The 49,315-nt window shown below is 69.1% G+C and carries 44 protein-coding genes and 7 pseudogenes (1 of these 51 running past the window's edge); 25 read left to right on the top strand and 26 right to left on the bottom strand.

Going from position 1 to position 49,315, the window contains the following annotated elements; all coding sequences use genetic code 11:
* Positions 1-132: 132 nt before the first annotated feature.
* Positions 133-798, bottom strand: coding sequence for a hypothetical protein (locus tag ACIGEZ_RS19825; protein ID WP_399832725.1), 666 nt, complete (start codon positions 796-798; stop codon positions 133-135).
* A gap of 243 nt (positions 799-1,041) precedes the next feature.
* Complete coding sequence (locus ACIGEZ_RS19820) at positions 1,042-1,356, bottom strand: hypothetical protein (RefSeq protein ID WP_399832723.1); 315 nt, start codon at positions 1,354-1,356, stop codon at positions 1,042-1,044.
* A gap of 188 nt (positions 1,357-1,544) precedes the next feature.
* On the opposite strand from ACIGEZ_RS19820, the gene ACIGEZ_RS19815 reads away from it, so the two are divergent.
* The 8 genes from ACIGEZ_RS19815 (at position 1,545) to ACIGEZ_RS19780 (ending at position 9,553) form a co-directional block, all read left to right on the top strand.
* Entirely contained in the window at positions 1,545-1,904 is a 360-nt protein-coding gene (locus ACIGEZ_RS19815; RefSeq protein WP_399832721.1) for a hypothetical protein, read from the top strand.
* 17 nt (positions 1,905-1,921) lie between these two features.
* A complete protein-coding gene (locus ACIGEZ_RS19810; RefSeq protein WP_399832719.1) occupies positions 1,922-2,602 on the top strand; it encodes a hypothetical protein in 681 nt (226 codons plus the stop codon).
* Positions 2,599-4,728, top strand: a complete 2,130-nt coding sequence (locus ACIGEZ_RS19805) for a hypothetical protein (protein ID WP_399832717.1) — start codon at positions 2,599-2,601, stop codon at positions 4,726-4,728. The genes ACIGEZ_RS19810 and ACIGEZ_RS19805 overlap by 4 nt, the downstream gene beginning before the upstream one ends.
* 25 nt (positions 4,729-4,753) lie before the next feature.
* Complete coding sequence (locus ACIGEZ_RS19800) at positions 4,754-5,146, top strand: hypothetical protein (RefSeq protein ID WP_399832715.1); 393 nt, start codon at positions 4,754-4,756, stop codon at positions 5,144-5,146.
* A gap of 87 nt (positions 5,147-5,233) precedes the next feature.
* Positions 5,234-5,533, top strand: coding sequence for a hypothetical protein (locus ACIGEZ_RS19795; RefSeq protein ID WP_399832713.1), 300 nt, complete (start codon positions 5,234-5,236; stop codon positions 5,531-5,533).
* Positions 5,530-7,590: a hypothetical protein gene (locus ACIGEZ_RS19790; RefSeq protein ID WP_399832711.1), complete on the top strand. Its 2,061-nt coding sequence runs from the start codon at positions 5,530-5,532 to the stop codon at positions 7,588-7,590. The genes ACIGEZ_RS19795 and ACIGEZ_RS19790 overlap by 4 nt, the downstream gene beginning before the upstream one ends.
* Positions 7,591-8,272: 682 nt before the next feature.
* On the top strand, positions 8,273-8,866 hold the full coding sequence (locus tag ACIGEZ_RS19785) for a hypothetical protein (protein WP_399832747.1): 594 nt from the start codon (positions 8,273-8,275) through the stop codon (positions 8,864-8,866).
* A gap of 21 nt (positions 8,867-8,887) precedes the next feature.
* Positions 8,888-9,553, top strand: coding sequence for a TnsA-like heteromeric transposase endonuclease subunit (locus ACIGEZ_RS19780; RefSeq protein ID WP_399832709.1), 666 nt, complete (start codon positions 8,888-8,890; stop codon positions 9,551-9,553).
* Positions 9,554-9,801: 248 nt separating this feature from the next.
* On the opposite strand, the gene ACIGEZ_RS19775 is transcribed toward ACIGEZ_RS19780, so the two are convergent.
* The 3 genes and pseudogenes from ACIGEZ_RS19775 to istA form a co-directional block, all read right to left on the bottom strand.
* Positions 9,802-10,881, bottom strand: a complete 1,080-nt coding sequence (locus ACIGEZ_RS19775) for a protein phosphatase 2C domain-containing protein (protein WP_399832707.1) — start codon at positions 10,879-10,881, stop codon at positions 9,802-9,804.
* A 923-nt stretch (positions 10,882-11,804) separates the two neighbouring features.
* Positions 11,805-12,596: an IS21-like element helper ATPase IstB gene (gene istB, locus ACIGEZ_RS19770; protein ID WP_399832705.1), complete on the bottom strand. Its 792-nt coding sequence runs from the start codon at positions 12,594-12,596 to the stop codon at positions 11,805-11,807.
* Positions 12,593-14,220, bottom strand: a pseudogene (gene istA / locus ACIGEZ_RS19765) (IS21 family transposase). Before istA ends, istB begins: the two are co-directional and overlap by 4 nt.
* 93 nt (positions 14,221-14,313) lie before the next feature.
* On the opposite strand from istA, the gene ACIGEZ_RS19760 reads away from it, so the two are divergent.
* Positions 14,314-14,526, top strand: a complete 213-nt coding sequence (locus ACIGEZ_RS19760; RefSeq protein WP_399832703.1) for a hypothetical protein — start codon at positions 14,314-14,316, stop codon at positions 14,524-14,526.
* 173 nt (positions 14,527-14,699) lie between these two features.
* Positions 14,700-14,891 (top strand): annotated as a pseudogene (locus ACIGEZ_RS19755) (esterase); the annotation flags it as partial.
* A 39-nt stretch (positions 14,892-14,930) separates the two neighbouring features.
* Here the strand turns inward: ACIGEZ_RS19755 and ACIGEZ_RS19750 are convergent.
* The 6 genes and pseudogenes from ACIGEZ_RS19750 to tap form a co-directional block, all read right to left on the bottom strand.
* Positions 14,931-15,167, bottom strand: a pseudogene (locus ACIGEZ_RS19750) (hypothetical protein); the annotation flags it as partial.
* A 35-nt stretch (positions 15,168-15,202) separates the two neighbouring features.
* Positions 15,203-16,123, bottom strand: coding sequence for an abortive infection family protein (locus ACIGEZ_RS19745; protein WP_399832701.1), 921 nt, complete (start codon positions 16,121-16,123; stop codon positions 15,203-15,205).
* 528 nt (positions 16,124-16,651) lie between these two features.
* A pseudogene (locus ACIGEZ_RS19740) lies at positions 16,652-17,077 on the bottom strand (DEAD/DEAH box helicase family protein); the annotation flags it as partial.
* The gene (locus tag ACIGEZ_RS19735) at positions 17,074-17,700 is read right to left on the bottom strand and encodes a hypothetical protein (protein WP_399832699.1); all 627 of its coding nucleotides are present in this window, start codon (positions 17,698-17,700) and stop codon (positions 17,074-17,076) included. The pseudogene ACIGEZ_RS19740 and the gene ACIGEZ_RS19735, both read right to left, overlap by 4 nt.
* A gap of 26 nt (positions 17,701-17,726) precedes the next feature.
* Entirely contained in the window at positions 17,727-18,287 is a 561-nt protein-coding gene (gene tpg / locus ACIGEZ_RS19730) for a telomere-protecting terminal protein Tpg (protein WP_399832697.1), read from the bottom strand.
* Between the two features lie 3 nt (positions 18,288-18,290).
* Positions 18,291-20,522, bottom strand: coding sequence for a telomere-associated protein Tap (tap, locus tag ACIGEZ_RS19725; RefSeq protein ID WP_399832695.1), 2,232 nt, complete (start codon positions 20,520-20,522; stop codon positions 18,291-18,293).
* 646 nt (positions 20,523-21,168) lie between these two features.
* Here tap and ACIGEZ_RS19720 point away from each other — a divergent pair.
* Together ACIGEZ_RS19720 and ACIGEZ_RS19715 are read left to right on the top strand one after the other, a co-directional pair.
* Complete coding sequence (locus ACIGEZ_RS19720; RefSeq protein WP_399832694.1) at positions 21,169-21,366, top strand: hypothetical protein; 198 nt, start codon at positions 21,169-21,171, stop codon at positions 21,364-21,366.
* A 110-nt stretch (positions 21,367-21,476) separates the two neighbouring features.
* A complete protein-coding gene (locus tag ACIGEZ_RS19715) occupies positions 21,477-22,001 on the top strand; it encodes a GNAT family N-acetyltransferase (protein ID WP_399832692.1) in 525 nt (174 codons plus the stop codon).
* A 21-nt stretch (positions 22,002-22,022) separates the two neighbouring features.
* Here the strand turns inward: ACIGEZ_RS19715 and ACIGEZ_RS19710 are convergent, their stop codons facing one another.
* A complete protein-coding gene (locus tag ACIGEZ_RS19710; RefSeq protein WP_399832690.1) occupies positions 22,023-23,276 on the bottom strand; it encodes an IS256 family transposase in 1,254 nt (417 codons plus the stop codon).
* Between the two features lie 183 nt (positions 23,277-23,459).
* Positions 23,460-24,551, bottom strand: coding sequence for a PP2C family protein-serine/threonine phosphatase (locus ACIGEZ_RS19705; protein ID WP_399832688.1), 1,092 nt, complete (start codon positions 24,549-24,551; stop codon positions 23,460-23,462).
* Positions 24,552-25,292: 741 nt separating this feature from the next.
* Here ACIGEZ_RS19705 and ACIGEZ_RS19700 point away from each other — a divergent pair.
* Positions 25,293-25,862 (top strand): SMI1/KNR4 family protein, encoded by a 570-nt coding sequence (locus ACIGEZ_RS19700; protein WP_399832686.1) that lies wholly within the window; start codon positions 25,293-25,295, stop codon positions 25,860-25,862.
* Between the two features lie 66 nt (positions 25,863-25,928).
* Here ACIGEZ_RS19700 and ACIGEZ_RS19695 read toward each other — a convergent pair.
* The 4 genes and pseudogenes from ACIGEZ_RS19695 to ACIGEZ_RS19680 form a co-directional block, all read right to left on the bottom strand.
* Positions 25,929-26,613 (bottom strand): annotated as a pseudogene (locus ACIGEZ_RS19695) (transposase family protein).
* Between the two features lie 791 nt (positions 26,614-27,404).
* A complete protein-coding gene (locus tag ACIGEZ_RS19690; RefSeq protein ID WP_399832684.1) occupies positions 27,405-27,779 on the bottom strand; it encodes a PRC-barrel domain containing protein in 375 nt (124 codons plus the stop codon).
* A gap of 60 nt (positions 27,780-27,839) precedes the next feature.
* Positions 27,840-28,064: a DUF6458 family protein gene (locus ACIGEZ_RS19685; protein ID WP_399832745.1), complete on the bottom strand. Its 225-nt coding sequence runs from the start codon at positions 28,062-28,064 to the stop codon at positions 27,840-27,842.
* A gap of 318 nt (positions 28,065-28,382) precedes the next feature.
* Positions 28,383-28,901, bottom strand: a complete 519-nt coding sequence (locus tag ACIGEZ_RS19680; RefSeq protein ID WP_399832682.1) for a hypothetical protein — start codon at positions 28,899-28,901, stop codon at positions 28,383-28,385.
* A gap of 195 nt (positions 28,902-29,096) precedes the next feature.
* On the opposite strand from ACIGEZ_RS19680, the pseudogene ACIGEZ_RS19675 reads away from it, so the two are divergent.
* A pseudogene (locus ACIGEZ_RS19675) lies at positions 29,097-29,387 on the top strand (transposase); the annotation flags it as partial.
* 53 nt (positions 29,388-29,440) lie between these two features.
* On the opposite strand, the gene ACIGEZ_RS19670 reads toward ACIGEZ_RS19675, so the two are convergent.
* Positions 29,441-30,862, bottom strand: a complete 1,422-nt coding sequence (locus tag ACIGEZ_RS19670; protein WP_399832680.1) for a M48 family metalloprotease — start codon at positions 30,860-30,862, stop codon at positions 29,441-29,443.
* A 415-nt stretch (positions 30,863-31,277) separates the two neighbouring features.
* On the opposite strand from ACIGEZ_RS19670, the gene ACIGEZ_RS19665 reads away from it, so the two are divergent.
* Positions 31,278-31,604 carry a YkvA family protein gene (locus ACIGEZ_RS19665; RefSeq protein WP_399832678.1) on the top strand — a complete coding sequence of 109 codons (327 nt, stop codon included), beginning with the start codon at positions 31,278-31,280 and terminating at the stop codon, positions 31,602-31,604.
* Positions 31,605-31,836: 232 nt separating this feature from the next.
* On the opposite strand, the gene ACIGEZ_RS19660 is transcribed toward ACIGEZ_RS19665, so the two are convergent.
* Positions 31,837-33,033: an MFS transporter gene (locus ACIGEZ_RS19660; protein ID WP_399832675.1), complete on the bottom strand. Its 1,197-nt coding sequence runs from the start codon at positions 33,031-33,033 to the stop codon at positions 31,837-31,839.
* A gap of 123 nt (positions 33,034-33,156) precedes the next feature.
* Between ACIGEZ_RS19660 and ACIGEZ_RS19655 the strand changes: the two genes are divergently transcribed.
* Both ACIGEZ_RS19655 and ACIGEZ_RS19650 read left to right on the top strand, forming a co-directional pair.
* A complete protein-coding gene (locus tag ACIGEZ_RS19655; RefSeq protein ID WP_399832673.1) occupies positions 33,157-33,489 on the top strand; it encodes an ArsR/SmtB family transcription factor in 333 nt (110 codons plus the stop codon).
* Between the two features lie 227 nt (positions 33,490-33,716).
* Positions 33,717-34,298: a putative glycolipid-binding domain-containing protein gene (locus ACIGEZ_RS19650; protein ID WP_399832671.1), complete on the top strand. Its 582-nt coding sequence runs from the start codon at positions 33,717-33,719 to the stop codon at positions 34,296-34,298.
* 181 nt (positions 34,299-34,479) lie between these two features.
* Here the strand turns inward: ACIGEZ_RS19650 and ACIGEZ_RS19645 are convergent, their stop codons facing one another.
* The 4 genes and pseudogenes from ACIGEZ_RS19645 to ACIGEZ_RS19630 form a co-directional block, all read right to left on the bottom strand.
* A complete protein-coding gene (locus ACIGEZ_RS19645) occupies positions 34,480-35,853 on the bottom strand; it encodes a pyridoxal phosphate-dependent decarboxylase family protein (RefSeq protein ID WP_399832669.1) in 1,374 nt (457 codons plus the stop codon).
* Between the two features lie 224 nt (positions 35,854-36,077).
* Positions 36,078-36,204: pseudogene (locus tag ACIGEZ_RS19640) on the bottom strand (MerR family transcriptional regulator); the annotation flags it as partial.
* A gap of 99 nt (positions 36,205-36,303) precedes the next feature.
* The gene (locus tag ACIGEZ_RS19635) at positions 36,304-36,867 is read right to left on the bottom strand and encodes a dihydrofolate reductase family protein (protein WP_399832667.1); all 564 of its coding nucleotides are present in this window, start codon (positions 36,865-36,867) and stop codon (positions 36,304-36,306) included.
* 160 nt (positions 36,868-37,027) lie between these two features.
* Entirely contained in the window at positions 37,028-37,444 is a 417-nt protein-coding gene (locus ACIGEZ_RS19630; protein WP_399832743.1) for a hemerythrin domain-containing protein, read from the bottom strand.
* Between the two features lie 470 nt (positions 37,445-37,914).
* On the opposite strand from ACIGEZ_RS19630, the gene ACIGEZ_RS19625 reads away from it, so the two are divergent.
* From ACIGEZ_RS19625 to ACIGEZ_RS19605, 5 genes are all read left to right on the top strand, one after another.
* Positions 37,915-39,120 (top strand): hypothetical protein, encoded by a 1,206-nt coding sequence (locus ACIGEZ_RS19625; RefSeq protein WP_399832665.1) that lies wholly within the window; start codon positions 37,915-37,917, stop codon positions 39,118-39,120.
* 44 nt (positions 39,121-39,164) lie between these two features.
* On the top strand, positions 39,165-39,902 hold the full coding sequence (locus ACIGEZ_RS19620) for a class I SAM-dependent DNA methyltransferase (protein WP_399832663.1): 738 nt from the start codon (positions 39,165-39,167) through the stop codon (positions 39,900-39,902).
* Between the two features lie 200 nt (positions 39,903-40,102).
* Entirely contained in the window at positions 40,103-40,519 is a 417-nt protein-coding gene (locus ACIGEZ_RS19615) for a hypothetical protein (RefSeq protein WP_399832661.1), read from the top strand.
* Positions 40,497-42,575, top strand: a complete 2,079-nt coding sequence (locus ACIGEZ_RS19610) for a tetratricopeptide repeat protein (RefSeq protein WP_399832659.1) — start codon at positions 40,497-40,499, stop codon at positions 42,573-42,575. Before ACIGEZ_RS19615 ends, ACIGEZ_RS19610 begins: the two co-directional genes overlap by 23 nt.
* A 302-nt stretch (positions 42,576-42,877) precedes the next feature.
* The gene (locus ACIGEZ_RS19605) at positions 42,878-43,744 is read left to right on the top strand and encodes an alpha/beta fold hydrolase (RefSeq protein WP_399832657.1); all 867 of its coding nucleotides are present in this window, start codon (positions 42,878-42,880) and stop codon (positions 43,742-43,744) included.
* Between the two features lie 109 nt (positions 43,745-43,853).
* Here the strand turns inward: ACIGEZ_RS19605 and ACIGEZ_RS19600 are convergent, their stop codons facing one another.
* Entirely contained in the window at positions 43,854-44,297 is a 444-nt protein-coding gene (locus ACIGEZ_RS19600; RefSeq protein ID WP_399832655.1) for a hypothetical protein, read from the bottom strand.
* A gap of 232 nt (positions 44,298-44,529) precedes the next feature.
* Positions 44,530-45,228 (bottom strand): D-Ala-D-Ala carboxypeptidase family metallohydrolase, encoded by a 699-nt coding sequence (locus ACIGEZ_RS19595; protein WP_399832653.1) that lies wholly within the window; start codon positions 45,226-45,228, stop codon positions 44,530-44,532.
* 382 nt (positions 45,229-45,610) lie between these two features.
* Here ACIGEZ_RS19595 and ACIGEZ_RS19590 point away from each other — a divergent pair, with 382 nt between their 5' ends.
* Complete coding sequence (locus ACIGEZ_RS19590) at positions 45,611-45,952, top strand: DUF5713 family protein (RefSeq protein ID WP_399832651.1); 342 nt, start codon at positions 45,611-45,613, stop codon at positions 45,950-45,952.
* Between the two features lie 278 nt (positions 45,953-46,230).
* On the opposite strand, the gene ACIGEZ_RS19585 is transcribed toward ACIGEZ_RS19590, so the two are convergent.
* On the bottom strand, positions 46,231-47,676 hold the full coding sequence (locus ACIGEZ_RS19585) for an MFS transporter (protein ID WP_399832649.1): 1,446 nt from the start codon (positions 47,674-47,676) through the stop codon (positions 46,231-46,233).
* Between the two features lie 90 nt (positions 47,677-47,766).
* Between ACIGEZ_RS19585 and ACIGEZ_RS19580 the strand changes: the two genes are divergently transcribed.
* Positions 47,767-48,696: a LysR family transcriptional regulator gene (locus ACIGEZ_RS19580; RefSeq protein WP_399832647.1), complete on the top strand. Its 930-nt coding sequence runs from the start codon at positions 47,767-47,769 to the stop codon at positions 48,694-48,696.
* A 324-nt stretch (positions 48,697-49,020) separates the two neighbouring features.
* Positions 49,021-49,315: the start of a dienelactone hydrolase family protein gene (locus ACIGEZ_RS19575; RefSeq protein ID WP_399832645.1), read on the top strand. Its footprint extends 428 nt past the window's final position; 295 of the gene's 723 nt are visible here — the first part of the coding sequence; it begins with the start codon at positions 49,021-49,023; the stop codon falls past the right edge of the window.

The following is a 49,315-nucleotide window of genomic DNA, read 5'->3' as shown; positions in this document are numbered from 1 at the left end:
GTCGCAATCCACACCGAACCCGGAAGGCCCTCACCCGTTCAAGATCCCTCAGCCGAGACCTGCATCACCCGTCCACAACCTCCCTGGACAGAACATCTAGGGCCTGGGTCTCGTCCCAGAAGACTTCGTCGATCATCTCGGGGTCCTCGAAGCACGCGTGCAGCAGCGACGTGGAGACGAGGTCGAACACGCCCTGGGCGACGGCCGCCTTGACCATGAGATCAGCCTCGAGGCTGCCACCGAGGCGGGCCGGGTTGTCCGGTCGAGTTCGTCGTGCAGCGCATAGCCCCACGCGCTCGCCATCGCGGCGAGCGCGTTCGCGTCACAGTCCGCCAGGTGGTCCGGGCATCGAACGATGATGAACGGCCTGATCGGCGACTGCGTGCACCCCGGTTCCTGGCACAGTTCCCTGATCATGTCCTGGCTGAGGACGAGGGAGAGGCGCCGTTCGCTGCACCTGATCACCGCCCCTTCCAGCGGGCTTACCGACTCCACTCGGAGCCGGGCATCCGTTCCCTCCTGGGCAAGCGTGCCGGCGAGTTCCAGAACCGTGCCGTAGGGGACGACCGTCCCGAGCAGGGCGGACTCGAACACCCTCGGCGCGAACTCGTCGGGATAGCCCCAGTCGACATCGGCCGGTGGCTGCGTGGAGCACTCGGTGAGCAGCTCCTTCAGGAGGAAGGCTCGCTCGACTTGTCGGGGTGCCTTCGTCAGCGCGTGGGCGGCCTGGGTATAGCGGCGTCCGGTGGTCTGCTGCGCTGCGCGGATCTCCGCCTTGCGCTTCCTGTCCCTGGTCACGAAGGTCTCCTTCGAGGCATGCCCACGCCCATGCCGAAGCAAGGCCATCCAAGGTGATCAGATCGATGTCGCGCGAGTCGGAGACCCTTATCCGCTGACCAAGGCGCGTGGGTGCCTTCGTGGTGGGGAGATTGGCAGGCGCGTGCTGCCGCAAGGGGCAGCGTAGCGTACAGACGGGAGAGGACCGGACCAGCCGGCGGATCCGACGGCTTGACGGCATTGGTGAGCCCGCCGGTGGTGGCCTCATTCGTGCGCAGCGATGGACTGCTGCATCACCTCGGACAGGCCCTCACCACTGACCCGCAGTTCACCGACTCCGCCGACGCACGGGCACTGTACGAGGCGGTCCAAGCCCAACGCCATGCCGCGGCGGCGACCGGTCAGGTGATGCTGGGAAAAGCCCTGGAGGGCCGCCCCACGCTCGCCGCGCTGTTCCAGGCTGACACTTCGGCGCTGCGCGACGACCTCGACCCGCAGCTCTTGGACCGGATCGAGCAGCTCCTGCAGCAGCAGTCCAAGGGCTCCACCCCGAGTGGCAACGCCCGCTTCGACGCCCACCTGTGGAGTCCCTGCTCGAGGAGCTGGCCATCAGCCCCGCCTGGAAGGCTGGATGCTGGACTTCGTGGAGCGGAGGGGGGACTTTCCCCGTCGGCCGCACTCCTCGACGCGGGTGCCGATCACCATGGTCCGTCGGCACGGCGGGGCGGGCCGGGCTACTGGCTCGTCTGTACCTGACGAAGGCAGACGTGGTCGCGGCGGTGGTCCTGATGGTGTGCCTGACCGGGGAGAACCTGGGGACGATCGTCGCGGCAACGACCGCTCACCACCGGCCTGACGGCGAGACGGACGGCCCTGCGAGCGCGGTGGTCGACTGGCTTAAGCCGCGCCGCGGTCCGGCGCAGGCGCACCGTACCGTCGCCCTCCAGCAGGGCCGGGACGTCGGCGGCCGGTGGGACCTGCATTCACCGTTCGGCCTCTACACACTCCTGTGCGACATCGGCTCGGTCACGCGGGCCCGGACTGGCAGCGACGGCCTGCTGGTGTACTTCGCCGGCACCGGCCCGCACGGGGCGGGGTTCCGTTCGGAGCTCGCGCACGGGCGCTGAGCGTCTAATCGAAGGAGATGGCGATCCGCGTCCCCGGCAGCGGGCCGGAATCTGCGCCGCTGCAGGTCGATTCGAGGCGGCTGCGGCTGACCTGGCTGGAGCTCAACCAGCGGCCGGTCGCGCACAGCGAGCGCACCCTCGCCAACGACTACCTGGCCCGCAACCGTGGCGATCTGGCCTCCTACCAGAAGGTGGTCGCCGATGTCCTGGCCCAACAGGTCGCCAAGGCACGGGCCCTTCCCCTGGTGTCGGTGATAAGCGAAACCGACCTCGCCGAAGCCCGCCAGAGCCCCGGCCCGATCGCCGAGCACCTCGGCCTGACCGCCGACGCGCTCGCCGAGCTCTTGACCGGACGGCAGGACACCGTCCTTGCGGCCTGCACCTCCTTCCACGACAGCCCGCATGCCCCGCCTGGGCGGCCGTGTCCGGCGTCGTTCCTGCTGTGCCTGTCGTGCCCGTGCGCGCGTGCCACCCCGCAGCACCTGCCGCTGCTGGCCCTCACCCTGGAGAAGATCAACGCCCGCCGGACGGCCCTGCCGCCCACGGCGTGGGCTTCCCGCTACGGCGTCCCCGCAAGCCAGCTGGCCGACCTGCTAGCCCGATTCCCCTCCGACACCGTGAAGGCCGCCCGAGCGGAGTGCGGCGAGCGCGAGCACGACCTCATCGACCGTCTCCTGAACAGGGGCCTGGACCAATGACCCTTCCTCTCCCTGCCGGGCCGCTCGAAGCCTCCCCTTCGCGTCCATCGCCCGGTGAACTTGTCCTGCGCGACCGCCCCCTGCGCCCCCGTACCGACGAGGCGGCGCTCTCCCGGTTCGGAAGGGACCGCTGGGACCTGACCCCAGGACTGTTCGAGGACCATGCCAAAGCCCTGTCGCCGGACTTCACCACTGTCCCCGCCGCCTACCGGAGCACCGTCAAGCACACCGTGTGGCTGTGGCTCAACCCGCCTGCCGGCAGTCCTGGCCACTACCGGGTGAAGAAGTCCCGGCTCGCCGTCCGTACCGTCGCCACGTGCTTCCGGCCTCTGCGGGCACTGACACTGTGGCTGGACGCGCGGGGCCGCACCCGACTCGCCGATGTCACCGACACCGACCTCGACGACTTCGCCGCGCACGTCCGCGCCGCGAACCTGCCCCACGAACAGGGCGAGGACCTCCTCGCAGCGGTGGTCCGCCTGTGGATCATCCGCGACCACCTGCCGCAAGGCGACCGGCTCCCACCCGCCCAGCCATGGGGCGGCGAGCTCCTGTCCGACGTCCTGGGCACCCGACGCCCCTCAGCGGGCGAGAGCCGAACCACGCGCATCCACCCGGCGACCATGACCGCCTTGCTGCACTGGGCCCTGGCCTTCACCGAGGTACTCGCCGACGACATCACCGCCGCGTTCGACGAGTACAAGGCCCTGTCCGTCCGCACCCTGCCCGGCAGGGCCGCCGGTACGGCGCCCATCCCCGCTCCCCGCGCTCCGGGCGAACGCAGCCGCGAACTGACCTGCCTGCTCGACGAGTACCGCCGCCGCGGCCTTCGGCTGCCCGGCCGCCGCGGACCCGACGGCGCTCTACGGCCGAACTACTCCCACCTCGCCAGGCGCATCAATGTAATCTCCCTCATCCAAAGCCCCCATCTGATGCGGCTCGTGGACGCCTGTGAGCTGCCCCTGACCGACGGGGCCCCGCTGTTCGCGCCGGTGACCGCCCACCTCGACGGCACGCTGTGGCGGCCTGATCCGATCACATACGAGGAAGCGCTGGTCCTGGCCCGGTGCCTGAGCACGGCCTGCTTCATCGTCATCGCCTACCTCTCCGGAATGCGCCCTGGCGAGGTCCTCAACCTGCGCCGCGGCTGCGTCGAACGCGACGCGGTCACCGGTCTGGTGCTCCTGCGAGCGACAGAGTGGAAAGGGGTATACGACGACGCCGGCCACCACCGGCCGCAAGGCCACCTACGTCCAGATCCTTGGGTCGTCGTCGAGCACGTTGCCCACGCCGTCCACGTGCTGGAAAACCTCCACGACACAGACCTGCTCTTCCCCACCACCCTCAACATCGACGGCCGGGCCACCGCCGCCAGCCTGTCCCAGCGCGCGGGCAAGGCGCGCAGCGACAGCATGGCCAACTCCGACCTCAACGCCTTCATCACCTGGGTGAACAGCTACTGCCACGCCCACGGCCGGGACGACGCGATCCCACCCGATTCTCACAGGCCGGCGATCAGCACCAGCAGGCTCCGCCGCACGCTGGCCTGGTTCCTCGTCCGTAAGCCCCGCGGCCTGGTCGCCGCCGCCATCCAGTACGGCCACATCCGCGTCCAGATGACACTCGGCTACTCCGGCACCTACGCCTCTGGCTTCCCCGACGAGCTCGTCTTCGAGGAATGGCTCGCCCGCCTCGACCACCTGGCCGAGGCCCGCGACCGCCTCGTCGCCGGCGAACACGTCAGCGGCCCGGCCGCCGACCGCTACCGCCATCGTGTCACCGCCGCCGCCCGCTTCGCCGGCCGGGTCCTGCATACCCGCCGCGACGCCGCCACCCTGCTGGCCAACCCCGACCTCATGATCTATCCAGGCACCGGCATGACCTGTGTCCTCGACCCCGCCCGAGCCGCCTGCCTCCTCACTACCGACGAGGACAGCCCCCGCCGCACCCCCGACCTCGACGACTGCCGCCCCGCCTGCGTCAACATCGCCCGCACCGACCGCGACATCGCCACCGTCCGGGCCCAGGCAGAGCAGCTGCAAGCGATCGTCGATGCCCCCTCGCACCACCGATCCGCCACCGACGCGAGCGACAGGCACTCGAGCGACTCACCCGGCGAGTCCTGACCGATCACGAACAGCGGAAGACACCGTGACCACCGACCGCCAAGCCGAACGCCACGCCGTCCAGGCCGCCGCCGACCGCCTCCTGGCCGGCACCCCGACCCGCTCCACCGGTGCCCTGACCATCCTGCAGCTCGCCGCCGAAGCCGGCGTCAAACGCTGGGTCCTCACCCACAAGCACACCGACCTCAAGGACGACTTCCTTGCCCGCCGCACGGCAGCCAACGGCATTCCCCCCGCCTTCCAGCACTACAAAGCCCGTGCGGACGAGCTGGAACAACGAAACCACCGCCTAATCGAGGAGAACCGACACCTCGAAGAGAAAGTGCAGGTCTACGCCCAAGTGATCGGCGAACTCCTCACCGAACGCGACCGCATCTCGCGTTCGAACCAGTGGCACGAGCCCATAAGAGTTGAGTGATGCCAACGTGCGGTGTGCCTGGTATCACGGAGGTCCGCCGGTGCGGAGACTCCTATTGCTGGTCGGGGTCGGAGCCTGGAGGACGCCATGGAAGCAACAGTGCTGGCAAAGATCGGAGCCGGGTTGTTCGGCTTCGTGATTGGGTGGATCACCTACCGCACTCTGCGTCGTCGTACTGGACCGGCGCTGTTGTCGGACATCTCGACCGTGATCGGTGCCGTGGGGGGTGCGGCGGTGGCCGCATTGCCCTTCGATGACCCGGACATGTTCGGTGTCTACGCGATCGGCCTGGGGGCCGGGTTCTTCGCGTACCTCGGCATCGCGTTCGCTGTGCCGAGCAAGAATACGGGGGATCAGGACAAGGAGCCGCCGGGTTGGATGGGATGAACAGCGAGGCCAGGTGGATCCTCCGCGTATTGGAATCCGCCCGCGCTCAGCTGGCGGAGGAGGCCGGCGAGCAGTGGCCGCGGCTGCTAGTGGACCTGGACGACCTGCTGGACCAGGCCCACGGCGGCCGACTAACCGAGACGGGCTTGACTCGACGGCTTGACGCGCTCATCGAGCACTACCCAGTGGTGGGCCATGTCCTGGCGGACGCCGTTAGCCCACAGGTACTCATGGAACATGATGCCTACCTGGAGTGGCACCCCGCATTCGAGTGGGCGGCTGCTGACGACTTGACCAGACCCCGGTTCGTCAATCTCGCAATTGAACCTCGCGGTAGCCATGACCTTGTGGCCCGTGGCGAGCCGCTGGAGCCCGCGCGTGACTACTTCGTCAGGTTCGACCTTGGCGACGTCTCGCAGGACAGCATCGTGTTGGGCGCCAAGGACCACGCCTTTCCATCACACGAGCTGCCGGAAACGACGAAAGGGCACTGGCTCGATGTGGCACTGACCAGTGCCGACCTCGACGTTGAACTCCGCAGCCAACACTTCTTCCTGCCTCGCCACGGACCCGGCTGGGGCTGTCCTTGCAAGCCGGAGACCCCTCATGATTGCTCGCCCGAAACTCGCCACTCCCACATCTTCTTCCGCTTCCGCACCCCGGCGACCCCGGGAAGTGCCGAGGCGCGCGTGTCCGTCTGGCATCGCAACCACCTCGTCCAGTCCCTGAAAATCGTCGCCGACATCGCGCCTGCCGGCGGTGCTGGTGACCACGTGGCAACTGTCGACTACACCCTCACCTCCGAACTCACCGACCTCGATGAATTCGCTCCCCGTGGACTGAGCGTGCTAACCAACCAGCGGCCCGACGGTACGCACAGCCTCATCTTCAACGGTGGTGGAGGGGAGATCGGCTTCACCGTCGCAGAAGCAGCTCTGACCCAGGAGATGGGCCGCGTAAGGCAGTTGCTGCTTGACGTGCACGCCGAAGGACCTGAGGAAGAGCGCCACAACCTGCTCAACGACCGCAACGGCAAGTCGCCTGCACAGTTCCAGCAGGACCTTGAGCGCCTCGCCCGGCAGGGATGGAGGATGTGGGCAGGGTTGCTCTACCAGCAACCGGAACGACTGCGCGAGGTCAGTCGCGGGCCGACCACCACCATCCAGGTCGCGCGAGTACCCCTCACCACATTCGTCTACCCGTGGGCCGCCGTCTACGACCTACCGATCGACCCCACGCCCGACGCGCCCCTCACCCTGTGCCCGGTTGTTCAGGACTGGGACGGTACCTCGGACATGATCAGTTCCTATCCCGATCGCTGCCCCGAGTGGGAACGTCATCAGCGTAAGAACACCCTGTGCCCTTTCGGATTCTGGGGCATCCGGCATGTCATCGAGAACCCTCCGTCGACGCGCACGCCCGCCAGGCAAGTCAGCGTCGTCGACGAACCCCGCATTGTGCTCGTGCGAAACCAGAATCTGAACGGGAAGCTGACCAGCGGGCACGCAGCCGCACTGCAACATGCACTCCCTGGTTTCACCCTCACCACCGCCGACAGCCTGGAAGAAGTCGGCACTGCTCTAACAGAATGCGACCTCGAACTCGTCGAATTCTACTGCCACGGTAAAGGCGACCCCACAGGCCATTGGCTAGAGGTGGGCAGCGGCGACCAGCTCCACCCTGACCAGATTGCTACTTGGGAGATCGCGAACTGGGCACCGCCGAACGGACCGGAAGGACACTGGCAAACCACAACACCGCTCATCATCCTCAACGGCTGCCATACGGTCGAGCTGACGCCACAGTCCCCTGTCAACTTCGTCGACGCCTTTGCTGCCGTTCACGCAAGCGGGGTAATCGGAACCGAGATCAGCACACACCAGTCGCTGGCCGGCGAGGTAACCGAGCGGATGCTCACCCACTTCGCCCCCGGCCAGATCGGGATGGGCGAAGCCGCCCGCCGTACGCGTCACGACCTCCTGGCCAAGGGAAACCTGCTGGGCCTCGCGTACACCGCATACTGCTCAGCGGACCTCCGGCTGGTTCCCTTGCGCTGAGCCGCCCGGTCTTCTCGGGCACCACTTTATAGGGTACACGATGCCCGGGTCGCGACCGTCCCCGCCGTCAACTTCATCCGCGTCCTGGAGGGACGCATGCTGGGGCGGCGGCCGCCTTCCGTTCCAGAACGACGGAGGTCGTCCCGGGCCCACCTCGCCGAGCCCTCGTTGACGGGCCGCCTCTACTTCATCTGTGACTGCGTGCGGGCATCGGTGTCGAGCAGAGACAGCTCGTGCGTGTGGTCGAAATCCGCCGTATCCGTCATGGAGGTGATCGATCGAGCGACCGGCGGGCACGAGCCCCGGAGCGCGAGAGCGGTACTTTTCGCCGTGCCTGCGCAACACGGGCTCCAAGGCCTACAGCGACGTATCCGACAACAGCGCCAAGGTCATCGACGCCAAGGCCGGCGGTTCTGCTACTGGATCAGGGAGACGACCGCCAGCCCTGGCTTCGGCGGTACCTTGACGATCCCCGTCGGCGGGACCGCGCTCGGATACGTCGCCTAGAAGGTGCCAGCCGTTCCAAGATCGCCAAGATTGCCGTTCACGATGGAGGGGCGGGGGACGACGAGTCGGCGCAGCCGCCCGTTCCTGACCTGCGGATGCGACACGGTGATCATCTGAACAGCCGTGGCACGGCGACTGTGACCCGCTCCACAGTGCGCAACAGCATCCCGGACAGCTGCGCCAGCACTACTCCCCGACCGCAGCTGAATCTCCGCACCGAGCCAACCAAGCCATTCGGTCCGTCCTGTCAATACAACAACCACTAACGAGCGATAGAACCCGCGGTAACGACGACCGCCCCGTCATCCCCGCAGCCGTCCCCAAGTCGATCAGCGCCGTTCACCGGTTCGACGAGGACGAACTCGATCCCGACCGGCACCATCGTGCCGTCCTCGGTCTAGCCGAGCAGCTCGGCGCACAGCTCCGCGACACCCACGAAGTCGCCCAGGCCCTCACGCTGACGGTGACGTACGCAGACCGCACCAGCACCACCCGCACCCGGACACTCAAGGAGGCCACCGCCCACACCCCCGCACTCGCCGACACCGGACGCGAACTCCTCGCCCTCCTCGGACTCCAGCGCGCCCGTGTCCGCACGATCTCGCTCCGCGCTGAACGCCTCATGCCGGCCGAGACGGCCACCCACCAGCTCACCTTCGACACCCGCGACGACAAGGCCCGCGACCTCGAAGCCGCACTCGACCACGCCCGCACCCGGTACGGCCCCGGCATCGCCGGCAGCGCGAGCGCGTACCGCCGCGCCAGCTGACACCTGGAGGGGACGTCGGAAGTGGGGATCGCCTCGCAGCCGTTCTGGCTGCACTGGCACGACGGCGAGCGTGAGCGTCGGCATGCTCCGGACTATTTCGTCCGACGCGCGGACGGCTCGGCGGGGGTCGTCGATGTCCGTGCCGATGAGCGGATCGAGCCGAGGGACGCGGAGGTATTCGAGGTGACACGCCTGGCCTGCCGTCAGGCGGGATGGGGCTTCGAGCGGGTCGGGGTTCCGGAGGAAGTGCTGCTGGCGAATGTCCGGTGGCTGTCGCGTTACCGGCATCCCCGGTGCCGGCGCGGACCGGTCGTGGACCGGCTCCGGGAGGCTTTCGCGGCCCCGGTCCCGCTGATGGTCCGCAACGGCGTGATCCGGGCGGATCTGACGCTCCGTCCTGCTGCCGAGGCGCGACGCACGACGCCGATCTCCGGCGCCGCTGTTCTGCGACCCATGTGGGACATCGGACACCTCTCGCCCACCGGTGGACGTGCGGTCAGCATCGCCTCGCTCTGTGTGGAGAACATGCCCGTTCTCGAGCCCGGCGGCCGAGCCACGGTTCGCCTCGTGCCCCTCACCCCCTCCCAGTGGACGCACGTCCAGCCTGGTCAGCGGATCACCATGCACGAGGACAGAACAACGGCCGGTGTCCTGTTCCAGATAAGTGTGGGCAGGGTGAGGTTCTGACCTGCGGTGCCTACGGTTGAGTGGGACAGGTTGGCGGTCGGTGTCCCGCTCAACCGTAGGCAGCATGATGGTTCACCCGCGGAGCCAAGCCAGCAGGCGCCGTGGAGTCGGTCGCCATGTGCTGGCCGGCATGGATCGGGGAGCCGATTTGGCTTTCCTGACTTGTTGGGCGAGTCGGTATTCGTCCGCCTCGCGTATGAGTTCATGAGAGCGGATCTGGTGCAACTCGAAGTGCATGCCGCTCGCTCCTATTGCTGGAGCTCCATGACGTCGGCGACCACGCAGCTGACGTTGTCGGGGCCGCCGGAGCCGTTGGCGAGGGCGATGAGTTCGCGGACCGCCTGCTCGGGCTCACTGATCTCGGAGAGCACCCGGTGGATCTCTTCGATCGGCACGACGGTGGAGAGGCCGTCGGAACAGAGCAGGTAGCGGTCTCCCTGCTGGGCGTCGTGCAGGCGCATGTCGGGGGTGCCATCGGCTCCTTGGCCCAGAGCGCGTATCAGCAGTGATCGCTGGGGGTGGGAGGCGGCTTCTTCCGGGCTGAGGCGTCCTTCGTCGACCATCGACTGGACCATGGTGTGGTCGTGGGTGATCTGGAACAGCTCTCCGTCGCGCAGGAGGTAGACGCGGGAGTCGCCGATGTGGACGAGGGCCAGCTGTGAGCCGGTCCAGAGCATCGCGGTGAGTGTGGTGCCAGCCTCTTCGGGCGATGAGGCGGGTCCGGCGACGCCGTTGACGGCCTGTTTGGCCTGTTCGATGGCGTCCTCAAGGAGGTTGAGGAGATCGCCTGCCGGGATGCTGTCGGTTTCGAGGCGCTTGAGCGCGTCGACGGCGGCGGCGCTTGCGGGGGCTCCTCCGCTGCCGAAGCCGTCGGCGACTGCGAGCAGGCGGGACCCTGCATAGGCGGTGTCCTGGTTGCTCTCACGGACCAGGCCCGTGTCGGAAAGAGCGGCGTAACGGATTCCCAGGGGCTTGGCGGTCGGAGACATAGCGGGGTCCTTCCAGGACAGATGGCCGATGAGGAAGGAAGCGAGGTCTCGCCGCACGGCGGTGTCGGCCTCGACCTGGGCCCAGAACGCGCGGACCTCCCGGGCTGCCGGGCCTGCCTCCAGCGTGCAGACGTGCTGGATGCGGGCCAGGGTCATCCCCAGGCGCCGGAGCCAGGCGACCAGCCGGGCTTGCTCCAGCTGTTCCGGGGCGTAGAGACGGTAGCCGGTCACCGGGTCGACGCGAGCGGGAGTTAGCAGACCGAGCTCGTCGTAGAGACGCAGCGCCTTCGGTGACAGCCGGGATGCCTTCGCGAACGTCCCGATGGTCAGCAACCCCATGCCCGTTCTCCTCCTCATGCCGAGCACGTCGCCCGGCCTCACCGATGCTGTGGCCTCCCCCAAGGTGAAGGTCAACCAGAGTCCTGCTCCGGCTCGGTCAGATGGTCTCCCACTCGCTCGGCGGCTGAGTGATCAGTCAAGGACGCCGATCCGTCGGCGGGCATCGATGCCTCACCGGGCCGTGGACGCGGTTGCGCCTCTTGGAGGGTTCAGGAGGCCTTCGATCTGCCTGGCTGTGGCCTCGATGGTGGTGCTGAGCCACGTGCGGCTGGTGCCCCGCAGGGGCGTCTGCAACGGGAAGCGGCGGTGGAATTCGGCGAGGGCATGTGTGGCGGCGAGGAGATCTTCGCTGAGGATGGACTGTCTCCAGTGGACGGATGCGAACAAGCTGATCAGTGTTGGCTATGACGACTTCTTGGGGAGTCGTTTGTCGATGGGTTTGGGAGGCGTGTGGCCCGGTGTGCAGTGATCAACATCGATGAGTTTTGATGTCGATAGCGTGTGCGATCGCGGGTTGCGGGGTCTGCTTCATAATCCAGCTGTGGACATATCCGATGAGGGACAGCCGCTCGATCCCGTCTGGCTTGAGATCAACAACAATGTGTGTGGTGGCCTGGCAGGAGCCCCGAGTGCGTCGTTGGTGGCCGAGCGGTTCATCGGGGCTGGCTGGAGTTCCAGATCAGGCTCGTCGTGGGAGTCGTATGAGGTCGAGACCAGCTGGTGCCGCATCGAGGTCGACCCGACTGACGGAGACGCGCTCCTGAACGGAGTTGTCGATCCTCAACGGTTCGAGGATCTGGCTGCGCTGCTGACCCGGTTCGGTCTGCGGTTCAGTCTTGAGCTCTATGACGATGACGGGGAACTGCTGCGGGAGATCGAAGCTGGCACCCCGTCAACGCCTCATGACGCAGCCCCTCAGCCTTTCAGCCGGCTGCTCGCTCCGCTTGGGCTCGGGTGGAGGCGAGGCGGTAGGAGTCGGTGCCGGTCTCGATGATCGTGCCGTTGAAGGCCAGGCGGTCCACGATGGCCGCGCAGAGCCGTGGATCGGTGAAGGTCTTGGTCCAGCCACCGAACGACTCGTTCGAGGCGATGGCGACGCTGTTCTTCTCCTCCCGCTCGGTCAGCACCTGGAACAGCAGCTCGGCGCCATGGCGGTCGAGTTCCATGTAGCCGAGTTCGTCGATGCAGAGGAGATCGACGCGGCCGTAGCGGGCGATGGTCTTGTTCAGCTGCTTCTCGTCCGCGGCCTCGACCAGCTCGTTGACCAGCTTCGTGGCGAGGGTGTAGCGGACGCGGTAGCCCTTCATCGCGGCCTCGGTGCCCAGGGCGATGAGCATGTGGGACTTGCCGGTGCCGAAGTCGCCGATGAGGCAGAGGGGCTGGCTCTTCTTGATCCATTCGCAGCTGGCGAGGGTGTGAATGGTGGCCGGGTCGATGTTCGGGTTGGCGTCGAAGTCGAAGGACCTCAGGGACTTCTCCCGGGGGAAACCGGCCGCCTTGATCCGCCTCTCCGAGCGGCGGCGGGCCCGGTCGTCGCACTCGGCCATCAGCAGTTCGGCGAGGAAGCCGCGGTAGGTCATCTGGTCCTTGATCGCCCGGTCGGCGATGTCGGAGAACTCGTTGCGGATCGACGGCAGCCGCAGCAGGCGGCAGGCGGAGTCGATCGCGGCGTCGGCGGCCTGCTCGGTCAACCCTCGCTGGCGGGGCATGGTCACTGCGCTTCTCCCTCACGGTGATCGCTGCCGCTGGTGCGGCGGCGTCGGAGCAACTGGTCGTAGTGGGACACCGAGGGCAGCGGCCTGGTGTCCGGCGGAAGATGCGCGAGGCGCCACTCGTGCAGGGACGTCACCGTTGCCGACGGCTGGCCGAGGGTCCGGGCGTCCGGTGCGGGCTCGGTCTCGGCCTGGGCGGCCTTGCGGGCCTCCAGAGCGACCGCATCCGCGGTCAGGGCCCCGGCCCGCAGAGCTGCTGCCAGGCCGGCGACGACGTGTTCGTGCGTCATGTGGCGTCCGAGCAGCAGCACCTCGATGAGCGCGCGGGTGCCGTCCCGCTCGCCGTGGATCTTCATCGCCTGGGTCCACCAGGCGTCATGGACGGGGGTGAACTTGCCAGCCGAGCGGGCCTGTTCGAGGGCGGTCGAGCCGGGGAAAACGCCGGGCTTGCGGACCAGGACTTCCGGGTAGTGGTCCAGTTCCAGGCGGACGGCGCCTTTGGCGATCAGCCGCTCGTGCCGGGCCACCTCCACGTTCTGGTCGTAAACCACCAGGTGAGAGGCGTGAAGGATGACCCTGACCCGCTTGCCGATCAGCCGGATGGGGACCGAGTAGCGGTTTGTGCGGACCGGGACCTGGCCGTAGCGGTCGACTCGCGGGGTGAACAGCCGCCCGGTCTCGAACGGCTCTTCCGGCAGCGGCATCAGCAGCGGTCGTTCGAGCGCGAAGTCCTCGGCGATGGTCCTGGACCTGGATCCGATTCGGCGGGCGTCGTCCTGCCGGTCCCACTGCTCGACCATCTCGTTCAGCTCGGCGAGCAAGGACACCTCGGGAACCGGGACGAAGTGGTTGCGGCGGAAGTAGCCGATCTGTCCCTCGACGCCGCCCTTCTCGTGGGCGCCCTCGATGCCTGGACGGCAGTAGAAGCTCTCGATGCCATAGTGCGATTTGAACGCGATCCACCGGTCCGCCTCCACCCTCGCCCGGCTCAGCCCGAGCACGCGGGCGACGGCCGCCTTGAGGTTGTCGTAGCGAACCTTGCTCCGCGGGACACCGCCCAGCGTCCGCAGCGCATGGACGTGGCCTTCGAAGAACGCCTCCTGCCCGCAGGACGCGAACACGCGGTGGACGGCCTTGCCCGAATACGACAGGCGGAAGGAGAACAGGTAGCAGGTCACCAGCTCGCCGGCGAGGCGGATCGTCACGTCACCGAAGTCGACCTCCGCCTCGTGACCGGGCTGGTGGTCTGGGGAACGAACGCCTCCAGCGGGGCCTTGCCCGACTCGACCAGGATCTCGGGCTTCCGGGCCGCGACGTAGTAGCGGACCATCCCGTAGGAGACGTCGGCGCCGTGTTCCTCGACCAGCCGGTGGAAGATCCGGGTGATCGTGTGCCGCTGCTTGCGCGGCGCGTCCAGGTCCGCCCGCAGGATCTCGTCGATCACCGGCTTGTACCGGTCCAGTCCGGTCGCCCGCGGCGGCAGCTTCTTGCGCGGCTCCGGCCAGGACGAATCCAACGCCTTCCGCACCGTCCGCCACGTCACGCCGTGCTTGCGCTCAAGCTCTCGCATCGACATGCCGCCACGGTGGTCACGCCGGATCGCCGCGTACAGCTCGACCTTCGACATCCGCGGCATGACCAGCACCTTTCACCAGGAGCATCCCGATGTTGCCCTGGCAAGAACCCCAGTGCCTCCCAAACTCATCGACATCACCCATCCGTGGATCCGGGCGCCTCCCAAACCCATCGACAAGCGACGTCGCTACTGCTCGATAAAGCCATCCCGGCGCAGGATCCCGTCAAGGTGACCGTGGAAAGTGCGACCGGAGCCACTCAGAGCACAACGGCGCCGCCCAACACCATCACCTCGTTCGGTGAATCGGCGAACCCTCCCACCAGCGACGTCACGCTCGTCGAACTACGCGTCAGCTGACCGACAAGCCCCCGGTCAGCCATGAGCCGGCCTGGGACCCCATGCCGCCGGCACGCCTAGCTGGTCCCTGCCCTCGATCCGACGGGTGGCGAGGCTACCTATGCACGCGCCCGGCCACGCCCACGCGTCCTCCGATTCCCACGTTCACGCATCTCCCGTAGGAACACATCCACATGACACACCCCCGCATGCGTGCGGGCCTCGGCAGTGCCCTGGCCGCCGTCATGGCGGCGTCGAGTGTTCTCGTCGCCGCGCCCGCCCAAGCGCTCGACGGCACCCCCGCCACCGACACCACCTACTCCTTCACCGCGAAACTCGCGATCGGAGACACGATCCGCGCCTGCACCGGCACCCTCGTCAACACACAGTGGCTGCTGACCGCCGCCAGCTGCTTCGCTGAGCCCGAAGCGGGCGTCGGTGAACACCCATTCGGGCAGCCAGTCGTCGTTGTTGATGCAGTGCTGCCAGATGTCTTCCCTGGCCGTAGGACGCCGGTAGCCGTCGCCTTCGAGGGTGTCCAGGTCGTACAAGCGCTCCAGGAACCTCACCTCGTCCAGAGCGCCCCACCACCAGATCTTCTCGACGACCAGTAAGTCGAGGAGGCGCTGGCGAGTGACGACGGTGAGCTGCTGTGGTGCCACCGGCTGCCCTTTCCTGTGTTCCAGCTTGTGCGGGCTCAGAGCGAGGCTGCGGGCTCGCTGTCCGCAAGCGGGGCTGGTGTCGAACGAGCCTTGCGCCAGGGGGCATTGGGGTCAGCGAGGGTGTCGAGCATCAGCTCGCACCAGGTGGCGGCCGTGCCGATGGCGAAGCGGGCGTGCCGGGATCCGAGGCCTGTGGGTGCGGCCAGCCGTCCGTGTCCGGTCCCGTAACGGTTGCGCAGTTCGGCGACGCCGATGGCAGCCGAGGTCAGTGCGCCCAGGATGCGCTTGATGCTGTCGGCGTTGTCCGGGCTGCCGCCGGTGCGGGCCGGCGGCACTGCCGCAGGGTGAAGGTGAAGCGCTTGCTGCGCCTGCTTGATCAGCGCGGGGAGGTCCTGACGCTCGTCGACCGGGAGGCTCCGCTTGAGCAGTACAAGCTTGGCGGTCGCCTCGATGAGCTGCTTAGCCGCGCCGATCGCGTGATCGGGGTAGTCGGCTCCGAACCTGCGCACCCGCTCCAGCTCGGCCTGGATGCCCGACGCCTCAGACAGGGCGTCGGCATGGACAACCAGATGGGCGACGCGTGCCGTGTGCAGACGTAGCTCATCATCCAGGCGACAGCCGTCCCGCGCGAACGCCTCCCGCAGATCCGCCACCGTGTCGGCAGGCAGGCCATCCCCGCCGTACTTCCGGCTCTCCCGGTCCAAGCGGCGCAGCATGCTTTCGAACACCCTCAGGGCCCGTGTCACATGGTCGTGGTCGGTCCAGTCGACGGACGCGGCGTAGGAGTCGAAGAGCTGCTTGCGGACCCCGCCCTCGCCGGGAATGAAGCCAGGGGCCGGGGCGAAGTGCTCGTTCTCCCAGTACTCGCCGATTGCCCCCGCCACGAGACCGCTCATAAGCCCCCGGACAGCGTTACGGGCAGTCCGGGAGAGCAGTTCACGATCAGCAGCGGCCATATAGGCAGATTACGGGGCTGGCGGTAGAACGAGCCGGCATTTTCTACCTTGCGGCTCCAGCAGCGTAGGCATGGAGGCGTCGGTCCAGGATGGGCTTGTGGCGTCCGGCCCGACTCTCCAGGATGTGTTCGCATGTTCGGGCTCCCGCCGTGAACTCGGCGCCGGTGCGCGCCGACACCGCTCGGAAGAACGCCCGGCCATCCGGGGACTGGCTGCTCGTCGTCCACCGGTAGCCGGGACCCTCCATGAGTGCCCTGTCGATGAGGAGTGTGCCGAGACCTTGCCGCTGCACTTCTGGGGAGAGTGAGATCTTCGAGATGACGCCGCGCTTGCACTCGTGGCACACCTTCCACACGAGCCGCGCATCGGATATTCCATCACGCCCGTAGACGCGAATGTCCTGGAAGCCTGCAGGCCGCGTCGCGGCATGCAGCAGAAAAAACCTCTCGGTCCTCGGGTGACGGACAAGCATCCACCGCCAGCGCCATTCGTCCAGCCCGTCAGGTGTCCTCACCAAAGCCGACACGTGGGGTCTGTGGGGTCGTCGCGGTCGACGAGCGAGGCGTACATCGCGAACACGACGGCGGGGCCGCGGCCGGCCCGCAGGGCGAGCTGGATGGGGTTGGTGGTCGTGCGCACGCCGAGCGCGTCGAGGACCTGGTCGCCGTCGAGCGAGCAGACCACCACCATCGGGGCGGTGTGACCGACACGGCGCCATGCCTCGGCGGTCTGCACCAGAAGGTCCAGGGTCGGGACCATGACGAGCACGCGGCCGTGAGGGAAGTATTCGCGGGCGGCGGAGGCGGCGGTGTAGGTCTTTCCCGAGCCGGTTGCCGACACGAACGTCGCTCGCTCCCCCGCCGGCCGTACCGGGGTCGTGTGGGGCCAGCCGGTCCAGGAGCGGATCGCGGCCAGGCCTGCCACCTGATGTTCACGGAGCTGGATCCCGGTCACCGGCGGCCTGCCCGGCGGCGTCGCACGAGCGCCGGTGCGCCGGCGGTCTGCGGGGTGAACGGCGTAGCGGTCAGCGTGCCGTCAGGGCTGACCTCGACGCGCTCGGCGAGCTGCGCCAGGACCTGCTCCGGCGTCCGCCCCGTCCTGGCGGTGGCGGTGCGTAGTCGGCGGGCTGGGCCGGCGGCCAGGGACAGGTCGGTGCGCAGGCCGTGGACCGGGCCGGCTCCCGGGCACAGGTCGGTGCGCAGGCCGTGGGCGGCGTCGCGCTGTTCGGCGCGGAGTTCCTTCGCGGCTGCCAGCCGTTGCTGGCGCCACTGTTCGCGCTGCACTTCCCGGGTGGTTCCGGCCTGGTCGGCGTGCGGGTCGTACGCCTCCCAGCCGGGAGTGGCCATCAGCTCCTCGACGCGTCGACACTGCGTGTGCTTCGCCGCCCATGTCGCGGCAAGTCGGTGTGGGTCCTCGCCGAGCTCGGTGCCGGCGTCGTGGTCCCGCGTCGCGCGGGCGGTCTCGGCCTGCCGCGTCGCGGCCCCGGCGGCCTTGGCAGCCACCTGCTCCGTGTCCAGGCCCGCAGCTTGACGGCGGATGGAGAAGCGGGCCATGTCCTGGGGGTGCCGGATACTCATCGCATCGCCAACCTTCCCTCGGAATCCTAGAGTCCGAATTCGACGTGTTCGACGTTGAGCATGCGGACCTCCTCCAGGCTCGCCGCGCGGGTGCCGAGCTGCTGGAAGTAGACCTCCTTGAGTGCGTCGGCCGCGATCTGCTGGAGGGTGGCGTCGTTGGCGGCTTGGTCTTGGGCGTCGAAGAGACGGGCGGCGTGATGCGGGGGCAGGGCGACGGTGAGGTGGCGCATGCGGGCTTCGTCGGTGGTGCCGGCCGGGGCGTCGTAGCCCAGCTGCGCGCGGACGTCGATGACCAGGCCCTGGCGGGTGGCGGCCGCCTTCTTCGCCCTCTCCTTCACCTGCGGCTGCCACCGCTTCTTGACCTCGCGCTCCATGCGGGCGGCGAGATCCGCACGGGGCTTTTTGATCTGGTCCTTCACATACCGCTCGACCGTGCGCTGCGAGACACGGAGTAGCTGCGCGACCGCGCGCGTGCCCTTGAGCTGCTTGACGAGGTAGCGCATCTGCGCGCCGGCGGACTTCGGGATCGGGCGGGTCAGCGCTTGCTCCAGGGCCTGCTCCAGGCCCTCGCCGATCGACTTCGCCATCGCCTACTCCCCCGTGTCGGCGACCGCCAGGTCGCCGGTCTTGATGTAGCGAGCCAGGTTCAGCAGCGGCGCGTCGGCATGCTCGCGCAGCTGCTCCGCCCACAGCGTGGTCTGGGTGCCCTCGTGCTTGACCATCCCCGGCGACACCCCGATCCGGAAACTCCCCGGGATCGTCTTGCCGTCCGCGCTGTACGGCAGGACGTCGAGCGGGGAGGGGCCGTCGGCCGCGTAGACCGCGCAGTCCGACAGGACCGCGACCGGATAGCGGCCCGTCGCTGCAGCCAAGGCGACCATCTTGCGGTGCATGTTGACCCGTGCGCGGGAGATCACGGTGGCGCGGATGTCCGGCCGCCATGTCGGACGGGAGAGCGCCGGCCACGGCTCACCCGGTCGCCAGCCACCGCCGCGGGCCCTTTCCTGCAGCTTGCCGATCCCGCCCTTCACGGTCGCTTTGATCGCGCCCAGGACGATCGCCGTCTCGGGGTCCCGCTGCTTGCAGCCGTTCATCGCCGCCAGGTACTCGGCCGGGGTGAGCCGCTCACCGACACCCAGGTCCGCCATCGTCGCCACGTAGGCGTTACGCAGACGCTTGTACCAGTCGTCCAGGTAGCGGCCCGATTCCGGGCGCAGCCATGCCTCGAGCGGGGCGACGTCGTAGCCGAGCTCGACCGCATAGGCCACCGTCGGGGTCGCGTACCAGGCCGGGCCGGTCGGACGCTCGCCGGTCGCAGTGAACGGGCTGGGCAGAAGGTCACCGCGGAGCTGCACTCGTTGCTTGCCGACCAGGACACGGGACAGGTCGACGTGGGAGAGGTCCACCAGCCACGAGCCGGCGGCCTTCGCATCGAAGGCCGGGTCGGTGACGTGCACCGGCGGGCTCGCGAGACCGACGACGGCGCCGTTGGCGGCCGCGGCGAAGGCCATGTTCACGTCGACGCCGACGAGATGCCGCTGCAGGCACTCCGCGTCCGTGAGCTCCCGCGCCCAGTCGTACGCCTCCTCGAAGATGCGCTCCTGCGGGCCGCGGACGTGGAACCGCGGCAGGCACGCGAGGACGGGGTGCCCGTCGGGCGCCTCGCACGGCGCCGGGTCCACAGGCTCGGTGCCCAGGGAGCCGGGGCGGTGCTGCGAGCGGCGCTTGCCGGTCTCGTCCGGGGCGGAGGCGCGTGTCGGCGGGTTGAGGGCGGTGAACAGTTCCAGGCCGCTCACCGCGGTCGAGCCGCGGGGGGTGAGGACGCGGGTGGCGTACAGGCCAAGGACGCGGGCGAGTTCGGCCGGCGGCAGGTCGGCGGCGTGCCCCCAGGAGCGGGTGTCGAGCGCGTTCCAGGCAGGGATGCACAGCTGCACGCAGGCGCGGCGGCCGTCCTGGGCGGGGCGGTAGATCCGCGCCCAGGGGCCGAAGCCGCGTCTGGTGAGCTGCCAGTGGGCCCGCTCGAGTTGCTTGAGCGTCTGGTGCCCGGCGGGCAGGCGGCCGGCGAGGCGCTCGGTGTCGGACAGTTCGGCGGGCAGTCCGTAACGTTCCAGCGCTGTCCTGGTGAGGACGAGGAGCGGGTCGGCGTCGCGGCCCGAGCCGTTCAGTTTTACGGCGCCGAGCCCGGCCTCGGTCAGCGTCCACTCCACCAGCGCCGGCAGGGACGTCGCCGGAACGTCGAGGATCAGGCCGCCGACGCAGTACGCCGACATATCACCGTCAGGGCCGGCGTCGATCACTGCGAGCGGCCCGTTCGCGAACCGCTCTTCCCCTACTGCGGTGGCGGGAGCAGACCTCGGTGCCGCCTGCCGCACGGCGGGACGACGCGGCGCCGACGGGCGAACAGGCGCCGTCACAGGCGCGGGCACCGGAACCGGCGCGGGAGCGGGAGCGGAAGCGGGGGTGGGGGTGGGAGCGGGAGCGGGAGCGGGAGCGGAAGCGGGGGTGGGGGCGGGGGCGGCCTCAGCCGGAACCGGGAGGGAAGCCACGGGCCCGGTGAACGTCTCCAGTGTCTCGGCCGGGTACTGCTCCGCCCACCCTTCCAGCAGCCGCTGATACGGGGCGCGCCGCGGCGGGCGCGGCTCGCTGCGCCCCGCCTCCCAGTTCCTCACCGTCTGCGTCGACGTCTGCAGCACCTGCGCGAGCCGGGCCTGTGTCACGCCGGCCGCCTCACGCAGCCGCGCCCGCTCCTGCGGCGACGGGAACTCCGGCTCCCCAGCGAGCAGCGCGTCCACGGCGCTGAACAATTCGTCTTCCTTCGCCATGCTCCACCTCCTACAACAAACCCTATCAGCTTTATGATCCAATTTATGCTTGGATTTGCAGGCGGAGGAGTGAACTTCCCACGCATGCCGCGAGGATGGAAACCGCTGGAGAAAAAGTCGAACAGCACCCGGAAAGACCGGCAGACACTACGGAGCCATCACGAACACGCCGCTCACCACCGCTCCCACAACCCCACAGCACGGGCGGTCACCCGGGAAAACGAGACACGCCACTCTCAGCCCGGAACGGTGAACTCACCATGGTGAACAAGCCAGGTAACCGGCTGGGCTTCCCGCTGACCATCCGCCACCCTCCACCGAGAACCACGGGCCCACACCACGCCGCCGCGACTGCGACTGCAGCTGCAGCGGCGACAGCGGCTGCGGCTGCGGCACGGCGGCGACGGGCGACGGCCCGCCGAGACAGCCGTACTCGCACAGGGCCCCGGCCCGCTTCGCACACCAGCATGAGCAGCACTCACACCACCTACTGCCTTCCCGGATCGACTGGGTGCACACCTCGCAATGGCCATCCCCGGCAACGGGGACAGGTCAACAGCGACCACGCGCATGACGACGCGCGTGACGACGTGCGAGGGCGGGTCGACGCGCTTGTCGCCGCCGGCCGGCAGACGAGGCACAGGCCATGGCACGGGACACGCCCGACGCGAGCGAGCCCGACGCCGGCCTCCTCACCGCACTCGCCCGCACCCACACGACCGAGGACGACGACGACCAGGACGACGCCGCCGAACAGGCCTTCCGTGACAGCCTGGACGCCCTTCCGGACGACGTAGCCCTGCTCACCGGATACACGGAACTCTGCACGAGTAATTGTCAATAGCTGTGGATCAGTTGAACTCGCTCATGCGGCGATAGTGCCTGTGCTTCTTCCAGGGAAGCCCCCTTGCGGCCTGTCGGTGCAGGGGTGGACGCCTGTGCGAAGATCGCGGCGTGAACGATCTACGCTTCCGTCTCGCTGACGACGCCGATCTTGCCGCCGTCGTGCGTCTGCGCGACGGCGCGGCCCGCTGGATGCTTGCCCAAGGCGTCACTGGTCAGTGGCAGCCTGGTGAGCTGGGCGGGGACCACTTCCGCCGGATCATGGAGAGCGGGGAGGTATGGCTCGCGGAGGCTGCCGATCGTGTGGTCGGGGCCTGGGAGCTCTGGTGGGAGGACGAGGACGCCTGGGGGCCGCAGCCGCCGACGGCCGGCTATGTGCACCGGCTGATGGTGGACCGCAGGAGTGTCCCGCCCGGGACAGGGCGCCAGCTTCTGCGAGTCGCGGAGCGCCGCGTGGCCGAGGTGGGCCGACCGTTGGTTCGTCTGGACTGCCTGGCCACCAACGCACGCCTGAGTGCGTACTACCTCAACGCCGGCTATCGGGTTGTGGGACGCAAGGAGGGTAAGCCGCAGCCAGGCGGTACGCCCAAGTCGTTCACGCTCCTCGAAAAGTCCGTACGGGATGAGTTGAGGTAGGTCAAGCGGGCGAGGAGTAGTTCAGGCTGCGTTGCCCTTGGGACTTTCGATGAGGTGTCCGCGTTCGAAGCGGGCCCCGGCGCGGACCAGGGCGACGAGGTGGGGTGCGTTCACGGCCCGCCATCGCTGTTGGGCGGACTCGACGAGCTTGAAGACCATGGCCAGGGCGGCGGGCGCGCTGCCGGCGCCTAGGGTGACCTTGGTCCGCAGCCGGACGGTGGCGAAGGTCGACTCAATCGGGTTCGTCGTTCGCAGGTGGATCCAGTGTTCGGCGGGGAAGTCATAGAACGCCAGCAACTCGTCCACGTCGTCGGTGATCTTCTTGACGGCCTTGGGGAACTTTGCTCCGAAGGACTTGGCGAACGCCGCCACGGCCTTGAGCGCGTGGTCGCGGTCCTCGGCGTTATAGATCTCCTGCAGGGCCTTCTTCGCGCCGGGCTGGGCGGACTTCGGCAGGGCATTTGCGACATTGGCGATCTTGTGAACCCAGCACCTCTGATGGCGGGTTTCGGGGAAGACCTCGGCCAGGGCCTTCCAGAACCCGAGTGCGCCGTCGCCGACCGCGAGGACGGGAGCACGCATGCCTCGGCGTGCACAGTCGCGCAGAAGATCCGCCCACGAGTCGGCGGATTCGCGGTATCCGTCGTTCATGGCGATCAGCTCTTTGGTGCCGTCCGCGCGCACGCCCATCAGTACGAGCACGCACGACTTCGCCTCGCGCAGGCGTATGCGCAGATGGATGCCGTCGGCCCACACGTAGACGTAGTCGCTGCTGGACAGATCACGTTCACCGAATACCTGGTGGTCGGCCTGCCATTGCTTGGTGAGGCGGGTGACTGTCGTTGCCGACAGGCCGGCCGTGGAGCCAAGGAACTGCTCGAGGGCAGGCACGAAGTCGCCCGAGGGCAGGCCGTGGAGGTAGAGCAGGGGCAGCACTTCGCTGATCCTGGGGGACTTGCGGCACCAGGGCGGCAGCATCGCCGAGGAGAACCGCTTGCGCTCGCCGGTCGCCTCGTCGACGCGCTTGTCGTTCACCCGCGGCGCCTTCACCTCGACCGTCCCGGCCGCGGTGGTGACCTTCCTGGGCTGGTGATAGTCGTTGCGGACCACCATGCGGCGTCCGCGTTCATCACGTTCATCCGCCAACTCGGCCATATAGGCGTTGACTTCTGCCTCCAGGGCAGCGGCCAGCATCCGCCTCGCACCCTCCCGGACGATGTCGTCGATCAGGGAGCCGGTCTCGGTAGTTCCATCGGCATTCACTACGCTCAGCACGGGCGTGCCTTCCCGACCGACGGTGCAACGTCGGCCTACTCGATGACCAGAAGTCGATCACTCGGGAAGGTACGCCCTTCGCGTCCCAGCCCGAGGCCGATCCACAGGTCATGAGCATTGCTCACTCTGCACCCACACCGAGCGAGGACCCACTCTCGTGAACAGAGCCAGAAACTGCGCGTCTCAGGGCTCACACAGGCGCACCGCCAGAGCGGCGATGTCATCGTCAAGGCGTCCCCTGCTGTAACGCACGAGATCACGATGAAGAGCAGTCAGCAGCTCACGGGGAGGCGTCGGGGGCTGCAGGCGCATCCAAGCCCCCAACGGAAAGAACTCACCATCACGGGCACGAGCCTCGGCAATCCCATCGGTATACAACAGCAACAGATCACCAGGAGCGAAATCGAAGGAATCAACGGCGTAATGATCACCCATCAGCTCCGCAAGACTGAGCAGCGGCGAGGGAGTGGCGGCCTCCAACACGCGCAGCCGGTGACGATTCAACAGCAACGGGGGAGGATGCCCGCAGTTGAGAATGTCGATACGCTGGCCCTCGTGCGGAATCTCCGCCAAGAGAGCGGTCGCGAAACGCTCCATCGGCCCCTCGGGCGGAAAAGCGGCGTTGTAACGGGCACTGCTGGCATCCAGCCTGCGCGCGACCTCGACCATCTCCCTCTCGCCATAGGCCGCCTCCCGGAACGCGTTGACAATTGCCGCAGCCGCCCCCACCGCCGGCAGGCCCTTGCCCCGCACATCGCCGATGAGCAGCCGCACCCCATACGGCGTGTCGACCACCTCGTAAAAATCCCCACCGATACGCGCCTCCGCCGCAGCCGCCAGATACAACGACTCGATCTCCACATTCCCGAAACGGCGGGGCAACGGACTCAACACCACCTGCTGCGCCGCATCGGCGACCAGCCGCACCTGGAACAACGTGCGCTCCCGCTGAAGACGCACATGACTCCCATACGCGGCAGCCACCGTGACCGCGACAATCCCCCCAACCGTCCACCACGTCCCCAGATCAGGAAAAACAAGACTGAGCCCGACCATCAAACACAGACACACCGTCCCAAGCAGCACAGTCGGCAAAACCGGCCACATCGCAGCAGCCAAAGCCGGCGCGGCAGGCAGAAGACGACTGAACGCCATCTCCGGCGGAGTGGCATAGGCCAGACTCGCGATCACCACCGTCAACACAACCGGCGACAACCGAACAAACCACCCCCGACCGTAACGCCGGCGAAGCCACGGCCGCCCAGACTCGATCACACCACCCACCATATCCATGCAATAACCGCAAAGCCCTTCGAGAGACAGAAACCACCCACTCACACCCACCACCCATTGCAACGAACGTCAAAGCAACGCCGCACCACAACCCAGATCGCCACCCCCACCCCCCAACCGTAACTTCGTCACCGGTACGCAATGAATCCGTCACCACACCAACGAACGCAACGTAACCTTTCACGAACCAGAAACAAGCAAAGCGGGCAGGCAGGCATGCGGAAAAACTGCCACAGAGAAAGGAGCAGCCACCGCGGCAGGCCCCCCGTGCCGGACCGAGGGACACCCGAGAAGGACCTGGGCGACAGCCAGGCACAGCAGTTCGGCGTCCGTCAGTTTCGGGATCGCCCGATCCGGCGACAAGGCGCCACATGGTCGTCGATGAGCACGTACAGTGCCGCCAGAAGGGCGTCCAGGTTCGTCTTCACACACTGAGCGTTTGCAGCTTCGCCACTCCAGGGTGACGCCGCGGCCCTGGCTTGAGTCCTGGAATCTCCGAGGCTGGGCCCGCCGGGCGAGGTGGGTTGTCTGTGGAAAGTCGCGGGCGGTCACTTCGCTGAGGGGCCGGCCCTGCGCTTCGGGGCGGAAGATGATCGTGGGGAGGGATGGAACACATGCTCGAAGTGCCATCCCTGCAAGCTTCTCCGGCCGGTACTTCCCAACCTCCGCAGTGGCGTAGCCGGACAGAGACATCCCTGTAAAGAGGACAGAGGGCAGAGGGCGATGAGTGTGGCTGAGAGTTGGTCGCGCGTGATGAGTCTTCTTCGGGAGCACGCGCCGGCCGATCACGCGGATCTGCCGGGGCCAGCTACGGAGCAGATGCTCGCGGCAGCCGAGGAACGGATGGGGACCTCCCTGCATGGGGACCTGCGGACGTGGCTGTTGCAGAACAATCTGGATCTGCCGGAGGAAGATTTCGACGACGACGTGATGTGTTGCGGCTTCGACGGGTTCCCAGACGAGGGAAGCTTCTTTCTGGGCATCCGGGCGGTGGAGCGGCTCTACGCGAACCGCTCCACGTCCTGCGGATTCGACCCTCCGGACCAGCCGGACTACCCGTTCTGGCGTAACGAGTGGATCCCGTTTCTGTCGGACCAGGACGGCTGGAGGGGAAAGTTCATCGATGTGCGGGACGGGCGCGTCGGCAGCTGGTTCGTGGGGGACCCCACGGTCATGGGCGAGTACGAATCGCTGGCCCAGTATTTCGACTCCGTAGCGGAGACGCTGACGAGGATCTCCGGTGGAAGCTCCCCGGTCTGTCGGTTCACCGAAGGTCGACTTGTCTGGTCGTGAGACGGTTCCCAACTGGATGACGGTCATTGCCAATCCGTCCTCACCCTGGTACGGCACTGGGATTCATCAGCATTGACGTTCCAGGGTGAGGATGGGTGCGGCGATGACGGTCATGCGGTTGGGGCTACAGCGGGCCCGGCGGAGGATCTGCCAGGACTTGAGTTGCGCGATGCCTTCGTTCGACCGGTGCTCGTGCCGCTGACAGGGCTCGGTTAATCGTCCGCTGGGTTGTGGTGAGGTCCTGGTTCGGAAGCCGTCTGATCGGTGTGGTCGCTCAGGGGCCGGCGCCGATGTAGGCGCGGTCGGCTAAGACGGGAACGCCCTGGCGTTCGCAGATCCGGATGATGCGGTGCGTGCGGGCCGCGGTCAGGTCATGGGTGCGGCCGGGCAGCGCGGGTGAGATCCACAGCAGCTTGCCCGGCTGTCGCCGACCCGGTCACTCGGCGAGCGTCCCGTCGAGCAGGACGTGATCAGGATCGGCTTCCCACAGGACACGCGGCAGGCCGGGTGCCCGACCGGACAGGTGCTCGACGACGGCCTTGACGTAGGCGTGGGCGGTGCCGACGGATATGCCGAAGCCGGCGGCGATCTGTGCGAGCGTGTCGTGCCGACGAAGGTAGACCAGGCCGACGAGGGCGCGCTGGTGGGGCGGCAGCTTGCAGCGTCGGTCACCCTCACGGGTGACGATGAGCATGGATACCCACTCAACCAGAGCGTGAGGCCGGTCGAGTGCGGCAGGACGGGGAACCAATGAGGCTCCTGCGTTGATGGGTTGAGATGTCGAACACCTCTCTCAACGGCACGGGAGCCTCGTGCGTTGCGGAATGGTGGCCCGTCACCCGATCAGTGGCCACTCTGAAAGGGCTCACTGACCAACGGGCGCCCTTCGCCATGGTCGCGACCAGCACGAACATCGGACTCACTCATCTAGGAGGAGCTGAACAGCTCAGATGCGGGCCGTCCGGACATCTGCCTCGGTGTCGTCGGCGACGTCCTCGACACGAGTCGTCTGGCCCAGAAGGACGCCGAGCAGGTCGTCGAGCGCCTTGTCGCCGGCGCGCTCTCCGACCAGCGCTACGCCGTGCCGTGCGGGAGTCCGCGCTGCAAGCAGTCTGCACGGCCTCTGCGCACTACGCGCTTCCCTACGTAGTGCGTGAAGCCGCCGGCTGCCGGGGGGCGGCTTCGAGCCCTTGCTCCTCGCGTACGTCCTGTCCTCGGCCGCACTCACGACCAAGCGGCACTGCCGATCCTCGGGCGTTCCTCCGCCACGCCCACTCCGACGTGCGCCGGGAGCTTCGGAGCGGTGACGGAACTGCGCTGGCACCAAGAGTCAGCCCAGGACAAGGGGGCGTAGTTCCTGAGCTCTCCAGGCACTTCCGTGCAGCCTCATCCAGCATCACAGTTCCTGTAACGGGGCGGCTTTGGAGCTCGGAGAGATACGTGCTGCCGCCAACCGATTACTCGGGAATCGCGTTCAGCGCCGCGATGTGAGCCCTCAAGTCCTCGATCTGCGCGGCCGGGCCGAGGGCACCGAGGCGTGCGTCAGACGACGCCCCCGCCGCCCGAGAACGGGCCGCGGACGCGGTAGTACGCCACGATCTCCTCGCGGTATTGCCGGTCGGCAAGGTGCTTGTCGGAGGAGAACTCGGGTGCATCCTTGACCTGTTCCGTGACCAGGCCGAGGTGGATCGTGTGCTCCTGCAGGTCGACACGGGTCACTGCGCTTGCCGGGATCAGCACCTTCTTACCGAAGATCCAGGCGCCCGTGTCCACGACCAAGTAGGAATCGTCGACCTCGTCGGAGTGCTTGTCCACCTTCCCGATGTGACCGTCCGCCGCCTCGACCCGCCATCCGGTGAGGTCCGTGCCCGCCAGGTGGCCGGATTCCGTGTCGAAGGTCCACTCGTGAGCGGTCATCGTTGTCACTCCTCTGTATGTCCGCGTCGTGTACGTCCCTGACCGGGTGCGCGTCCCGCCTCAGAGCAGGTCGCGCCGATCGTCCTCGGTGACCGTGGGGGCCACAGGCGGGACGACCATCCGGCGACGGCGAAGAACACTGGTGTAGACGGCGGTTCCGAGGATGCCGACCGCCATCAGGATGAGCCCGACCAGATCGAGATCGACGGCTTCGAGCTCCCAGTCGGTCGCGAAGGTGAGAATGGCTCCGACGGCGATCAGAATGATGAACAGTGCTAGACCCATGGTTTGCTCCCTCCCGTGCGGGTCGGTCAGCATCCGCGTACCCGGCATCCCGGCATTCACGCGGACCGGCCGCGATTGAGCCCGATGGAGCTACCAGCGAGTACTCACGCCTGTGTAGGCGATCCAGCCCTCGTCAGCGTCGGCACGCAGGTGTAGGTCGCCCGCTGGGAATCCCCCTGCCGAGACGAGGGACGTCCCGGCGCCCTCAGCGTCCGCCGTCACAGCAGGAGGCATCGATTCTGCGCCTCGGACGGGCACTCTCGCGTGGCCTGCGCCCGCCGGACATCAGCCGGTCGACGGGGCGTGCGCAACGCCTGTTTACACCGGATTCTCGGAGCGGCAGCATCCGTACCTGTTGGTCATGTCGTACTCGTGGCCGACCAGGATGCGTGCGCCGCAGGAGGCACAAACCGCGGGCGTCACCGGGTTCACCCGCAGGACGTAGGTGTTCTCCAAGGCCAGGACGGCGTCCACGGACTCCTTGCCGTGCTCCTTGATGCCCTGCTCGATGAACTCGAAGGCGCCGTACTGGGCCCCGCACTCGCAGTCGATGCGGTTGGAGTGGGCAGGCCCGATGTCCTTGAGCCCCAGCTCCGAGGTGATCCTCTCCCTCTCCTCGCGCGATACGGGTTCCATGCCCCGGTCCTTGATCCGTCGGGGGCTCCAGTACCACGCCTTCAACGCCTCGGCCTGTCCGGGTGAGAGGTAGAACGTCACCGATCTGCCGGCCTTCAACGCGTCCTGCACGGCCGCCACGACCGCGCTGTCGTCCCCCGACATCACGATTCTTCCGTCGCGGACCAGGGCATCGATCTCGGTGAGCGAACCGCTCTTCATGGGCGTCCTTCCGGTGGGCTCCGTCAGCTCCGACCGTCCGATGCTCACCCGTGACCGCGCCAACGGCCAGCGGGGGCGAGCGACCGGGGGTGTCCGCGCCCGTCACCGAGCCCAGTGACCTCACTGAGGCGTGCCCTGGTGAGCTGCCAGCCGCTGCCGGCCCCGACCCTGCCGAATCAGGGCCCTCAAGGGAGGGATCATGTCGGCTCCTCGCCGGTCGACCGCGCCGTCCTGGCTCCACGCATCACCTGATGGTTGACCGCTACGGGACTCCGGTTGCTGTCACGCTCAACGGCGGCCGCCACGACGTCACACAACTCCTGCCCCTGCTCGACGCGATCCCGCCGATCCGGGGGCTCTCGACAAGTACCGCCGTCTGCTGTGGATGCGTGGCATCAAGCCGGGGTCGCCCGACGCGGTGTCGCCCACGGTTCCGGGCTGGGCAAGGTGCGATGGGTGGTCGAGCGCACCTTCGCCTGGCTGCATCCGAGCTCCGACGGACATGCCGCAGGTGAGCACGGTCAACGGGTAGGCCCTGCTCAGGCCGTGTAGCCGTCGCGCATGACCCGCCGGGCCACGGTTCTGCCCGCCTCCTCCAACTCGCCGTCCACGGCGGCTGCCCTTGCCTCGTCCAGGACTACCCTGGGCGGCAGGTGCGCGCCGCTCGCGATGAGGCGGCGGCGCAGATGCGAGGGCGGGTGGGTGGAGTCGACGCTGTGGCCGCGCAGCTCGGCGACCCGGCGCAGGCGCTCGTGCTCCCGCTCCGGTATGGACCCCACTCGCGCCGCGATGCGCTCCCACAGTCCCTCGGACGGTTGCTCGCGGAGGGCCTCGCCGCCGATCCGGGTGCGGGCCGCGACGGACTCGAGCTGGAGCCCCGACTCCGCGCTGCCGGTGACCAGGAGCCGGTCCATCAGACGGGCTGCCGCGTCCGCGCCGGCCACGCGGGCGGCGGAGCGGTCCGCGAGGTACTCGGACCGCTGCGAGGCCCGCAGGGTGGCCTGGTCAAGCAGCAGGGTCAGGCCGTGTACAGCCCAGCGCGGAATCGCCGTGAGCAGGTTCCCGAGCTGCTCCACGAGGGTGTCGCCGCCGTTCGGGGCGAGTATGTAGCGCCAGGTGTCGAGCGACCGCAACGCGCTGCCCACGAGCAAGGAGTGACGAGTGTCGCCGTGGGCGTAGTGGCCGAACTCGTGCCCGAGGAGCGCGATCCGCTCCTGCCGGTCGAGGATCGCCCACATGCTGAGCCCGAGCCGCAGTACGCGGCGCTGCCGGATGCCGTACGTTCGGACGCTCGCATTCGCCTCCGCGGCGACCACCACGGCGTCGACCCCCCTGGTCCCCAGCTCCCCTGCGACCTCGTCGAGCAGAGCGAAGAGCTGGGGTGCTTCGGCCCGTTCGAGCAGGGGGGCGTCCTGCCGGAGCTTGGCCAGGCTTCCGAAGCGGGGCCTCAGGGTGACGGCGAGGGCGAGGCACAGCGCGCCGAGCGCGGGCTGGAATCCCGCGCCCCAGCGGGCGATGAGGAGCCACAGGCCCAGCACCGCCAGTCCGACGGTGAGCCCGTGCACCATCACGGCGAGAGCGGCGGCGAGCACACCGGCGGCGTGCGGTCCGGTGCGTCGCGGCTGTCCGGCCGGGGCGGGCGGTACGGCCGATGCGGTCCTGGCCCTCTCGCTGACGGGCGTCGCGCCTTCGGTCGCCGCGGGCTCGTGTGAGAGGTCGGCGAAGAGCTGCTCACCGTACCGGTGCGCCAAGGTCCGCCGCAGTCGGTCGACGCGGCTGCCCTCGAACCTTTTCCCGTCGCCGCCCGGATCCACGTTCCATCCGCAGGCGGCACACCACACCACGAACCGCCGGTCGACTGGTACCCGCTCCCCGCAGGCGGGACAGTCCTGCAACGGGACCTCGTCCGGACCCTGGCCCCGGGATCTCTTCTCGCCGAAGGCCTCAGTCGTCTCCGTCATCCCCACCCCTTGTGCATGTACATGCGAAGACGGCGCTGTATCCGCCCGGCGGGGGCGCCACTCAAGCCACGCCACCACCGCCACCATGCCTACCGGCCGCTCGGGATGGATTCGGCGGGATGCCCGATCGCAGCCACGGGCGGGGGCGTCGTACGTCCACGGAACACGCGGTGTGCCGCGGGTGCGCTGCTGTGTCGCGTCGGTGGGCGCGCCCACCGACCATGGATCAGCGGTCCGGGTAGCTCGGCTGGGACCTTCATGGGGTTCTGCCGGCAAACCGTTGCTCGAGTTCGGGGCGGCGATTGGCTGCCGACGGGCAGGGACGATCGGGCCCGGGCGGTCGGTCTGGCGTCGTAGCCTTGAAGCCGCCGAGGCCCGATGGGCGGGGCCGGACGTTGCGGGGTAGGAGAGCGGTGTGAACAAGGCCCTCTGGCTCATCGTGGCCGTGGTTGTCGTGCTCGTGGTGGCGGGATTCGCGGCCGTTCTGCTCGTACGTGTCTGGCAGGCTCGCAAGGTGCTGCTGGACTCCGGTGTCCCTTTGCAGTCCAAGGCCCTGTTCTGGGCAGCCGTGATCTACACGGTCTCACCGGTCGATCTGATCCCGGACCCGGTCTATCTGGACGACATCGGCGTGCTCCTCGTCGCCCTGCGCGCCCTGCACGCGGCGGCCGCCAGGAGCGGGGCGGAGCCCGAGAGCCCGGAGGGCTCGGTAGGCGGTGCGGCAAGGGTGCCGCCTCCGTGATGGTGGGTTCGGATCGCGGCCCGCGCAGCCGGTCCTCCAGTGGCCGTCACCGCCCTGGGGGCGGACGGGGCACCGGCTCACCGCGGCCGGCCCCTGCTCGTGGCAGCGTCCGCCGAGCGCAACCACCGACACGCCATGGGAGTCGCGAGAACATAACGGCCGCCACTCGCCGTCCTGTTCGACTACGCCTGCACGTCGGCCCCTGCGAGATCATGCAGACGCGCGGGGCGGTTCACGCTTTGGTCCTTTCAGGGTTGTCCGCGGCCGGTGTCAGCGGCTTGGCAGTGGGCGCGGCGGGGTGACGCGTGGTTCCCAGGTGCCACAGGAGAGTCAGGGCGGCAACGCCGGCGGCCGCCGGGCCCAGTTCCGCCGGGGCGAGCCCGAACCACTCCTGCGCCAGCCCGCCGAAACCGCCGCCGGCGGCGATCCCGACATAGAGCGCGGAGGAGTTGAGGGCGAGCAGGACCGGCGCGGCGGAGGGGCTGAGGGCGATGAGCCGGTGCTGCTGCGGGACGACGGTGACGCCGACACTCACGCCCCAGACCACCGCCCAGACCAGGGCGGACGCGAGGGTACGGGTCGCCGGCGGGGTCAGGACGAGAGCGAGAGTGGTGAGGGCGAGGGCGCCGGTCAGGACGCGGGCGGAGTCGTACCGGTCGACCAGGCGTCCGGCAGTGAAGTTCCCGGCCAGGGTGCCGACGCCCCAGGCCAGCAGGATCAGGGTCAGCTGCGACGCGTCGCCGCCGGTGGCGTCCCGCAGGGCCGGGCCGATGTAGGTGTAGAGGGTGTACGTGCCGAGGAAGGCAAGGGTGGTGACCGCCAGCAGCGCCAGTACGCGACCCTGCCTGAGCGGGCGCAGCCGGTCGGGCAGCGAGGCGGCGGGGAGCGCCACCCTGGGAAGGCCGACGGCGATGCCGAAGGCCGCCAGCAGGCCGATACCGGCGACGGCCCACAGGGTGACGTGCCAGTCGGTGCGGCCGATCAATGTGCCGAGCGGCAGCCCCAGCGCGGTCGCCAGGGTCAGGCCGCCCAGCACGAAGGCCAGGGCGCGGCCCCGGCGCTCCGGTGGTGCGATGGCAGCCGCGGTGCTGGAGGCCGCGGCGGTGATGATGCCCGCGCCCACGGCGGTGACGATGCGGGAGGCGATCACCACCGCGTAACTGGTCCCCAACGCGGTGACGATGTTGCCGATCACGAACACGGTCAACGCGATCAAGAGCGCCGACCGCCGGTCCAGGGCACTGGTGAGGGCTCCCATGAGGGGCGCGGACAACGCCACGGTCAAGGCGAAGGCGGTCACCAACTGACCGGCCGCCGGGGTGGAGACCTCCAGGTCTTCCGCGATGGACGGGAGGAGTCCGGCGATGACGTAGCCGTCGGTACCGACGGCGAATGTCGCCGCGGCTAAGGGGAGGAGTCGTTTCAGCATGAGCCGTGCCGCCTTTCAGGGCGCTGCGGAGGTCGGTGATCAGCACGATAGGCAATACATGGATGCTTGTCCATGTATCAATGAGTGGATAAGCTGATCCCCTGTCACGGAGGGAGGAAAGCGATGCGCGCGGTGTCCCAGCCGGCGACCGAGGCGATCCGGATGGTCGAAGTGCTGCGTGCGCTGGCCGATCCGGTGCGGCTGGAGATCGTCCAACGCCTCGCCGTGACCGGCGAGGAGAGCTGCAACGCCATCGGCAGTGACCTGGACGTCCACCAGACGACGCTGTCCCACCACTACCGGGTACTACGCGAAGCGGGAGTCACCTGGACCACCGTCAAGGGCCGATCCCGGCTGGTGCGACTGCGCCGCGACGACTTGGACGCGCTGTTCCCCGGCCTGCTCGACTCCGTACTGAACGGAGCCCGCCACACGCACCAAGCCGCAGGAGACTGACACCCCAGGCAGCCACCTCAGGCCGCCCCCGATGCGTCCCGCTCCGGCCAACCTGGCGACAGTACGAGCGAGAAGAGTGCGGAGGGGGACCACCACCGTACGCATCCGGCAGCACCAGTGCGGGCCGAGACCGACGTCCGTCTCCGAGTGGCCGGCAGGGAGTGGTTCCCGGCAGCATCCGGCCGCGCTCCCGCGACAGAACCGCACCCCGGTGCCAGTGTCACGACATGACCTTCACCGAGCCGCCCGCCGCAGCGGCATGGCAACACCGAGAAGCCCGCAGCGGCTTCGAAGTCGCGTGGCTGCACCGTTCACCGGACGGCCTTCACCTCGACGGGTGCACCACCGCGATCGAAGACGGCCGGATCTGGGCGGTGGAATACAGCATCCGCCTCGACGCACACTGGCACACGCGCGGCGCACACGTCGCGGGACGCTCGGCCGACGGAGTCCGACAGATCCGGCTGGAAGCGGACGGGACGGGCCACTGGCTCATCGACGGCACCCCCGCACCACACCTGGACGGCTGCCTGGATGTGGACCTGGAATCCTCGGCCCTGACCAACGCGCTGCCCGTCCGCAGAATGGACCTGCCCATCGGCGCCACCGCGAACGCCCCCGCCGCCTACGTCACAGCCCCCCACCTCACCGTCGAACGCCTCGACCAGACCTACCACCGCACCACCGACCAATCCCGCCACCAGCGCTACGACTACACCGCCCCCGCCTTCCATTTCACCTGCCGGCTCGTCTACGACGAATCCGGCCTACCGCTCGACTACCCCGGAATCGCCACCCGCGTCACCTGACCCACCCGCAACACCCAGCCCCGGGCAACGGGCGGGCGGCCGAACCGGCCGCCGCCAGCGGCGCGATCCCCGCGCCGTCGGCGGGCTCGAGAGCAGGAACGAACACCCCCCCCGTAGACCCGGTGCGTCGAAAGACGGCCCTCGTGAGGCGGGCCGTGCCGGCGCAGCGTGATGCGGGCGGTCACGGTGGGATGCTGCCGGCCGCGCGCTCGATCGCGTCAAGCGTCCGTCTCACGTCGTCGTCGGTGGTCGACCAGTTGCTGACCGAGATACGCATGACACGCCGGCCGTGCCAGGTCGAGCCACTGATCCACGCCGTGCCGTCATCAAGCAGCCGAGCAAGTACGCGATCGGTGCGTTCGTCACTGCCGAACTCGGCACACACCTGGGTGAAGACCACCTCATTGAGCACCGTCGCGCCACCGAGCCCGGCGATGCCGGCCGCGAATGTCGCAGCATGACCGCACAGCCGCTCGACGAGGTCGGCCACACCTGACCGGCCCAGCGACCTGAGCGCGGCCCACACCGGGAAGGCACGACCACGCCGCGAGAGCTCGGGAACCTTGTCGATAGGGTCGCCGTGCTCGTGCTGGATGAGGTAGTCGCCCCGCTCCCCCATCGCCGCCCGGATCGCAGACGCATCCCGCACGATCGCGAGCCCGCAGTCGTAGGGGACGTTCAGGGTTTTGTGGGCGTCCGTCGCCCAGGAGTCGGCGTCCGCGCAGCCTGCCGTCAAGTGCGCGTACCGGGGCGAGGCGGCCGCCCACAGTCCGAAAGCGCCGTCGACGTGAACCCACGCACCTGCCTCCTGCGCGACGGGGACGCTGTCGACGAAGGGATCGAAAGCACCGGAATGGATATCGCCGGCCTGAAGGACCACGATCGTGGGTGCCTGCCCACCGCCCGCCAACGCCTGCCGTAGAGCCCCGGGCTCGATGCGCCCCTGATCATCCGCCCTCACCAGCTCCGGCTTGCCCAGACCCAGATAGCGCAGCGCGAGATCAACCGACATGTGCCGGCTCTCACCTGCAACGACACGCACCCGCGGGCCGCCGGCAAGGCCGTCACGGGCCAGGTTCCAGCCGGCGCGGCGCAGCACTTCGTCACGAGCGGCGGCCAGGCACGTGAAGTTCGCCATCGTCGCACCCGTGGTGAACCCGACAGAGCAGCCGCCTGGCATGCCGAGCAGGTCGAGCAGCCACGCACCGGCGATCTCCTCCACCGCCGCGTACGCAGGAGACGCGGCACGCATCACACAGTTCTGATCCCACGCACTGACCAGCCAGTCGCAAGCAAGCGCCGCCGGTTCGGTACCGCCGATCACGAACCCGTAGAAGCGGCCACTGGGAAACGCTGTCAGCCCCGGCTCACAGGCCCCGGCCAGCAGATCGACGACATCGGCAGGGACGCTCGGGGCGTCGGGGAACTCCACCCCGAGCGCACGCACGATCTCCTCCACCGAGGCACGAGCGGGAACCTCCCGCTCCGACAGACTCGCCAACCACCCCACCGCATGCTCATACGCCTGCCGCAACGCCGCATCACGCGCGTCCATACCACCGACTATGAAACCGCCGTCACCACCCCGCAACCCGCACCCCACCAGGCCAATCCACACCCCCACCACCAAGCAACACACACAAACCCCGCAGAGGAAGCAGACACCCTGCCCCAGAGACCGTCTCGCCGCAGCCGACCTCCACGACGTGTCGTGTCAGCGCCGCACACGGCCGGCGGGCCGTCCCTGACGGCCAGGACGGTCAGGTGCGACGCGGTTCGGGCTATGAGCGGGCGGAGGCCGAGATCTGCCGCGTCGAGGGCCGGCGAGGTCGCTGTTGCGCTCGGCCCACCGGCCGGACGCGAGGTCGTTGCTGAGGGTTCGCCCCGCCCTATGCTCGGCCTCCGGCTCCCCGTACCGCAGAGGTGAACACCGAACGCCGCCGGAGTCCTCGACATCCCACTGCCCACCGTGCACGAGCTCGTTGGGGCTCGGCGGACGGGCCGGCTAACGCGCCACGCGGTAGCGGAGGTAGACGACTCTCGAGCCGAAGGTGCGGGTCTCGACGAGTTCGAGATCCACCCGGCGCTCGTGCCGGGGAAAGAACGGAGTGCCACCGCCGACCAGCACCGGGTAGACCACGACCTGGTACTCGTCGATCAGACCCAACGCTCCCGCCTCGGCGGCGAGAGTCGCGCCGCCGATCGCGATGTCGCCCTCCCCCGGCTCGGCTCGCAACCGCTCGATCTCCTCCGCCAGGCTGCCGGAGGCCAGGCGGGCGTTGCCCTGCACCGCCGACAGCGTGGTGGAGAACACCACCTTGGGAAGCGGCTTCCAGAGCGCGGTCCACTCGCGCATTGAGTCGTCGAGTGTGGGGTCCTGGTCGGCGGTCTCCCAGTACAGCATCGTCTCGTAAAGACGTCGTCCCAACAGGTGGACGTCGACCCGTCGAATCTCGTCGATCCAGAAGCGAAAGACCTCCTCGTCGGGGGCCGTCCAGTCGAATTCGCCGTCCGGCCCGACGATGTAGCCGTCGAGTGAGACGCCCATCGAATAGGTCACGCTGCGCATCAGAGGTCCTCCTCGGGAACGGGTTCGACAGTAGTACCGCCGGACGCCGCAGGACTCATCGCGGCTCGCGGGATCCCCGGGGCGTGTCACCTCACGAGTCCAGGCGCCTACCGCCGCGTGGACGAAGGCGACTCCCGCCACCAGCTGTCGGGTCCGGGGGTCATATCGGCCCCAGCACCTCTTGGGGTACGGCTGCAAGCTCTAGGGTTTCGAGCACGGTGAGCAGTTGACGCTCCTCGTACCGGAAGTGGCTCTCCATGATCGCGGCGATGCCTTCGAGGTGGTTGTCAAGCTCATCAGTCGGCGCGGCCCGGTCGACGGCGGCACGGAGGCTGCCGAGCAGGTGGGCGATCATCGAGTGATCCTGCTCGAGCACGCGCAGCACCGGTCGAAGCTCCGGATGCGCAGCTGCGATGGCCGGAAACAGGGTGCTGTCCTCGCCACGATGGTGGCCGTCGAGAGCCGTGCAGAAGCCATGGCAATACAGCAGCAGTTCACGGGTGGCCGCCTCACCGGGGTTTCCGTCGGCAAGGGAGGCACGGGTCACGGACAGCGCTTCCCTTAGTCGGCCGTGCACCCGACGGAGTTCTTGGCTCCAGGCGACGAGCCTGGTCGTCTCGCGCTCAGTCACGCGAGAGCGAAGGGTGCGACGAATGCATCGTCGGCCTCCTTCGATCCGGCGCCTCCATGCCTGACACGGTCTGCCACCGGCACGCGACGCTTCCCCCACACTACCCCGCTTGTCGTTCCGTCTGCGCCACCGTCCTTCCGCACGCCGAGCGCGACCCGCACAGCGCTGACAAGCGCAGCCGTTCCTGGTGCTCTGGAAGCCATTGTCGCGGAAGTGGCAGGGCTCCGGCCGGAGTTGTGCTCAGATCTGACCGTACGCGTGGACGCGCTGCCGGCCGCGGCGTGATGCGACGGCCGACGCCGCCCCGACGCCGCCCCGGCGCCGGCTCGCCCGCCCCGCGCGGGCTCGCGGAGCCGGCCCTTCAGGGCCAGAAAAATGGGCGATGCGACGGTGAACCGGGCCGTTAGCATCGGGCGATGCGCACGATCGAGACGCTGTTGCCCCAGCACGGGAAGCCGGATGTCGCCTCCTTGCGGGGGTACGACGCTGACGACCTCGCCCGCTACATTCTGGATCCGGACAACGCCTGGTGGCGCCGCCGGCTGTGCGTGCACGCGCTCGGTGGCCGGGTCCCCGAGGCCCGCGTCGCCGGCCTGCTCGGGCGGATCCGCGACCGGGGCGAGACCGGCGAGGTGCGCATCGCTCTCCTCGACCTCCTCGCCGACCGGTCCGAGCTCCTGCCGTGGCTGCGCCACGAGGACCGGCGGGACGAGCCCTCGTACGGCATGCCCGAGGCGATCCTGAAGGCCCGAGGCCTGCTCGGCGACCGCACGGCCGCCCGCGATCTGGCGACCCTCGCGCACTCGCCCTGGCAGCGCACAGAGGCGCTCGGGGAGGCGGGGCTCGACGCCCTGGTCGAGCGGTACGGGGTCGAGGCGGTGCTGGCCGACCTCGGCGGGGGCCGGCCCGAGGACCGCGCCTTCGCCGTGCGGATGCGGCACCGCGCCGGGCAGGACGTCACCGGGCACCTGGCCGACCCCGACCGGGCCGTCGCCCACCTGGCCGAGTCGCTCGTCGCGGACCGGGGCCGGCTTCTCCGTTACCTGGACGAGGCGCCGACGACCGAGGCAGCGGTCCGGGCCGCCTGCGCCCTGCACCGGCTCGCCGAGGACCCGGTCGAGACCCGCGCGATCGACGCGCGGTTGGGCAGCCCTCGGGTGGAGGTCCCCGGCCTGGACGAGGAACTGCGCCGTCCGATCGTCCACGCGTACGCGCCGGGCTGCCAGCGGCAGAGCGACCCCCGGTGGCGCCTGGAGGCCCTGTGCACCGAACCGCCCGCCCGCCCCGACCAGGAGGCGCAACTCGCCCGCGCGACAGCCGCACTCACCGCCGCCGGCCTGGCCCCGGCGGGTCCCGTCCCGTGCGGGGAGCACCGTATGCAGGGCGATGGCACCTTCCATGTGTACGAGTGGGGGGACGACGAGGTCCACGTCAGCACGCTCGGACGCTTCGCCACGGGCTACGAGGACGACCACGCCGCCCGCCGCCCGCTGGAAGGGGCCGGCTTCCGCTGGATCGACGCGGAGACCTCCCAGGTACGGGTCACCGACCTGTGCGTCTACTACTTCGGCCACCGCGAGCCGCTCGACGTCGGCGACCTGCTGTTCTACTGGCAGGACTGAATCCGTTCGACAGCGCCCCTCGGCACCCGGCAAAGTGGCCGTCCGTGACGAGCAGTGAGCTGTGGACCCGTGCGACCGCCGACCGCTACGACGCCGAGGAGACCGAGATGTCCTCGGCCGCCGTTCTCGGACCGACTCTCGACTTCCTGGCCGAGCTCGCCGGAGACGGCCGGGCACTGGAGTTCGCCATCGGCACCGGACGAGTGGGCGTACCGCTCCGGGAACGCGGCGTGCCGGTAGCGGGCATCGAACTGTCCGGGCACATGGCAGCCGTGCTGCGGCGCAAGGTCGACGAGGACACGCTGCCGGTAGCCATCGGGGACATGGCCACCACCGCCGTCGCGGGCGAGTTCGCCCTGGTCTATCTCGTCTACAACACCATCACGAACCTGCTCACGCAGGACGAGCAGGTCGAGTGCTTCCGCAACGCCGCCCGTCATCTGGAGCCCGGCGGCCGGTTCGTCATCGAACTGGGCGTGCCGCCGCTGCGGTTCCTGCCGCCCGGCCAAGTCGCGGTGCCGTTCGACGTGTCCGAGCAGCATCTCGGGTTCGACACCTTCGACCTCGTCGAGCAGATTCTCGTCTCGCACCACTTCACCCGCGAGGACGACGGCCGCTACCGCGGCGACAACTCCCGGCACCGGTATGCCTGGCCGGCCGAGCTCGACCTGATGGCACGGATCGCCGGGCTCGAGCTGGAGCGTCGCGTCGCCGACTGGGACGGGGCGCCGTTCACCCAGGACTCCGCGAAGCACATCTCCGTGTGGCGCAAGCCGACCTGAGGCAGCCACCGGGGCCGTCGACGTAAGCCGTGCGTGTCCCGGAACTCCTGTCGGAGCCGGGCATGGTCCTGAAGTGCGCGGGTCCTCGGGGTGGTGTGTGAGCCGGTCGGTTGCGGCAGAGTCTCCTGGCCGTTCCTTCCACAGGACGGGGGACCTGGCCGATACCGTGGACGGTGGATCGGACTTCTTTGGGGGATGCGATGGATCCTGAGCTGGCGGCTTTGGCTTCTTCCGCGGCAACGGCTCTGGTGGCGGCGTGGACCACGGATGCGTGGGCGGGTGTGAGGCAGAGAGTCATCCGTCTCCTGGGGCGGGGTGACGACGCCCGCGCTGCCGCGGCTGCGGCGGAGCTCGACGCCGGTCATGCCGACGTCGTGGCCGCCGGCGCGGCGGGGGACGTCGCGCGTCGCGCCGAGGTGGAGCGGGTGTGGAGCGATCGGTTGGGTCGTCTCGTCGTCGAGGAGTCGGCAGCTGTCGACGAGCTTCGTGTCGTCCTCGGCGTTCTGCGGCAGGCTGTCGTCGCGTCCGGCTCTTCTGCGGGAGACCACGTGGAGGTGCATGGCAATACCTTTCACGGGCCTGTGCAGATGAAGGGTGTCCAGCACAACCACGGGTGAGGAAACCGCGGTGGTCAGTGATCACGACAGTGTTGATGTACGTGGCAACTCCTTCGGCGGGCCTGCCCAGGTATCCGGGACTCAGTACAACTACTTCGCCACCGGTCCGCCGGTTCTGCCTTCGCCTGCGCAGTGGATCGCTGTCGAGCAGGCGGATCCGCTGGCCTTCGGCGTCCACCGTCCTCGTCAGCGTGAGGGGCGGGCCGCGCTGCAGCCGTATGTGGAGCGGGATGCCGACGTGTCCGTACGTCCGTTGGCGGCTCGGCTGGGGCACTCCGGAGGCCTGCTTGTGCTCACCGGGGATTCGACAGCGGGAAAGACGCGGTGCGCGTTCGAGGCGATGCGGGCCGAGCTGGCCGGCTGCATGGTGTGGGCGCCGTCGCGGGACGCGGACCTGCGGGTTCTGGCCGACGCCCCGCTGCCGCCCGCGGACGGATGGATCGTGTGGCTGGATGACCTCGAGGACTACATCCGCGACACCGGGCTTGACCCGGCGCTCGTCTCCCGGCTCGGGCAGCGGCGGATCGTCATGCTGGCCACCCTGCGGGACGAGTACGTCGACCGGTACCAGCGGCGCAGTGCCAGCCTGAGCCCGAGCGGGCAGCCGCACACCGTTGCGGCCCATCTCGGTGCGCGCGTCCTGAACATGGCCGAGCAGATTCCGCTCCCCCGCCTGTGGAGCCGTGAGGAGCTGCGCCGCGCCGAGCAGGCGAACGAACCCGGTCTCGCCGAAGCCCTCGCCCACCGCGGTGACTACGGGATCGCGGAGTACCTGGCCGCGGGGCCTGCCCTGCTGGACGAGATGAACCGGGCATGCCGCGTGGGCGGGAACCCCCGCGGATACTCCTTCGTGCGGGCCGCGATCGACCTTGCCCGGGCCGGACTGTTCGAGATCCCGTTCGCGGCCGTCGAGGAACTGCACACCAGCTATCTGAGGGCCCTGCCCGGAACCCGCCCGGAAACGGCCGCGGAGGCCTTCACCTGGGCGACGCGTGTCCACTACGGGGCGACCGGGATGATCAACCCGGTGGGAACCGATTCCCTGGTGTGGAAGCCCTTCGACTACCTGATCGAGCACTTCTCCCGGGAGGAGCTGCCCATCCACCGGGACACGTGGGCCGTCGTCCGCACCCACGCCCAGAGCCAGTGGCATCTCCACATCGTCGGCCTCCTGGCGACCGCGGCCGGCGAGGAGGAGGTCGCCGAGGGCATCTGGCGCCCTCTGGTGGACGCGGGCAACGCCGACGCGTCCTTCCACCTGGCCCTCCTGCGCGCCCGGCAAGGTGATCTCGCGAACTGTGAGCGGCTCCTGCACCGAGCCGCCGATCTGGGGCACGAAGAAGCCCCCTACGGCCTGGGACTGCTGCTGTTGCAGCAAGGGCGGGTGCGGCAGTGCGAGTACCAGTGGCTGCGCGCGGCGTACGAGGGAAACGCGCAGGCTGCCTACAGCCTCGGCTCTCTCCTGCACGACCAGGGACGACAGGCGGAGGCAGAGACGTGGCTGCGTACGGCTGCCGAGGACGGATACGGCGATGCCCTCTACACCCTGGGGCTGATGCTGGCGAAGAGGAAGCAGTACAGGGAGGCTGAGCTGTGGCTGTGGGAAGCGGCCCGCGACCGGGTCGAGGAGGCAGCGGAGCTCCTGGACTCCGTCATCCTCCTCCGGGAAGCCATGAGCGACGTCCACGAACTCAGGCAGGAAGCAGAGGAGGGAGACAGCGATGCGGCGTTTGCGCTGGCCGAACGCCTCCTCTGCCTCGATGAGGTCAAGGAAGCCGAAGTGTGGTGGAGCCGGGCTGCCCGGGCAGGACACCCCTTGGCCGCCCTTCGGTACGGGATGCGTCTCACCGTCACCCAGAACGATCACCCGGCCGCAGAGCCCTGGCTACGCATCGCGGCAGATACGGGAAACCCTGACGCGCTGTACTGGCTCGGGGTGAACCTTGACAGGCAGCGACGGGTGCGCGAGTCACGACAGTTGATCACCCGAGCCGCTCGTGCAGGTCACACGGCCGCCACCCAGTACCTGAAACAGCATCCCCTGCCCAGGACCTGAAGCAGCATCCGTCGCGGTGGCCCGTACCTCCTCAGCAGTTGGCAGAGGCAGCAACCCTAGTCCTGAAGATCGGCACGCACCTCCGGGGCTGAACAGGCACCCTTCGCACGGCGAGGTCGACAGGGTCGCGGAGCGACCCGTGGTGCCCGATCCGACGGCCTGGGAATCCTGTCCCGTCGACCGTCCGCCGCGAGACCGGCTGACGACCTGGCCCGCCGACACCTCGGCTCGCGGGACGGCGACGTTCTGCCGTGAATGAAACGCCTTGGTCGTCGACCGACGGCGAGGCTAGCTTGGCCACCATGCGTGAAGTGATCACAGACAACGGCCGGATACTGGCGGTGGAAGAGTGGGGAGTGCCCACCGGGATACCCGTCGTCTACCTGCACGGCAGCCCCATGAGCCGGCTGGCACGCTACCCCGACGAGTCCCTGTTCCGCCGCCTCGGCGTCCGGCTGATCACCTACGACCGGCCCGGATTCGGGTACTCCACGCCCAGGGAGGGGCGTCGGGTCGTCGATGCCGCTGCTGATGTGGCCGCCATCGCCGACGCGCTCGGCCTGAACCGCTTCGCGGTGTTCGGGGTGTCCGGGGGCGGCCCGCACGCCTTGGCGTTCGCCGCGTTGCATCCCGGTCGCGTCACGCGGGTGGGCGTGCTGGCGAGCCTGGCACCGCGTGACGCGGCGGGGCTGGACTGGACCGCCGGCATGAACGAAGGCAACTGCCGCAGTGCCGCTGTGGCGTTGACGGGGCGGCGTGCCGTCGTGGAACACCTCGCGACTGTCGGAACGGCGGGTCTGCCCCCGCTGCCGGACGTCGAACAGGCGGTTCTTTCCCGGCCCGACGTCAGCGCCATGCTGGGCGCGGCTTTCGCCGAGGCGGTCCGGCCGGGGCTGGACGGCTGGGTGGACGACGTCATGGCGCTCTTCGGTACCGAGTGGGGGTTCGACCCGGCGGCCATCAGCCTCCCTGTCCGGATCTGGCACGGCGATCTGGGCACCCTTGTTCCACCGGCGCACGGTGCGTGGCTGGCCTCGCGCATCCCGGCCGCCACGCTGAGGACACAGGCCGACGCCGGACACGCCGGCCACTTCGACGCCACCCCCGACATGCTCGGCTGGCTCATCGACGACGCCGAACGCGCTGCCGTCACCCCCCACGGACGCTGACCTCAGCGCCGCAAGCGGGGCAACCCACTCGATGGACGGCCCCGGCCCGTCTGGTTCACGATCCCGGTCCGTTCGAGCAGCCCGCGAGTCCGCGCCGTCGCACACGTATTCAGAACATGCGGTGCCCCTGCACCCACGCGGTTCTCGTGCCGTCCTGCCGGACGAGGCGGAACTTCTTGACGCCTTCGTACCGAGCGCCGACCGACCGGAACGTCAGGCCGGCGACGAAGCCCACGGCACTGAGCGCGAAGAGGATGCCGACGGGGTTCGTCGACTGGTCCGACTCTTCTCGGGTCTGCCCTCCCAGGTGGAAGAGCATGGGTACGGTGACCAACAGAGAGAGCAGGAGCGCCCATCCGAGTACCAGGTAGATCCGGTGCTTGAGGCGCGCCTTGGCTTCGCTCTCGACCCTGACAGAGAACAGTTTCGCGCAGCGCGGGCACGCGAACGTCACGACCTCGTCGCCGCGCTCCGGCCTGCGCATCTCGGGCGCCGACAAGGCGGCCACACTCCACTTCACCGTGGTCCCGCCGAGCCCGCCCGTCACGCTCATCCGGCACCCGATGCTCAGGGCGTACCTCTCATCCAACGACACGCTGTCCCCCGCTCCGTGTAGGGCATGGAAGCAGCCCGATCGTAGCCTGCGAGGACGTGCCCGAACCCTGCCATGACGCGATTCCGGACCATCCGGCGCGGTTCCCACGACGAGCCGCGTGTGGGGCGGCCGGCGGCATGAGTCGTCGTCGCTCGGGCATACCGCCGACTGCCTCAGGCGTCGCGGCGGCTCAGATGCCGCAGCCGGAGGCCGACCAGAATCGGCTGCTGCGGTGGTCGACGTGGGTGTGGTCGCTGTGACCGGGGTAACCGGGGCCGAGGATGCCGTTGAAGCCGTGGTTGCGCGCCTGCTGGGCGAGGGAGCACAGGGAGTGCGGCCCCGCGCCGAGGTCGGCCGCGTCGCCGTACAGGTGACGGCTCGACGCGGCTCCGCCGACGGCGTCGTTGCAGGCCTGGCTGCGGAACCCGCTGGTGACCTGGATGGGCTGGTCCCCCAGGGCGTGGCGGAGGGCTTCCAGCTTCCACATGGAGCGCAGCGCGTTGGCCTTGGCTGTTGCCGCGCTCACGGCCCCGCCCGCCCAGGTGGTGTTGCAGTCGTTGAGTTCGGCGTAGGAGAAGTGGACCGGCGTGCAGTCGTCGTCTTGCAGTGCGTAGATCTTGTTGAAGGTCGCGGGGCCCGCGACGCCGTCGGCGGCAAGTCCGTAGGCGCTCTGGAAGCGCGTGACCGCCGCGGCGGTGCCAGGGCCGTATGCGCCGTCGATGTCCAGCACGCCGCCGTAGCCGGGATAGCCGGCCACGCGGATCTGCAGCGCCGTCACATCGGCGCCGGACGCGCCTTGGGAGAGGGTACGGGACCAGGTGTAGCAGCCGTCCGCGTGCGCCGTGCCTGCGGCCGCCACCACCCCGAGCAGAAGGGATGATGCAAGCATGACCATCGAGAGAAGGGTGCGGACAAGCCGCGACTGAGCGGTGGATCCGGGCATCTGGACCTCCATCGCCGAGCGAACGAGCCTGCGACGGTCCGCGGTACCGGCCCGTCCCCCCGAGGTTCGCCGTCCGGCTCGTCACACGTCAACCACGCCTCACAACCGTCATTTGTCGGCCCAATGAAACCCCGGTGGACGACCCGCGAGGCAATCCCGCGAAGGAGACCGGCGGTGTTCGTCCCGGACCTGGCGTGGCTTCAGGTGCCGGGGCCGGCGCGCCCGTCGGTGGAGACCTGCACGGGCAGGGACCGCGCCGTCCTCGGGCTACGACTGTCAGTGGTGGCGTGCATGATCGGTGGGTCGGATTCCGAGGGACGGAGGCGCCATGCCGATCACCAACCCGCATGTGGCGGAACACGCCTTTCTGAAGCGGCTGTACGCGGACCCGTACTTCCCTGATCCCGTCGTCGACAAGGGCAGGGCGATCCTGCTCCGGCTGTGCGAACGCGTGGAGGCGGAGCAGCCGTCGGACCTTGCTGCCTTGTACGTGGTCACCCAGGCGGCGACGGAGGAGTTCAACCTCCTGGAGGCGGAGTTCGAGGCGGCGGGCAGCGAGATCGAGACGTTCGCGCGCGAGGAGATCGCCGAGGACTTCTGGTTCGTCGCCTCGGCCTACGGTTTCACGGACGCGGACGCGGAGGAACTGATCGCCACCCGTGAGTGGTGAACTCCGGCCGCAGTCCCGGCTCTCGGCCGCCGGTCTGCCACGCTCCGCACGGTGCCGGGTCTCAGGCCCGCCCTTCATGGGCCGGACCCGTGAAGTCGATGCCCTCGTGGGCGGATTGGGCCGGGGGCGGCACGGCACCGCCGCTGCCTGGCCCGGAGGGACGCTCGCGTGAAGCCCGAGCCGCGCTCCCCCGCACGCCCCCAGCCCCGGAGCCCCCGAGCCCCGAAGCCCCGAAGCCCCGACACGATCACGGAGGCCGGGGTCCGTGGAGGCCGGTCTCAGGGGGTGGGGCGGCGCTCTGGTTCGGGTCGCCGGTCGGGCCCGGTCCGGTAGCCGAGGGTGACCAGAGCGGTCGCGATCAGGACGACCGCCCCTACCGTGCGCAGTGCCGGGCTCATCGCGTTGGCGAAGGACGCCGTGTGCGCGTCGGCGTCGTGCGCGGCGAGCACGGTTCCGGTGACGGCCACCCCGAGGGCCGCCCCGATCTCGCGCGCCGAGGTGCCGAGGCCGGAGCCGAGGCCGGCCTGGTGGGTGGGGAGGGCCGCCACGACGCCGACGGTCAGGACCGGCATGCACAGGCCGGTTCCCGCCGAGATCACCAGCAGCCAGCAGGCGTACGCCGCGTACGGCGTGGCCGCGTCGGCGGTGGAGGCTCCCAGGAGCCCGGCGCCGATCAGGAAGAGCCCGGTGACGACGGCCGGCCGGGGGCCGGATCGGGCCTGCCAGCGGGTCGCGACCTTGGGGAAGAGGGCCATGCCGATCGTGAGCGGCACGATGGCGAGACCGGTGATGGCGGGGGCGTATCCCTTGACGTACTGGAGGTACTGCGAGTTGGCGTAGAAGAGCGAGAAGAGGCCGAAGAAGCCGGTGGCCGTGCCGAGGACGGCTGCGCGCAGTCCACGGGAGCGGAACACCCGCGGGTCGAACAGCGCGGCCGGCGAGCGGAGCGCGTACCAGGTGAACAGGCCTGCCAGCGCCGCGCCCACCGCGAAGAACACGGTGATGCGGGGCGAGCTCCAACCGTATGCCGGGCCCTCGATGATCCCGGCGAGGACGGCGACCAGGGCCGCGACGAGCAGGAGTGTGCCGCGGGGGTCGGGACGACCGTGCGGGGAGCGCTCGGTACGCGGGGTGGTGAACGCGACGGTCCAGGCGAGCAGCGCGGCCAGCGGGACCATGAGCCAGAACAGCGCACGCCAGGAGAGGAACTGGCCGACCGCGCCGCCGACCACGTTGCCGGCGAGTCCGCCCAGACCGACGGCGAGGGTCCAGGAGGCCAGGGCCCGGGCCCGGTGTTCGGGTCCGGCGAGCTGCACGAGGATCGACATGGTCGCGGGCATGATGCAGGCGGCTCCGGCGCCTGACACCCCGCGGCCGGCGATCAGCAGCGCCGGTGAAGCAGCCAGTGCGCTCAGCGCCGCTCCGGCGGCGAACAGTGCGAGTCCGGCGAGCAGCACGCCCTTGCGGCCCCGACGGTCGCCGAGCGCCCCGGCGGGGATCAGCAGACCGGCGAAGACGAGGACGTACGCGTCCACCGTCCACAACAGTTCGGTCGAGGACGGGTGGAGGGAGGCGGCGGCCAGTTGGGGGATCAGGAGGTTGATGGCGGCGACCATGCTCTGCGCGACGAGGACGCAGGCACACAGCGCCAGCAGCGTCGAGCGCTTGAGCGAGTCGGGTGGGGCCTTCCGCGGCAGGGACGGCGAGAGGGCAGGCGAGGACATGGCTCCTCCGGGGAGCGTCGTTTGAGGGATGCACGCTCACCGTAGGCTCGGCCTCAGGATGACTACCAGTGCAAGTTGTGCAAGAGATGAGTGCGCATGACGCAATCCGGCGGCCCCATCGGCCTCGATCTGAACCTGCTGCTCGCCCTTGACGTCCTGCTCGAGGAACAGAGCGTGCAGAAGGCGGCCCGACGGCTGCACCTGTCCGAGCCGGCCACGAGCCGCACCCTGGGCCGGATCCGCAAGGCGCTCGGCGACCCGGTCCTGGTGCGCGCCGGACGGGCGATGGTGCCGACGCCGTACGCCCTGTCGGTACGGGCAGAGGTCAGCGCCGTCGTGGAGCGGGCCAAGGCGCTGTTCGCGGCCGCCGGGCCCACCGATCTCCGTACGGTCGAGCGCACCTTGACCGTGCTCGGCCATGACGCCCTCGCCGCCTCGCACGGTCCCGCGCTGTTGGCGCGCGCGGCCCGCGAGGCCCCGCAGGTGCGGCTGCGGTTCCTGAACGAGAGCCACGTCGACGCGCCGGTGCTGCGGGACGGGGTCGCCGACCTCGAGATCGGCGTCATCGATACCGTCCACCCCGAAGTGCACACCGAACACCTCCTGGACGACCATCTGCTCGCGGTCGTCCGGCCGGGGCACCCGCTCCTGAGGGGACGGCTCACGCGGCGGAGGTTCGCCGTGGACGCGGACCATCTGATCGTCTCGCGCCGCGGCCGGCTGCACGGCCCCATCGACACCGCGCTCGCCGAGCACGGCCTGCGACGACGCGTCGTCGCCAGCGTCGGAACGTACCCGGCGTCACTCTTCATCCTCCGCGACACCGACCTCGTCGGCCTGATCGGCGCGCGCAGCCGCTCACTGGCCGAATCCGTCGGCCTGGTCACCTTCGGCATCCCCCTCGACCTGCCTCCCCTGCCCATCGGCCTGGCCTGGCATCCTCGACACGACGCGGACCCGGCCCATGCGTGGCTGCGCGACTGCGTGCGAGAACTGCTGCTGCCCGAACAGGACGACTGAGCGGGACGCTTCTGCCGGCCCTCGCAGCGAGTCGGTGCTTCGCGCACTCCGATCTCGTCTGCGCAGCTACGGGCAGGGCTACGTGCCGCCGCGGTCCGGGGGGTTCAGGGCCTCTGGAGGGAGACGGCCACCAGCCACGGAGCCTCCGCGAAAACCCGTTGGCGGACCGCGGCGGCCACTGCTACCTTTCCGGAGGCCGTGCGAGAGAACGAGGAGGTGGTACCCGTGAACACAGTAACGACATGGGTGCTCCCCTCCGGGGTCACGGTCGGGCGATAGGTCGTCCGGGAGCGCCGTTCAAGAGCACTCCCGAAAGGCACGACCATGCATGTCACTTCCGAACGGCGGCTCGACGACGGCGTCCTCGAGTGCGAATTCACCCTCGGCGAGATCCCCGGCACCCTGTGGACGCCCGAATCCGCCGCACCGGTTCCGCTGGTCCTGATGGCCCACAACAACGGCCTGCCCAGGTCGGCAGCCAGGCTGGTGGCCCGGGCCCGGTACACCGCGGCGCGCGGCTACGCGGTGGCCACCATCGACGCCGCCGGGTGCGGCGACCGGCCCCGTTCCGCAGCCGATGAGCAGGCCCGTGCCGAGCTGCGGCGGGCGATGCAGGCCG

The organism is Streptomyces sp. NPDC085481 (genome assembly GCF_044541845.1).
In the GTDB taxonomy this organism is placed as follows: domain Bacteria; phylum Actinomycetota; class Actinomycetes; order Streptomycetales; family Streptomycetaceae; genus Streptomyces.
Note: the sequence above shows the minus strand (reverse complement) of the source record. Positions and strands in the feature narration are given on the sequence as shown.

What these genes read in the sequence shown, in the direction of transcription:
- ACIGEZ_RS19810 (WP_399832719.1), top strand. Translation starts at nt 1,922, where the DNA reads ATGGCGATCCGCGTCCCCGGCAGCGGGCCGGAATCTGCGCCGCTGCAG.
- ACIGEZ_RS19805 (WP_399832717.1), top strand. Translation starts at nt 2,599, where the DNA reads ATGACCCTTCCTCTCCCTGCCGGGCCGCTCGAAGCCTCCCCTTCGCGT.
- ACIGEZ_RS19795 (WP_399832713.1), top strand. Translation starts at nt 5,234, where the DNA reads ATGGAAGCAACAGTGCTGGCAAAGATCGGAGCCGGGTTGTTCGGCTTC.
- ACIGEZ_RS19790 (WP_399832711.1), top strand. Translation starts at nt 5,530, where the DNA reads ATGAACAGCGAGGCCAGGTGGATCCTCCGCGTATTGGAATCCGCCCGC.
- ACIGEZ_RS19775 (WP_399832707.1), bottom strand. Translation starts at nt 10,881, where the DNA reads ATGGGGTTGCTGACCATCGGGACGTTCGCGAAGGCATCCCGGCTGTCA.
- ACIGEZ_RS19745 (WP_399832701.1), bottom strand. Translation starts at nt 16,123, where the DNA reads ATGGCCGCTGCTGATCGTGAACTGCTCTCCCGGACTGCCCGTAACGCT.
- ACIGEZ_RS19735 (WP_399832699.1), bottom strand. Translation starts at nt 17,700, where the DNA reads ATGAGTATCCGGCACCCCCAGGACATGGCCCGCTTCTCCATCCGCCGT.
- tpg (WP_399832697.1), bottom strand. Translation starts at nt 18,287, where the DNA reads ATGGCGAAGTCGATCGGCGAGGGCCTGGAGCAGGCCCTGGAGCAAGCG.
- tap (WP_399832695.1), bottom strand. Translation starts at nt 20,522, where the DNA reads ATGGCGAAGGAAGACGAATTGTTCAGCGCCGTGGACGCGCTGCTCGCT.
- ACIGEZ_RS19720 (WP_399832694.1), top strand. Translation starts at nt 21,169, where the DNA reads ATGGCACGGGACACGCCCGACGCGAGCGAGCCCGACGCCGGCCTCCTC.
- ACIGEZ_RS19700 (WP_399832686.1), top strand. Translation starts at nt 25,293, where the DNA reads ATGAGTGTGGCTGAGAGTTGGTCGCGCGTGATGAGTCTTCTTCGGGAG.
- ACIGEZ_RS19690 (WP_399832684.1), bottom strand. Translation starts at nt 27,779, where the DNA reads ATGACCGCTCACGAGTGGACCTTCGACACGGAATCCGGCCACCTGGCG.
- ACIGEZ_RS19685 (WP_399832745.1), bottom strand. Translation starts at nt 28,064, where the DNA reads ATGGGTCTAGCACTGTTCATCATTCTGATCGCCGTCGGAGCCATTCTC.
- ACIGEZ_RS19680 (WP_399832682.1), bottom strand. Translation starts at nt 28,901, where the DNA reads ATGAAGAGCGGTTCGCTCACCGAGATCGATGCCCTGGTCCGCGACGGA.
- ACIGEZ_RS19670 (WP_399832680.1), bottom strand. Translation starts at nt 30,862, where the DNA reads ATGACGGAGACGACTGAGGCCTTCGGCGAGAAGAGATCCCGGGGCCAG.
- ACIGEZ_RS19660 (WP_399832675.1), bottom strand. Translation starts at nt 33,033, where the DNA reads ATGCTGAAACGACTCCTCCCCTTAGCCGCGGCGACATTCGCCGTCGGT.
- ACIGEZ_RS19655 (WP_399832673.1), top strand. Translation starts at nt 33,157, where the DNA reads ATGCGCGCGGTGTCCCAGCCGGCGACCGAGGCGATCCGGATGGTCGAA.
- ACIGEZ_RS19650 (WP_399832671.1), top strand. Translation starts at nt 33,717, where the DNA reads ATGACCTTCACCGAGCCGCCCGCCGCAGCGGCATGGCAACACCGAGAA.
- ACIGEZ_RS19645 (WP_399832669.1), bottom strand. Translation starts at nt 35,853, where the DNA reads ATGGACGCGCGTGATGCGGCGTTGCGGCAGGCGTATGAGCATGCGGTG.
- ACIGEZ_RS19635 (WP_399832667.1), bottom strand. Translation starts at nt 36,867, where the DNA reads ATGCGCAGCGTGACCTATTCGATGGGCGTCTCACTCGACGGCTACATC.
- ACIGEZ_RS19625 (WP_399832665.1), top strand. Translation starts at nt 37,915, where the DNA reads ATGCGCACGATCGAGACGCTGTTGCCCCAGCACGGGAAGCCGGATGTC.
- ACIGEZ_RS19615 (WP_399832661.1), top strand. Translation starts at nt 40,103, where the DNA reads ATGGATCCTGAGCTGGCGGCTTTGGCTTCTTCCGCGGCAACGGCTCTG.
- ACIGEZ_RS19605 (WP_399832657.1), top strand. Translation starts at nt 42,878, where the DNA reads ATGCGTGAAGTGATCACAGACAACGGCCGGATACTGGCGGTGGAAGAG.
- ACIGEZ_RS19600 (WP_399832655.1), bottom strand. Translation starts at nt 44,297, where the DNA reads ATGAGCGTGACGGGCGGGCTCGGCGGGACCACGGTGAAGTGGAGTGTG.
- ACIGEZ_RS19595 (WP_399832653.1), bottom strand. Translation starts at nt 45,228, where the DNA reads ATGCTTGCATCATCCCTTCTGCTCGGGGTGGTGGCGGCCGCAGGCACG.
- ACIGEZ_RS19590 (WP_399832651.1), top strand. Translation starts at nt 45,611, where the DNA reads ATGCCGATCACCAACCCGCATGTGGCGGAACACGCCTTTCTGAAGCGG.
- ACIGEZ_RS19585 (WP_399832649.1), bottom strand. Translation starts at nt 47,676, where the DNA reads ATGTCCTCGCCTGCCCTCTCGCCGTCCCTGCCGCGGAAGGCCCCACCC.